The sequence below is a fragment of the Streptomyces endophyticus genome, from assembly GCF_035798155.1.
In the GTDB taxonomy this organism is placed as follows: domain Bacteria; phylum Actinomycetota; class Actinomycetes; order Streptomycetales; family Streptomycetaceae; genus Streptomyces; species Streptomyces endophyticus.
In genome coordinates, this window is sequence record NZ_JAOZYC010000152.1 from 1 (window position 1) to 57,671 (window position 57,671).

The 57,671-nt window shown below is 70.9% G+C and carries 43 protein-coding genes and 1 pseudogene (1 of these 44 running past the window's edge); 23 read left to right on the top strand and 21 right to left on the bottom strand.

Annotated elements, in window-relative coordinates:
• Together OKJ99_RS30630 and OKJ99_RS30635 are read left to right on the top strand one after the other, a co-directional pair.
• Positions 1-351, top strand: a pseudogene (locus OKJ99_RS30630) (pyridoxal phosphate-dependent aminotransferase); the annotation flags it as partial.
• Positions 348-1,403 carry an MBL fold metallo-hydrolase gene (locus tag OKJ99_RS30635; RefSeq protein ID WP_326021194.1) on the top strand — a complete coding sequence of 352 codons (1,056 nt, stop codon included), beginning with the start codon at positions 348-350 and terminating at the stop codon, positions 1,401-1,403. The pseudogene OKJ99_RS30630 and the gene OKJ99_RS30635, both read left to right, overlap by 4 nt.
• On the opposite strand, the gene OKJ99_RS30640 is transcribed toward OKJ99_RS30635, so the two are convergent.
• Complete coding sequence (locus OKJ99_RS30640; RefSeq protein ID WP_326021235.1) at positions 1,383-2,012, bottom strand: DedA family protein; 630 nt, start codon at positions 2,010-2,012, stop codon at positions 1,383-1,385. The genes OKJ99_RS30635 and OKJ99_RS30640 overlap by 21 nt on opposite strands.
• Before the next feature lie 37 nt (positions 2,013-2,049).
• On the bottom strand, positions 2,050-2,823 hold the full coding sequence (locus OKJ99_RS30645) for an MBL fold metallo-hydrolase (RefSeq protein WP_326021195.1): 774 nt from the start codon (positions 2,821-2,823) through the stop codon (positions 2,050-2,052).
• Positions 2,824-2,912: 89 nt separating this feature from the next.
• Between OKJ99_RS30645 and OKJ99_RS30650 the strand changes: the two genes are divergently transcribed.
• The 3 genes from OKJ99_RS30650 to OKJ99_RS30660 all read left to right on the top strand — a co-directional run bounded on the left by OKJ99_RS30650 (position 2,913) and on the right by OKJ99_RS30660 (position 7,117).
• Positions 2,913-3,338: a hypothetical protein gene (locus OKJ99_RS30650; RefSeq protein ID WP_326021196.1), complete on the top strand. Its 426-nt coding sequence runs from the start codon at positions 2,913-2,915 to the stop codon at positions 3,336-3,338.
• A gap of 209 nt (positions 3,339-3,547) precedes the next feature.
• The gene (locus OKJ99_RS30655; RefSeq protein WP_407700798.1) at positions 3,548-5,632 is read left to right on the top strand and encodes an alkaline phosphatase family protein; all 2,085 of its coding nucleotides are present in this window, start codon (positions 3,548-3,550) and stop codon (positions 5,630-5,632) included.
• A 90-nt stretch (positions 5,633-5,722) separates the two neighbouring features.
• Complete coding sequence (locus OKJ99_RS30660; RefSeq protein ID WP_326021198.1) at positions 5,723-7,117, top strand: amino acid permease; 1,395 nt, start codon at positions 5,723-5,725, stop codon at positions 7,115-7,117.
• Positions 7,118-7,132: 15 nt separating this feature from the next.
• On the opposite strand, the gene OKJ99_RS30665 is transcribed toward OKJ99_RS30660, so the two are convergent.
• Positions 7,133-8,770: a DUF6345 domain-containing protein gene (locus OKJ99_RS30665; protein WP_326021199.1), complete on the bottom strand. Its 1,638-nt coding sequence runs from the start codon at positions 8,768-8,770 to the stop codon at positions 7,133-7,135.
• 240 nt (positions 8,771-9,010) lie between these two features.
• On the opposite strand from OKJ99_RS30665, the gene OKJ99_RS30670 reads away from it, so the two are divergent.
• Together OKJ99_RS30670 and dnaK are read left to right on the top strand one after the other, a co-directional pair.
• Positions 9,011-9,439: an OsmC family protein gene (locus OKJ99_RS30670; protein WP_266715470.1), complete on the top strand. Its 429-nt coding sequence runs from the start codon at positions 9,011-9,013 to the stop codon at positions 9,437-9,439.
• Positions 9,440-9,533: 94 nt separating this feature from the next.
• Positions 9,534-11,399, top strand: a complete 1,866-nt coding sequence (gene dnaK / locus OKJ99_RS30675; RefSeq protein ID WP_326021200.1) for a molecular chaperone DnaK — start codon at positions 9,534-9,536, stop codon at positions 11,397-11,399.
• Between the two features lie 52 nt (positions 11,400-11,451).
• Here the strand turns inward: dnaK and OKJ99_RS30680 are convergent, their stop codons facing one another.
• From OKJ99_RS30680 to OKJ99_RS30705, 6 genes are all read right to left on the bottom strand, one after another.
• Complete coding sequence (locus tag OKJ99_RS30680) at positions 11,452-12,315, bottom strand: helix-turn-helix domain-containing protein (protein ID WP_326021201.1); 864 nt, start codon at positions 12,313-12,315, stop codon at positions 11,452-11,454.
• Positions 12,316-12,336: 21 nt separating this feature from the next.
• Positions 12,337-13,059, bottom strand: a complete 723-nt coding sequence (gene narI / locus OKJ99_RS30685; protein WP_326021202.1) for a respiratory nitrate reductase subunit gamma — start codon at positions 13,057-13,059, stop codon at positions 12,337-12,339.
• Positions 13,056-13,643, bottom strand: a complete 588-nt coding sequence (gene narJ / locus OKJ99_RS30690; RefSeq protein ID WP_326021203.1) for a nitrate reductase molybdenum cofactor assembly chaperone — start codon at positions 13,641-13,643, stop codon at positions 13,056-13,058. The genes narI and narJ overlap by 4 nt, the downstream gene beginning before the upstream one ends.
• Positions 13,643-15,256, bottom strand: a complete 1,614-nt coding sequence (narH, locus tag OKJ99_RS30695; protein ID WP_326021204.1) for a nitrate reductase subunit beta — start codon at positions 15,254-15,256, stop codon at positions 13,643-13,645. Before narH ends, narJ begins: the two co-directional genes overlap by 1 nt.
• Positions 15,256-18,942, bottom strand: a complete 3,687-nt coding sequence (locus tag OKJ99_RS30700; RefSeq protein WP_326021205.1) for a nitrate reductase subunit alpha — start codon at positions 18,940-18,942, stop codon at positions 15,256-15,258. Before OKJ99_RS30700 ends, narH begins: the two co-directional genes overlap by 1 nt.
• Before the next feature lie 123 nt (positions 18,943-19,065).
• The gene (locus tag OKJ99_RS30705) at positions 19,066-20,706 is read right to left on the bottom strand and encodes a transposase (protein ID WP_326021236.1); all 1,641 of its coding nucleotides are present in this window, start codon (positions 20,704-20,706) and stop codon (positions 19,066-19,068) included.
• A 346-nt stretch (positions 20,707-21,052) separates the two neighbouring features.
• Here OKJ99_RS30705 and OKJ99_RS30710 point away from each other — a divergent pair, with 346 nt between their 5' ends.
• A complete protein-coding gene (locus OKJ99_RS30710; protein ID WP_326021206.1) occupies positions 21,053-21,355 on the top strand; it encodes a 4a-hydroxytetrahydrobiopterin dehydratase in 303 nt (100 codons plus the stop codon).
• Positions 21,356-21,454: 99 nt separating this feature from the next.
• Positions 21,455-22,162: a class I SAM-dependent methyltransferase gene (locus tag OKJ99_RS30715; protein ID WP_326021207.1), complete on the top strand. Its 708-nt coding sequence runs from the start codon at positions 21,455-21,457 to the stop codon at positions 22,160-22,162.
• 11 nt (positions 22,163-22,173) lie between these two features.
• On the opposite strand, the gene OKJ99_RS30720 is transcribed toward OKJ99_RS30715, so the two are convergent.
• Entirely contained in the window at positions 22,174-25,524 is a 3,351-nt protein-coding gene (locus OKJ99_RS30720; RefSeq protein ID WP_326021208.1) for an NACHT domain-containing protein, read from the bottom strand.
• A 55-nt stretch (positions 25,525-25,579) separates the two neighbouring features.
• On the opposite strand from OKJ99_RS30720, the gene OKJ99_RS30725 reads away from it, so the two are divergent.
• Both OKJ99_RS30725 and OKJ99_RS30730 read left to right on the top strand, forming a co-directional pair.
• Positions 25,580-25,816, top strand: coding sequence for a WCX domain-containing protein (locus tag OKJ99_RS30725; protein ID WP_407700799.1), 237 nt, complete (start codon positions 25,580-25,582; stop codon positions 25,814-25,816).
• A 43-nt stretch (positions 25,817-25,859) separates the two neighbouring features.
• Positions 25,860-27,734, top strand: coding sequence for a rhamnogalacturonan lyase (locus OKJ99_RS30730; RefSeq protein WP_326021209.1), 1,875 nt, complete (start codon positions 25,860-25,862; stop codon positions 27,732-27,734).
• A 15-nt stretch (positions 27,735-27,749) separates the two neighbouring features.
• On the opposite strand, the gene OKJ99_RS30735 is transcribed toward OKJ99_RS30730, so the two are convergent.
• Positions 27,750-28,241, bottom strand: a complete 492-nt coding sequence (locus tag OKJ99_RS30735) for a YrdB family protein (RefSeq protein ID WP_326021210.1) — start codon at positions 28,239-28,241, stop codon at positions 27,750-27,752.
• A gap of 274 nt (positions 28,242-28,515) precedes the next feature.
• On the opposite strand from OKJ99_RS30735, the gene OKJ99_RS30740 reads away from it, so the two are divergent.
• The 3 genes from OKJ99_RS30740 (at position 28,516) to OKJ99_RS30750 (ending at position 32,857) form a co-directional block, all read left to right on the top strand.
• Entirely contained in the window at positions 28,516-29,979 is a 1,464-nt protein-coding gene (locus OKJ99_RS30740) for a cellulase family glycosylhydrolase (protein WP_407700800.1), read from the top strand.
• A gap of 171 nt (positions 29,980-30,150) precedes the next feature.
• Complete coding sequence (locus OKJ99_RS30745) at positions 30,151-31,815, top strand: glycoside hydrolase family 6 protein (protein WP_326021212.1); 1,665 nt, start codon at positions 30,151-30,153, stop codon at positions 31,813-31,815.
• Between the two features lie 118 nt (positions 31,816-31,933).
• A complete protein-coding gene (locus OKJ99_RS30750) occupies positions 31,934-32,857 on the top strand; it encodes a class I SAM-dependent methyltransferase (RefSeq protein ID WP_326021213.1) in 924 nt (307 codons plus the stop codon).
• Between the two features lie 58 nt (positions 32,858-32,915).
• Here the strand turns inward: OKJ99_RS30750 and OKJ99_RS30755 are convergent, their stop codons facing one another.
• The 7 genes from OKJ99_RS30755 to OKJ99_RS30785 all read right to left on the bottom strand — a co-directional run bounded on the left by OKJ99_RS30755 (position 32,916) and on the right by OKJ99_RS30785 (position 43,445).
• The gene (locus OKJ99_RS30755) at positions 32,916-33,707 is read right to left on the bottom strand and encodes an aldo/keto reductase (RefSeq protein WP_326021237.1); all 792 of its coding nucleotides are present in this window, start codon (positions 33,705-33,707) and stop codon (positions 32,916-32,918) included.
• A 154-nt stretch (positions 33,708-33,861) separates the two neighbouring features.
• On the bottom strand, positions 33,862-34,596 hold the full coding sequence (locus tag OKJ99_RS30760; protein ID WP_326021214.1) for an ABC transporter ATP-binding protein: 735 nt from the start codon (positions 34,594-34,596) through the stop codon (positions 33,862-33,864).
• Positions 34,593-37,259 carry an ABC transporter permease subunit gene (locus OKJ99_RS30765; RefSeq protein ID WP_326021215.1) on the bottom strand — a complete coding sequence of 889 codons (2,667 nt, stop codon included), beginning with the start codon at positions 37,257-37,259 and terminating at the stop codon, positions 34,593-34,595. The genes OKJ99_RS30760 and OKJ99_RS30765 overlap by 4 nt, the downstream gene beginning before the upstream one ends.
• A 22-nt stretch (positions 37,260-37,281) precedes the next feature.
• Complete coding sequence (locus OKJ99_RS30770; protein ID WP_326021216.1) at positions 37,282-38,544, bottom strand: ABC transporter substrate-binding protein; 1,263 nt, start codon at positions 38,542-38,544, stop codon at positions 37,282-37,284.
• Positions 38,545-38,676: 132 nt separating this feature from the next.
• The gene (locus tag OKJ99_RS30775; RefSeq protein WP_326021217.1) at positions 38,677-40,464 is read right to left on the bottom strand and encodes a DUF2207 domain-containing protein; all 1,788 of its coding nucleotides are present in this window, start codon (positions 40,462-40,464) and stop codon (positions 38,677-38,679) included.
• Positions 40,461-42,290 (bottom strand): AMP-dependent synthetase/ligase, encoded by a 1,830-nt coding sequence (locus OKJ99_RS30780; RefSeq protein WP_326021218.1) that lies wholly within the window; start codon positions 42,288-42,290, stop codon positions 40,461-40,463. The genes OKJ99_RS30775 and OKJ99_RS30780 overlap by 4 nt, the downstream gene beginning before the upstream one ends.
• 291 nt (positions 42,291-42,581) lie before the next feature.
• The gene (locus tag OKJ99_RS30785; protein WP_326021219.1) at positions 42,582-43,445 is read right to left on the bottom strand and encodes a LysR substrate-binding domain-containing protein; all 864 of its coding nucleotides are present in this window, start codon (positions 43,443-43,445) and stop codon (positions 42,582-42,584) included.
• Positions 43,446-43,570: 125 nt separating this feature from the next.
• On the opposite strand from OKJ99_RS30785, the gene OKJ99_RS30790 reads away from it, so the two are divergent.
• Positions 43,571-44,629: a bile acid:sodium symporter family protein gene (locus tag OKJ99_RS30790; RefSeq protein WP_326021220.1), complete on the top strand. Its 1,059-nt coding sequence runs from the start codon at positions 43,571-43,573 to the stop codon at positions 44,627-44,629.
• On the opposite strand, the gene OKJ99_RS30795 is transcribed toward OKJ99_RS30790, so the two are convergent.
• The 3 genes from OKJ99_RS30795 to fdhD all read right to left on the bottom strand — a co-directional run bounded on the left by OKJ99_RS30795 (position 44,559) and on the right by fdhD (position 48,759).
• Complete coding sequence (locus OKJ99_RS30795) at positions 44,559-45,803, bottom strand: DUF4185 domain-containing protein (protein ID WP_326021221.1); 1,245 nt, start codon at positions 45,801-45,803, stop codon at positions 44,559-44,561. The genes OKJ99_RS30790 and OKJ99_RS30795 overlap by 71 nt on opposite strands.
• A 63-nt stretch (positions 45,804-45,866) precedes the next feature.
• The gene (locus tag OKJ99_RS30800) at positions 45,867-47,699 is read right to left on the bottom strand and encodes an exo-alpha-sialidase (protein ID WP_326021222.1); all 1,833 of its coding nucleotides are present in this window, start codon (positions 47,697-47,699) and stop codon (positions 45,867-45,869) included.
• A gap of 211 nt (positions 47,700-47,910) precedes the next feature.
• A complete protein-coding gene (gene fdhD / locus OKJ99_RS30805; protein ID WP_326021223.1) occupies positions 47,911-48,759 on the bottom strand; it encodes a formate dehydrogenase accessory sulfurtransferase FdhD in 849 nt (282 codons plus the stop codon).
• Between the two features lie 208 nt (positions 48,760-48,967).
• On the opposite strand from fdhD, the gene OKJ99_RS30810 reads away from it, so the two are divergent.
• From OKJ99_RS30810 to OKJ99_RS30840, 8 genes are all read left to right on the top strand, one after another.
• Positions 48,968-50,338: an OFA family MFS transporter gene (locus tag OKJ99_RS30810; protein ID WP_326021224.1), complete on the top strand. Its 1,371-nt coding sequence runs from the start codon at positions 48,968-48,970 to the stop codon at positions 50,336-50,338.
• Positions 50,286-50,441, top strand: a complete 156-nt coding sequence (locus OKJ99_RS43845; RefSeq protein ID WP_456115203.1) for an MFS transporter small subunit — start codon at positions 50,286-50,288, stop codon at positions 50,439-50,441. The genes OKJ99_RS30810 and OKJ99_RS43845 overlap by 53 nt, the downstream gene beginning before the upstream one ends.
• Before the next feature lie 132 nt (positions 50,442-50,573).
• Entirely contained in the window at positions 50,574-51,521 is a 948-nt protein-coding gene (locus tag OKJ99_RS30815) for a beta-ketoacyl-ACP synthase III (RefSeq protein ID WP_326021225.1), read from the top strand.
• A 149-nt stretch (positions 51,522-51,670) separates the two neighbouring features.
• On the top strand, positions 51,671-52,348 hold the full coding sequence (locus OKJ99_RS30820) for a GntR family transcriptional regulator (RefSeq protein ID WP_326021226.1): 678 nt from the start codon (positions 51,671-51,673) through the stop codon (positions 52,346-52,348).
• Positions 52,349-52,548: 200 nt separating this feature from the next.
• On the top strand, positions 52,549-53,730 hold the full coding sequence (locus OKJ99_RS30825; RefSeq protein ID WP_326021227.1) for an ROK family transcriptional regulator: 1,182 nt from the start codon (positions 52,549-52,551) through the stop codon (positions 53,728-53,730).
• Between the two features lie 150 nt (positions 53,731-53,880).
• Positions 53,881-55,365 (top strand): sugar ABC transporter ATP-binding protein, encoded by a 1,485-nt coding sequence (locus OKJ99_RS30830; RefSeq protein WP_407700801.1) that lies wholly within the window; start codon positions 53,881-53,883, stop codon positions 55,363-55,365.
• 313 nt (positions 55,366-55,678) lie between these two features.
• The gene (locus OKJ99_RS30835) at positions 55,679-56,611 is read left to right on the top strand and encodes an ABC transporter permease (protein ID WP_326021238.1); all 933 of its coding nucleotides are present in this window, start codon (positions 55,679-55,681) and stop codon (positions 56,609-56,611) included.
• Positions 56,612-56,631: 20 nt separating this feature from the next.
• On the top strand, positions 56,632-57,671 hold the 5' portion of the coding sequence (locus OKJ99_RS30840; RefSeq protein WP_326021229.1) for a substrate-binding domain-containing protein. 10 nt of this gene lie beyond the right edge of the window; the window shows 1,040 of its 1,050 coding nt (coding positions 1-1,040); its start codon is at positions 56,632-56,634; its stop codon lies beyond the right edge, outside the window.

The window sequence follows — 57,671 nt, forward strand, 5'->3', positions numbered from 1 at the left end:
GCCAGGCCGCCGCGCGTCGGCCGGCACCTCTACATGGACCTGGCGGAGCTGCGGCCGCGGCTCGCCGCGCTCGGCGTCAGCGACTCCCAGGACCTGGAGGACTTCCTCGGGAACCGGCTCGGCATGCCGGTCCCCGGCGGCCACCGCTTCGGCGACGAGCAGGGCGCGCTGCGGGCGCGCCTGTCGACGGGGCCGCTGCTCGGGTCAACCCCCGAGGAACGCAGGGCGTCCCTCACCTCACCGGAGCCCTTGGAATTGCCGCATGTCGCACGGCTGTTGACCATGGTGGAGTCCACGCTCCGCGCCATCGGCGGGGAACCGGAAGGCGAAGGATGGGAGACCGAGCGATGACGCAGGCGTCCGAGGCACCGTCGGCCGTACAGCGGGTCGATGCCACCGCGTCCCCACCGCCCCTCGTCGAGCCGCGGCCGCTCGGCGGGGGAGACACCGGAGCGCGGGACGTTCCGCGCCGCTGGCCCAAATCGTTCGCCCACCGGCTGACCGCACCGCTGCCGGGACTGCGGGCCTTCGCCAGATTCGCCCGCGAGGGCGCGCTCCGGCCGCCCGCCGAGAGCCTGGCCGACATCCCGAAGCTGCCCTTCGCGCCCGGCCCGCTGCCGCAGGTCGACGCCCGCACGGCCGCCGTCACCTGGGTCGGGCACGCCAGCTGGATCGTCCGGATCGGCGGCCTCACGGTCCTCACCGACCCCGTCTGGTCCCGCAAGATCCTCGGCACCCCGGCCAGGGTCACCCCCGCGGGCGTCGCCTGGAGCGCGCTGCCCCGCATCGATGCCGTGGTCATCAGCCACAACCACTACGACCACCTGGACTGGCCGACCGTCAAAAGACTCCCGCGCGACACCCCGGTCCTCGTTCCCGCGGGGCTCGCCCGCTGGTTCACGCGGCGCGGCTTCACACAGGTCACGGAGTTGGACTGGTGGGAGGCGGCGGAGCTGAAGGGCGTCCGCTTCGACTTCGTGCCGGCCCACCACTGGTCCAAGCGCAGCCTCGTCGACACCTGCCGCACCCTGTGGGGCGGCTGGGTGCTCACCGACTCCGAGGGGCAGCGGATCTACTTCGCGGGCGACACCGGCTACGGCCACTGGTTCTCGCAGATCGGCCGCCGCTACCCGGGCATCGACCTGGCGCTGCTCCCGATCGGCGCGTACGACCCGCGCTGGTGGCTGAAGGACGTGCACTGCGACCCGGAGGACGCGGTGCGGGCGGTGCAGGACGTGGGCGCGCGCCGGATGGCGCCGATGCACTGGGCGACGTTCCTGCTGTCGGCGGAGCCGGTCCTCGAACCGCTGCACCGGCTCCGCGCTGCCTGGGAGAAGGCGGGCCTCCCGCGCACGGCCCTGTGGGACGTGCCGGTGGGCGGCTCACGCGTGCTGACCGCCTGACTCCCGCCCCCGCACCTTGCGCCAGACGCCCGGCGCCGCGCTGATCAGCACCGTCAGCGCGATCGCCGCGACGACGCCCTGCCACGGCTCCGGGAAGAGGGACCCGCCGAGGATGCCGATGACCTGGTACGTCGCCGCCCACGCGAGGCAGGCGGGGACATCGCCGCGGGCGAACTGCCGCAGCGGCATCCTCGCCAGCAGGCAGGCCAGCATCACGGGGATCCGCCCGGCGGGCACGAGCCGCGACAGGACGAGCACCATCACCCCGTGATCGTCGAGCTTCTCCTGCGCCTGCGCGAGCCGCTCCTCCGGAGCCCGGGAACGGATCGCCTCCAGCCACTTCGACCCGTTCTTGGAACGCATGCCGCGCCGCCCCAGCCAGTACAGGACGATGTCGCCGAGGAACGCGGCGAGCGCCGCCGCCGCGAAGACGAACAGCAGCGTGAGCGGCGCGCCGTGGTGGAACGCGACGACCGCCGCGGAACTCACGAGCGCGCCCGTCGGAATGACCGGGACGAGCGCCCCGAGGAAGACGAGCAGGAACAACGAGGGGTAGCCGACGGCCTGTTGGGTCGTCTCGGGCGGCACCTGGGTCGCCGCGGAGAGCATCACCGGCGCGCTCCCGGCCGAAGGGCTTCGGGCCGTCTCATCCGGCCACCTCGGGTCGTACGGTCTCGCCCTGGTCCAGCCGGTGCACCGCCACGCCGGGCGCGCGCAGCGCCGCCTGCCGGACGAACTCGTCGCCCGGGGCGTGGAACTCGTGCGGCCGCACCGCGTCCATGCCGATCGGCCAGTACGTCCCGTAGTGCACGGGCACCGCGCTGCGCGGCGCGATCCGGGCGAGCGCCTCCGCGGCCCGGTCGGCGTTGAGATGCCCCGACCCGAGGTACGGGCCCCAGCCGCCCACCGGCAGCAGCGCCACGTCGACCTCGCCCACGGCCTCCGCCATGCCGTCGAACAGCCCGGTGTCACCCGCGAAGTACGTACGGGCCTCGCCGCTCACGACGTAGCCGAGCGCGGGGGCCACATGCGGACCGACGGGGAGCCTGCGACCGTCGTGCTCGGCGCGTACCGCCTCTATCGCCACGTTCCCGACCTCGACGCGCGCGCCCGCCTCCACCTCGATGATCTTCAACGTGCTGAGCCTGCGCAGCGCGGGCACGGCGCGCGGGGCGCCCTTCGGCACGAGCACCCGCGTACCGGGCGCGAGCCGGGCGAGCGAGGGCACGTGCAGATGGTCGGCGTGCAGGTGGGAGACGAGGACGACGTCCGCCTCCGCCGCGCGCGGCGGAGGCGCCGCGCCGCGCCGACGGCGCAGATGTGCGAGGCGCCGCGCGAAGAGCGGATCCGTGAGGACGCGCGTGCCTGCGTCCTCGACGGTGCAGGTGGCATGACCCCACCAGGTGATCTCCACCGGCACGCGCTCCTCCTTGTGCTCCTCCGGGCGACTCCCTTGAGCCTACGTGCAGGAGTAGGGTCGGGGCCGAAAGCTGTGGTGAGGGGGGACGCATGGGGGCATCCGACGGGAGCGGCGATGCGGTGCGGGTCGCGGCGATCGCCAGCCTGATCCCGCTGGAGGAGCTGGACGCCGACCCCTTCCTGGTGGACTCGCGCAGCCAGCACGCCATGTGCGCGCGCTGGGCCGCCGAACGTGGCTACGTGGTCACCCGTGAATTGCTCGTCCACTCGGTCCGGCCCGACCACGAGGTGCTGTGGGCGGACGTCGACGCGGGCCTTGTCGACGTGTTCGTCGCCCCCTGCGAGCGGGTCCTGCGCGCGGCCCTGCGCTCGGTCGACGCGTTCTCCGCGGAGTGCGAGCGGCGCGGCATCCGCCTGGAGACGGCAGGCCTCGTGGAACCCGCGTACGACGCGGAAATGAAGGCCCGCGTCCACCGCCGCCTCTCCATGCCAACAGCAGGCTACGACGGCTGTTGACCACTTCAAGCCCCGCCGGCGATTGAGGCGCGGGGTCCGGGGCGGAGCCCCGAGGCCGTAACACCGCCTGAGCGCAAACGGTATGAAACCCTGCCCCCACGTGACCAAATGAGGGGAGCCGAAAAGTGGCCGGAGGCCGATGGTGGCGGCGAGCCGGAAGCACCGCCTGGCGATCGGCCACGGTATGGGCCGCCTGCACCGTGACGATGATGGTCCTCGCCGGCCTGCTGCCCGACTTCAAGCTGACGTCCGACGACGGCGACAGCATGACCCGCGTCGCCGTCACCGCCGCCCTCGGCGCCGCCGCCTTCGCCCTGCTCTCGGCCCTGGTCTGGCCCGTCCTCGTACGCGCCCTGCTGCTCGTACCCGCGCTCGTCCTCGGCCTCGTCGTGTTCTTCCTCAACGGCGCCCTGCTGCTCATCGCGCTGCACCTCATCCCGGACGGCAGAGGTGAGGCAGGACCCGAGACCGCGGTCGTCGTGGCCGCGGTGATGTCGGCCGTCGCGTCGGCGGCCGGTGGTGCGCTGGCCGTCCGGGACGACGACGCGTACCGCAGGCGCCTGTACCGGCTCGCCGACCGCAGGCGCCGCAGGGACACCGACGCCGACGCCACCTGCCCGCCCACCCCCGGCACCGTCTTCATCCAGCTCGACGGCGTCGGCCACGAGGTGCTGCGCCGCGCCGCGCGTGACGACGTCATGCCGACGGTCGGCTCGTGGCTGCGCGACGGCGGCCACCACCTCACCCCGTGGCGCACCGACTGGTCGAGCCAGACCGGCGCCAGCCAGCTCGGCATCCTGCACGGTTCCAACTACGACGTCCCGGCCTTCCGCTGGTACGAGAAGGACACCGGCGAGACCCAGGTCTCCAACCGGCCCACCAGCGCCGCCGAACTCCAGCGCCGCGCCGTCGCGCACACCGGTGACGGCGGACTGCTCACCCTCGACGGCGCCAGCCGCGGCAACCTGTTCAGCGGCGGCGCGGAACAGGTCGCGCTCGTCCTGTCCGTGGCCGCCCGGCGCGGCAAACAGAACCGCTCACGGGCCGGCTACTTCGCCTATTTCTCCGACCCGGCCAACGCCGTCCGCACCGCGCTGTCCTTCCTCGCCGAGGTCGGCCGCGAGATCGGGCAGTCCACCCGGGCCCGCCTGTGCAAGCAGCGGCCGCGGATCGGGCGCGGCGGCCTGTACCCGTTCATCCGCGCGTTCGCGACCGTCGTCGAGCGGGACGTCGTCGTCGCGGCCGTCATCGGCGACATGCTCGCGGGCCGCAGTTCCGTCTACGCCGACCTCGTCGCGTACGACGAGGTGGCGCACCACTCGGGACCGTTCGGCCGCGACGCGCAGAAGGTGCTCGAACGCCTCGACCGTTCGCTCGCGCTGCTCGTCAAGGTCGCCGAGCACGCGCCGCGCCCGTACCGCATCGTCGTCCTCTCCGACCACGGGCAGAGCCCCGGCGAGACCTTCCGCGGCCGCTACGGGCTCACCCTCCAGGACCTCGTGCGCGCGGGCTGCGGGCTGCCCGTGCCACGCAGGGCGCGGCGCACCCGCAGCGGCGCCGAGGCCCGCGCCGCCGTGCGGGCCGCGCTGCACCGCCCCGTCGAGGAGGCCGCGGGCAAGGGAAAGCGCAGCGAACCGATCGTGCTGGCCTCCGGCAACCTCGGCCTCGTCTCCTTCCCTGACGTCCCGCACCGCATGACCCGCGAGGAGATCGACGCCCGCAACCCCGCCCTGCTGCCGACCCTCGCCAACCACCCCGGCATCGGCTTCCTCCTCGTACGCAGCGAGGAGCACGGCGCGGTCGTGCTCGGGGCCCGAGGAGCGGCGGTGCCGCTGGCCGAGCTCGCCGACGGCGAGGGGCCGCTCGCCGACTTCGGTCCCGGCGCCGCCGACGCCGTGCGCCGCACCGACTCCTTCCCGCACACCGCCGACATCATGGTCAACTCCATGTACGACCCGGTGGACGGCGAGGTGCTCGCGTTCGAGGAGCAGATCGGCTCGCACGGCGGGCTCGGCGGCGCCCAGAGCCGGCCGTTCCTGCTCTCGCCCGCGGAGCTGTCCGAGCCGGTGCCACCGGGCGAGGTCCTGGTCGGCGCCGAGCAGGTGCACCAGGTGCTGCGCCGCTGGCTCACCGAGGGGCACGGACCGCAGGTCCCGATGCGGGTCGTGCCGCTGTCCCTGGCCCCACCTGCGACGAAGCCCCTTGAGCGGCCCGTGGAGAATTCCCTCCGGCGGGAGCCCGGCGGTGCATCATTTGCGGCCACGCCCCCCGAGCCGCAGGACAATTCCGCCTGATTTGGAGCGCGGCGGGAGCCCACCGGACCATGGGCCCCGCCATCCGGCGATCCCGCGGTGGCCCAGCACAATCGAGAGGCACTTCCCCCCATGCTCGACACCGGGACTGCCCCCGCTCCCGAGACGGCTCCGGCAGCGGACGACGACCGGAACGCGGAAGGCCGCGACGGCAAGCACGCCCGCAGGTTCGGACTTCCCGTCGCGACGGCCCTCGTCATGGGCAACATCATCGGCGGCGGCATCTTCCTGCTGCCCGCCTCCGTGGCCCCGTACGGCACGATCTCGCTGGTCGCCTTCGGCGTCCTGACGGTCGGCGCCATCGCCCTCGCGCTCGTCTTCGGACGGCTCGCGAAGCGGCATCCGCAGACCGGCGGCCCCTACGTGTACGCCCGTGAGGCCTTCGGCGACTTCGCCGGGTTCCTCGCCGCGTGGAGCTACTGGATCACCTCGTGGGTGTCGAACGCGGCGCTCGCCGTCGCCGCCGTCGGGTACCTCAACGTGCTCCTGCCGATCCACGGCTCGACGTTCTGGACGATCGTCGCGGCGCTCGCCTGCCAGTGGCTGCCCGCGCTCGCCAACCTCGCGGGCACCCGCTACGTCGGCGCCGTCCAACTGGTCTCCACCGTCCTGAAGTTCGCGCCGCTGGTGCTCGTCGCGGTCGGCGGCCTGTTCTTCTTCGACGCCGACAACCTCGGCCCGTTCCAGACGGGCGGGGACTCCCCGGTCGGCGCGATCTCGGCGTCCGCCGCGATCCTGCTCTTCAGCTACCTGGGCGTCGAATCCGCCTCCATGAGCGCGGGCGAGGTCCGCGACCCGGAGCGCAACGTCGGCCGGGCCACGGTCCTCGGCACCGGGCTCGCCGCGCTCGTGTACCTGCTGTGCACGGTCTCCGTCTTCGGCACCGTCGCCCACGACAAGCTCGTGGACTCCACCGCGCCGATGACCGACTCCGTCAACGTGATGTTCGGCGGCACCTGGGGCGGCACGGCGGTCGCGATCGCCGCGGTCGTCTCGATCCTCGGCGCGCTCAACGGCTGGACGCTGCTCTCCGCGCAGGCGCCGTACGCCCCGGCGAAGGACGGCCTGTTCCCCGCCGCGTTCGCCCGCAAGAAGCGCGGCGTCCCGACGTTCGGCGTGCTCGTCGGAGTCGCCCTCGCCTCGCTCCTGACCATCTACAACTACACGGCGGGATCCGAGGGCGTCTTCGAGAGCCTCGTGCTCATCACGACGTTCACGGCGACGGTCCCGTACCTCCTCGCCACGGCCGCGCAGATCTACTTCCTGCTGTCGGGCCAGGGCCACCGGGTGAGCAAGGGCCGCCTCGCGCGCGACATGACCCTCGCGCTCGCCGCGTTCGGCTTCTCGATGTGGCTGGTCGGCGGCGCCGGCTACGCGGCCGTCTACCAGGGCGTCGTCTTCCTCTTCGTGGGCGTCCTCGTCTACGCGTGGATGGCGGCCCGCAAGAAGCGGACCGCCACCCACTGACCCGACCCCCGTCGGTCACCTGGCGATCGGTGCGACCACCCAGCGCTGTGTCTTGAACATGCTGTCCCGCGAGCCGATCTCGATCAGCTTGCGGGCAGCCGGGTACGCCTCGTTGCCCTCGATCTCGTAACCGACCTCAAGAGACCCGGGTACGTCCCTGATCTCCAGCTGCGCCTCGATGTCGGCCGCCGACCGTTCGCCGTCCGCGGCCATCGCGGTGAGGTGGCCGATGCGCCGCTGCTGCGCCTCGTCCAGCGCCTGCCGCGGGTCGCGCGAGCCGGGTGAGGCCAGCGCGTCCTTGCCCTTGCCGGACGGGGGCGCGACCGCGGAGGAGGGCGTGCGCGTGTCGCCGGTGGGCGTGCGCGTCGACAGGGTCGCCTGGACGACCGTGCCGTCGTTGTCGAGCGCGACGCGGAACTCGCCGCGGCCCGGCGTGATCACCGGCACGCCGTCGAAGGCCTGCCGGAACGTGACGTGCGTCTGAAGCGACACCGGCTCACCGATCTGCGAACCGTCCTTCTTGCCGCTGTTCTGCATCAGATCGTGCACGCTGTCCACGACCAGCTCGACGCCCTCCGTCTCCTGGCTGTGTTCCTGCACGAACCGCTGCGCGATCTCGACCGCGCGCTCGGTCGACAACTGCCGCGTGTTGCGGTGGTTGCCCTCGGCGAGCTTCACCCACCGCACCGCATGCGGCGCCGTCGAGATGAACCGGTCGCCCGAGCTCGCGCTGAGCACGCCCTGTCGCTCGACCTGCACCTCTTGCAGCGCCGCCGAAGGGAAGTGCGCGAGGCGGCCGAGACCGGTGAGCTCCTCGCTCGGGTCGCGCGGCGCCAGCTGCACGATCTGCGGGCTCTGCGGCGCCTGCGTCAGCGGGTCGCGCAGGCCCTGGCGCGCGTAGTACCAGCGCCACGCGTACCAGTTGTCCGGAACGTGGTCCCGGTAGAAATTGCGCTCGGAGTTCAGCCGGTTCTGCGCCTCCGCCTGGGTCGAACCGGTGGCGCACACCGACGGCGCCTGACCGTGGTAGATGTCCCAGCTCGCGTTCAGCCACGCGTCGCAGAACGTCTGGCCGGCCCGCCACTTCTCCCAGAACTTCTTGCCGTAGTCCGGGCTGTCGATGCTCGTCGTCTCGAACCCGAAGATCATCCGGGAGCCGAGGTTGGGCCCGGCCCAGGTGCGTACGGGGGAGTGCCCGTCGAGGACGCGCAGCGAGTTGCACGTCGACCAGAACACGTAATTGGCCTTCTCGTTGCCGAACGCCATCCGGTTGGAGATCGCGTCCGAGCGGTTGTCCCACTTGGCGCCGAGCGGCGCGAAGAACACGCCGTTGCCGTCCATGCCGCCGTGCCCCGAGTGGTAGACGGCGACGACGGCGTCCACGCCGTACCGGTCCTGCCAGTTGTCGTACGTCTCCTCGTACGCCCACACCTGTACGCCGCTGTCGGCGAACCAGAAGTTTCGGTCGTAGAACTGCTGGAGGTACGCGAGCCAGCCGGTCGCGTCCTCGTGCGTGTGGGAGAGCGGGTTCTGGTTCACGAACTTCTGGATGCTGAACGCACCCCACCAGCCGAACGTCGAATCCCGGTCGGTCGCGCCCGGCTTTCCGGTCTCCAGTGGTGACGGACCCTGGTCCGCGTAGATCATGCGCATGGTCAGACCCCCTGCGAAGCCCCCTGAGCCCCCCTGGGCGGGAGGCCTCAAAGTGTCACCGCCACGCCCCTTTGCCCAGCACCTTTTCCGGCCACACATGCGGAGAGCCCACCCGGCGTTGCGCCTTCGGGGCGCTGCCCCGCAACCGCGACCACGCCCCCCGTGAACAAGACCCCGCCACCCCGGATGTGGTCGTATGGAACGGCACACGTACACCTACAAACCCGGAAAGGACCCCCCGTGGCAACGACCCGCTCCGCACACACCGTGTGGGAAGGCAACCTGTTCGAGGGCAACGGCACCGTCACCTTCGACTCGTCCGGCATCGGGCAGCAGCCGGTGTCCTGGCCGTCCCGCGCCGAGGAGGCGAACGGCAAGACCAGCCCGGAGGAGCTGATCGCCGCCGCGCACTCCTCGTGCTTCTCCATGGCGCTCTCCAACGGCCTGACCGGCGCGGGCACGCCGCCCACCAAGCTGGTCACCTCCGCGGACGTGACGTTCCAGCCGGGCGAGGGCATCACCGGCATCCACCTCACCGTCGAGGGCACGGTTTCCGGCCTCGACGAGCAGGGCTTCCAGGCCGCCGCTGAGGACGCCAAGAAGAACTGCCCCGTGAGCCAGGCGCTCACCGGCACGACGATCACCCTCACCGCCAAGCTGGGCGGCTAGGGACCAAGCGTCCGTGCTCTTGACGTAGGACCGCTCACGCCCTGTGCTGGATCCGGACGTGAGCGGGCCTACGCAACGGCAAAGGGGACGCGTCATGGGGCGTGCGGTCGGTATCGATCTCGGTACGACGAACTCGGTGGTGGCCGTGCTCGAGGGCGGTGAACCCACCGTCATCGCCAACGCGGAGGGCGCGCGCACCACGCCCTCGATCGTCGCCTTCGCCAGGTCGTCGAGCGCCGAGGTGCTCGTCGGCGAGGTCGCCAAGCGGCAGGCCGTGACGAACGTCGAGCGCACCGCGCGCTCCGTCAAACGGCATATGGGGGACGGCAGTTGGCACTTCCCCGACACCGGGGACATCGACGGCCACCGGTACAGCGCCCAGGAACTCTCGGCCCGCGTGCTGCAGAAACTCAAGCGCGACGCCGAGTCGTACCTCGGCGAGGACGTCACCGACGCCGTCGTCACCGTGCCCGCCTACTTCGACGACGCGCAGCGCCAGGCCACCAAGGAGGCCGGCGAGATCGCGGGCCTGAAGGTGCTGCGCATCGTCAACGAGCCGACGGCCGCCGCCCTCGCGTACGGGCTCGACAAGGGCGACGAGCAGACGGTCCTCGTCTTCGACCTGGGCGGTGGCACCTTCGACGTCTCGCTCCTGGAGATGGGCGAGGGCGTCATCGAGGTCAAGGCCACCAACGGCGACACCCAACTCGGCGGCGACGACTGGGACCAGCGGATCGTCGACCACCTCGCGCGCCAGTTCAAGAACGCCCACGGCATCGACCTCGCCGGCGACAAGATGGCCGTGCAGCGGCTCCGCGAGGGCGCAGAGAAGGCCAAGATCGAGCTCTCCTCGTCCAGCGAGACGAACATCAACCTGCCCTACATCACGGCCTCCGCCGAGGGGCCGCTGCACCTCGACGAGAAACTGACGCGCGCTCAACTCCAGGAACTCACCGGCGACTTGCTCGATCGCTGCAAGAAGCCCTTCCATCAGGCCGTCAAGGACGCGGGCGTCGAGCTGAAGGACATCGACCACGTGATCCTGGTCGGCGGGTCCACACGCATGCCCGCCGTCACCGACCTCGTCAAGGAACTCACCGGGAAGGACCCGCACAAGGGCGTCAACCCGGACGAGGTCGTCGCCGTCGGCGCCACGTACCAGGCCGGTGTGATCCGCGGCGACGTCAAGGACGTGCTGCTGCTCGACGTCACCCCGCTGTCGCTCGGCATCGAGACCAAGGGCGGGGTGATGACCAAGCTCATCGAGCGCAACACCACCATTCCCACCCGCCGTTCGGAGACCTTCACGACCGCCGCCGACAACCAGCCCTCCGTCGGCATCCAGGTCTTCCAGGGCGAGCGGGAGATCGCCGCCTACAACAAGAAGCTGGGCGTCTTCGACCTCACCGGCCTCCCGCCCGCGCCGCGCGGCGTGCCGCAGATCGAGGTCACCTTCGACATCGACGCCAACGGGATCATGCACGTCGGCGCCAAGGACCTCGCCACGGGGCGCGAGCAGAAGATGACGGTGACCGGCGGCTCGGCGCTGCCCAAGGACGAGATCGACCGGATGATGCGGGAGGCCGAGGCGCACGCCGAGGAGGACCGCACGCGCCGCGAGGCGGCCGAGGTCCGCAACGAGGCGGAGCAGCTCGTGTACCAGACGGAGCGCTTCCTGCGCGACAACGAGGAACGGATACCTGCCGGGACCCGGTCCGAAGTGGAGGATTCCGTACGGGAGTTGAAGACGGTACTCGAGTCCAAGGAGTCGTCCACGCAGGAGCTGCGCGAGGGTGCGCGGGGGCTCGCGGAGGTGAGCCAGCGGATGGGGCAGGCGATGTACCAGGCGGCCTCGTCGTCCCAGGAGGACGCGCAGCCGTCGGGGGAGCAGCCCTCCAAGGACAAGGACGCCCACGACGACGTCGTCGACGCCGAGATCGTCGACGACGACAAGCCCTAGACGGACAGGCGCTAGACGGACAGGCGCTAGACGGACAGGGCCCGGTCCGCCCTCACCCGAGGGCCTCCCGGGCCTGCTTCAGGATCTCCACCGTCCGCGCGGCCCCGGCCGCCTGTGCCACCAGGTGGTCGAGGACCTCCAGGTGCATGCCGACCTCGTCCCGCGCGTCCAGGTACAGGGCCCCGGTCACGTACTCGCTGTAGACCATGTCCGGCAGCTCCCTGACCGGGAACCGGAACAGGGTGAACGGGCCGAACGTGCCGGGGTGCGGCCCCGTCGCGAACTCGGCGATCTGGAGCGTCACATTGGGGCGTTGCGATGCCTCGATGAGCCGGTCCAGCTGGCCGCGCAGCACGTGGGGGCCGCCGGGCGGTCGCCGCAGCACCGTCTCGTCCATGACGACCCACAGGTGTGGCGAGTCCTCCCGGTCGAGCAGCGACTGGCGGGCCATGCGCAGATCGATGTGCCGGTCGACCTCCTCGGGCCGGGAGCGGCCCACGGTGCCGGCGTCGAAGACGGCCCGCGCGTACTCCTCGGTCTGCAACAGGCCGGGCACGAAGTGCGGTTCGTAGGCGCGGATCATCGAGGCCGCGCCCTCCAGGCTGACGTACAGGCTGAACCAGTCGGGGAGCACATCGTGGAACCGCTGCCACCAGCCCGGCAGGTTCGCGTCCTCGGCGAGCGCCACGAAGGCCTCGATCTCGCGCTCGGGCACCTCGTACAGCTCCAACAGCATCTGTACGTAAGGGATCTTGAGCGCGACCTCGGCGGTCTCCATCCTGCGGATCGTCGCGCTCGCCACGCGCAGCGGCCGGGCCGCCTCCTCGCGCTTGAGTCCGCGGGCCTCGCGCAGATCACGCAGCCGGCGACCGAGGACGACCTGGCCCACGGTGGGCGCGGGCCGACGTTCACTCACCTTGGTACGTCCCCCCAGGAGCTAGGAGCCGGTGCGCTCCCACCCCCGACGTTCCGGACGTGCGCCGAGGCGCCGCGGGTCGCGGCTGCGGTAAACGACGTACGGGCGGAACAGGTACTGCACCGGCGCGCTGAACATATGCACGAGCCGGGTGAACGGTACCAGTGCGATCAGTAGCATGCCCACTACCGCGTGAATCTGATAGAGCGTGGGCACCCCGTCCATCAGCGCCACATCGGGGCTCAGCGTGAACAGGCTGCGCGACCACGGGGCGATGGTCTGCCGGTAGTCGTAGCCGCTGCCGCCGGAGTGGGTGAGCTTGGCGACCATGCCGAGGACGAGCGCGCCGAGCAGGAACACGTACATGGCCTTGTCGTTGCGCGTCGTGGCGCGCAGCACCGGGGCCTTGGTGCGCCGCCGGTAGACCAGCATCGCGATGCCCGCGAGCGCGAGCACCCCCGCGAAGGTGCCGCCGATCAGCGAGAACATGTGGTACGTGTGCTCGCTGACGCCGACCTTCTCGGTCCACGACTCCGGGATGAACAGGCCGACGATGTGGCCCACGAGCACGAAGAGGATGCCGTAGTGGAACATCGGCGAGGCGATGTTGAGCAGCTTCGACTCGTAGACCTGCGACGAGCGCGTCGTCCAGCCGAACTTGTCGTAGCGGTAGCGCCAGATGGTGCCGGCGATCAGCAGGACGAACGCCACGTAGGGCAGGACGCCGAAGAGCGCTGTGTTCACCGCGCGTGCTCCTTCTCGAGGAGGGGGAGTGCGAAGGGTTCGAGGCCGACGTCCTCCTGGGGCGGGCCCGAGCGGGCGAGCGCCTGCGCCTCGGCCCGGTCCTTGGGGGAGGGCCCCGGCAGCGCCGCGCACACGGCGTTGAGGACGGTCGCGTACGGGGTGCCGTGATCGGTCAGGGCGAACCGCAGCAGCTCAAGGCCCGCACGGTTCTCCTCCAGCAGGAACGTGCCCTCCTGCGCGGAGAATTCGAGGACGGCGGGCAGGAAGTCCGGGAGTTCCTCGCCGGTGAACTCCATGCCGTGCTCCCGGTAGACCTCCTTCATCCGCACCAGGGACATGCCGCGCCGCCGGGTGTCACCGTCGCGCCACCACGTCAGATACAGGCTGTGCCGGTTCTTGAAGTCGAAGACCTGGACGTAGTGGGCCGCCAGGTCCTGCATCGGCGTGGCCTCGGCGTGCTCGACGAAGGGCGCGAGCGGCGGGGCGGCCGCGCGGATCAGCGGCAGCCGCTCGTAGAACTCCTCGTCGGGGTACGTGAGACACAGCGCGGACGCCTGGAGGAGCAGGGAGGTCCGGTCGGTCATCAGTTCTCCTCCTGGTCGGCGGTCTGGCGGTCCTTGCTGAGCTGGAAGTTCTCCACGGAGACGACGGGCAGCAGCTTGCGGCCGTCGGCGACGGTCGACCCGGAGTCGCCGCCGAACGGGCCCTCGCCGCCCATGCCGGGCCCGCCCTCGTGGTCGAGCGAGCAGGTGTCCGACGGCAGCGCGGACTCCTCCAGGCGCTCCGCGTCACCGACCGCCGCGGTCGGGATCACGTACCGGTCCTCGTACTTGGCGATGGCGAGCAGCTTGTACATGTCCTCGATCTCGTCCGGCGACATGCCGATCGACTCGGCGATCGAACTGTCCGGCAGATCACCGAGGTTGATGGCCCGCATGTGCGAGCGCATCGCGGCCAGCTTCTCCAGGGACGCGCGGACCGGGCCGACATCGCCCGCCGTGAAGATCTCCGCCAGGTACTCGAGCGGGATCCGCAGCGTGTCGATCGCGCCGAACAGGTTGGAGTGGTCCTCGCCGTCGTGCCCGGTCTCGGTGAGCGCGTCGACGACGGGGGAGAGCGGCGGGATGTACCAGACCATCGGCATCGTCCGGTACTCCGGGTGCAGCGGCAGCGCCACCTTGTACTTGCTGATGAGCGCGTGCACGGGCGAGCGCCGCGCCGCCTCCATCCAGTCGTACGGGATGCCCGCCTCCTCGGCGGCCCGCTGCACCGCGGGGTCCTCCGGGTCGAGGAAGATGCCCAACTGCTCTTCGTACAGGTCGTGTTCATTGGGCGAGGAGGCGGCCTCCGTCACCTTGTCTGCGTCGTAGAGGATCACGCCGAGGTAGCGCAGGCGTCCCACGCAGGTCTCGGAGCAGACCGTCGGCAGGCCCACCTCCAGGCGCGGGTAGCACAGCGTGCACTTCTCGGCCTTGCCGGTGCGGTGGTTGAAGTACACCTTCTTGTACGGGCAGCCGGTGACACACATCCGCCAGCCGCGGCACGAGTCCTGGTCGACGAGGACGATGCCGTCCTCGACGCGCTTGTACATCGCGCCCGAGGGGCAGGACGAGACGCACGACGGGTTGATGCAGTGCTCGCAGATCCGCGGCAGATAGAACATGAAGGTCTGCTCGAACTGGAACTTGACCTTCTCCGCGGCCTGTTCGCGGGTCTTCTCCACCATCGGGTCGAGGTCGCCGTACTCGGAGGACCCGCCCAGGTTGTCGTCCCAGTTCGAGGACCACTCGATCTTCATCGGCTTGCCGCTGATGAGCGAGCGGGGCTCCGCGACCGGGTAGTCGTCGCCGAGCGGGGCGTCGGTGAGGTTCTTGTAGTCGTACGTCCAGGGCTCGTAGTAGTCCTTGATCTCCGGCAGCTTCGGGTTGGAGAAGATGCCGAGGAGCTTCTTGAACCGGCCGCCGGCCTTCAGCTTCAGGGCGCCCTTCTTGTTCAGCTCCCAGCCGCCGCGCCACTTCTCCTGGTCCTCGTAACGGCGCGGATAGCCCTGCCCCGGGCGGGTCTCGACGTTGTTGAACCAGACGTACTCCATGCCGTTGCGGTTGGTCCACGCCTGCTTGCAGGTGACCGAGCAGGTGTGGCAGCCGATGCACTTGTCGAGGTTCATGACCATCGCGACCTGAGCCATGATGCGCATCAGTACTGGACCTCCTGGGAGCGGCGGCGGATGACCGTGACCTCGTCGCGCTGGTTGCCCGTCGGGCCGAGGTAGTTGAACGCCCAGCTCAACTGGGCGTAGCCGCCGATGAGATGGGACGGCTTGAGGATCAGCCGGGTGAGCGAGTTGTGGATGCCTCCGCGCTTGCCGGTCGCCTCCGCCTTCGGCACGTTGACGGTGCGTTCCTGCGCGTGGTGCATGAAGACCGTGCCGGCCGGCATCCGGTGGGAGACGATCGCGCGGGCGACGACGACGCCGTTGCGGTTCACCGCCTCGATCCAGTCGTTGTCCTTGACGCCGATCGAATCGGCGTCCTGCGGGGACATCCAGATGGACTGGCCGCCACGGGACAGCGCCAGCATGAACAGGTTGTCCTGGTACTCGGAGTGGATGGACCACTTGTTGTGCGGGGTGAGGTAACGGACCGTCACCTCCTTCTCCCCGTCAGGACCGAGCCGTGGCTCGCCGAACAGCCGGTTCATGTCGAGCGGCGGCCGGTAGATCGGCATCGCCTCGCCCAGCTCGTGCATCCAGTCGTGGTCGATGAAGAAGTGCTGGCGGCCCGTCAGGGTGTGCCACGGCTTGAGGTGCTCGGTGTTGAGCGTGAACGCCGTGTAGCGGCGCCCGCCCGACTCGCTGCCCGACCACTCCGGCGAGGTGATCACCGGGACGGGCGCGGCCTGCGTGTCCGCGTACGTGACGCGCTTGCCCTCGTGCTCGGCGGACAGGTGCGCCATCTCTTGGCCCGTACGGGCCTCAAGGGTGTGGAAGCCCTGAGTGGCGAGGCGGCCGTTGGTGGTGCCGGACAGGGCGAGGATGGTGTTCGCCGCCTTGACCGCCGTGTCGAGCGAGGGGCGGCCGTCGGCGGGTCCGCCGCGCACCGTGCCGTTGCGCTCGCGCAGCTCCGTGACCTCCTGGTCGGGCTTGAGCACGATGCCCTTCGCGGGCAGGCCCAGCTGCTCCACCAGCGGGCCGAGCGCCGTGAACTTGGCGCCGATCGCCGTGTAGTCGCGCTCGACCACCGTGAGGTTCGGCAGCGTCTTGCCGGGCACCGGTTCGCACTCGCCCTTGCGCCAGTCCAGGACGACGCCGCCGGGCTGCGCGATCTCACCGGGGGTGTCGTGCTGGAGCGGCGTCGCCACCAGGTCCTTGCGCACCCCCAGGTGCCGGGCCGACAGCTCGCTGAGCTTGTGGGCGAGCGCCTTGAACGTGTCGAAGTCGCTGCGCGCCTGCCACGGCGGGTCCACGGCAGGGGTGAAGGAGTGCACGAAGGGGTGCATGTCCGTCGAGGCGATGTCGTGCTTCTCGTACCAGGTCGCGGCGGGCAGCACGACGTCCGAGAGCAGGGTGGAGGACGTCTGCCGGAAGTCGAGGGACGTGAGCAGGTCGATCTTGCCTTCGGGGGCCTCGTCGTGCCAGGTCACCGTCGTGGGGCGCTCCTCGAGGGAGGCCTCCTCGGCCCGCAGCGAGGAGTGCGTGCCGAGCAGGTGCTTGGTGAAGTACTCGGCGCCCTTCGCGGACGAGCCCAGCAGGTTCGCCCGCCACAGGGTCATCACGCGCGGCCAGTTCTCCGGCGCGTCCGGGTCCTCGCACGCGAACTTCAGCGAGCCCGCCCTGAGTTCGGCGACGGTGTCCTCCACGGACTGCTCACCGAGCGCGAGCGAGCTGCGGTCGAACGTCGGATACGAGGGCATCCAGCCCGAACGCGCCGACAGGGACAGCACATCGGCGCCCGTCATGCCCTCGAAGGCGCCCTTGCCGAGCGGGGACGCGAGGACGTCGGCGCTGAACCTGTCGTAGCGCCACTGGTCGGTGTTGAGGAAGAAGAACCCAGTACCGATCATCTGGCGCGGCGGCCGCGACCAGTCGTTGGCGGAGGCGAGCGAGGCCCAGCCGGTGACCGGGCGGCACTTCTCCTGACCCACGTAGTGCGCCCAGCCGCCGCCGTTCCTGCCCTGGCAGCCGGTGAGTTGGAGCAGCGACAGAAAGCCCCGGTAGGTGGTCTCGGAGTGGAACCAGTGGTTCGTGCCGGCGCCCATCAGGATCATGCAGCGCCCGCGCGACTTCTCGGCGGTCTGCGCGAACTCCCGCGCGATCTTTACGCACTTGGCGGCCGGTACGGAGGTGTGGATCTCCTGCCAGGCCGGGGTGCCGGGCGTCTCCGTGTCGTCGTACGAGGTGGGCCACTGGCCGGGCAGGCCCTCGCGCCCGACGCCGTACTGCGCGAGCAGCAGGTCGAACACGGTCGTCACGAGCGGGCCTTGCTGCCCGCCGAGCCGGGTCGCCGGCACGCCGCGCCGCACGACCTCGCCGCGGCCCTGCCCGTGCGTGCCGCCGTCGGTGTCGAAGCGGGGAAGCAGCACCTCGACGCCGCCCGCCACGTCCGATCCGTGCAGGCTCAACGTCGGCTGGATATTGCCCAGTTCGAGGTTCCACTTGCCCTTGCCTGACTCGGTCCAGCGAAAGCCCAGCGACCCGTTCGGAACGACCGGCTGGCCCGTCGCCTCGTCGAGCACCGCGGTCTTCCACTCGGCGCCCTCGCCGCCCTGACCGAGATCGGTGGCGCGCAGGAACTTCGACGGTACGTACGCGCCGTCCCGCTCCTCAAGGGTCACCAGGAACGGCAGGTCGGTGAACTTCTTGACGTAGTCCGTGAAGAACGGCGTCTGCCGGTCGACGAAGAACTCCTTGAGGATCACATGCCCCATGGCGAGTGCGAGGGCGCCGTCGGTCCCCGGGTGCGGGTGCAGCCACTCGTCGGCGAACTTCGCGTTGTCCGCGTAGTCGGGCGCGACGACCACGACCTTCTGGCCGCGGTAGCGCGCCTCGGCCATCCAGTGCGCGTCGGGCGTCCGCGTCACCGGCACATTGGAGCCCCACATCATCAGATACGCGGCGTCCCACCAGTCACCCGACTCGGGCACGTCGGTCTGGTCGCCGAACACCTGCGGCGAGGCCACCGGCAGGTCCGCGTACCAGTCGTAGAACGACAGCATCGGGGCGCCGATCAGCGAGTGGAACCGGGCCCCGGCGGCGTGCGACACCATCGACATGGCGGGAATGGGGGAGAAGCCGGCGATACGGTCCGGGCCGTACGTCTTGATGGTGTGCACATGCGCCGCGGCGATGATCTCCACCGCCTCGTCCCAGGTGGCCCGCACCAGACCGCCCTTGCCGCGGGCCTGCTGGTACCTCCGGCGGCGCTCGGGGTCGGCCTGGATGTCGGCCCACGCGAGCACCGGGTCGTGCAGCCGCGCCTTCGCCTCCCGGTACATCTCCACGAGCACGCCGCGGATGTACGGGTAGCGCACACGGGTCGGCGAGTACGTGTACCAGGAGAACGCGGCGCCGCGCGGGCAGCCGCGTGGCTCGTACTCCGGCCGGTCGGGACCCACGCTCGGATAGTCCGTCTGCTGGGTCTCCCACGTGATGATGCCGTCCTTGACGTACACCTTCCACCGGCACGAGCCGGTGCAGTTCACGCCGTGCGTGGAGTTCACGACCTTGTCGTGGCTCCAGCGGTCCCGATAGAAGACGTCCCCGTCCCGGCCGCCCTTGATCTGCACGCTGTGCAGGTCAGGCGCCGCCGTCCCCCGCCGGAAGAACCGCCCCGCGCGCAGCAGCGCGGCGTCCGGCTCGGTCGGGGTGCGCGTCGTGTCCGTCACCGTTAGCTCCCTCGATATCCCGTTCTGGGCACGCTAATGGCGTTGCATCCAAGGCACATCTCGGCCAAGGCCGTACGAGGAGGGGGCGGGGGGCCTTGCGTACGGCTTCGGCCATTACCGTTCCTAGAGACTGAGCGGGGGTGAGTCCTGGCGCTGTGGCCAGGGCTCGTGGTCGCGCTCTGCCGAACACCCCGAACGGTCTTGGGTGTTCTGGTCCACCGCGTTCGCCCCGTGTCCGGGTGGCCCGCATCCCGTGCGGGATCCCGGGATGGGAGGGCGGTGTCCCTCACGCCCCGGGGTCTCCGGTGCGGCCTGGACGGTCCGATGCCCCGCACGATCACTCTGGTCGTGCGGGGGCGGTGCCGTCCGTCGCCGGATCGGATGCCCCAGGGCGCGTCTGCCGATGGCGACGGCCGCGGCCTCGTGACGCGTCGCCTTCCGTTTCTGGTTGGTGAGGGGTTTCTGCCAGTGCTGGGCGCCCCACTTGGAGGTGTAGGCGGGATCGACCGCGACCAGTGCGATGCCGAGGGTGGTGGCCATGGAGACGAGGCGAGCCCGCAGCCGGCCGGTGGGCATCCCGGAAATCAGCTGCCGGAAGCGTTTCTTGCGGCCGTGTTTCTCCCGGCTCCTGGAGTCGGTGAAGTCCAGGTCCTCGACCGCGACGGCGAGGTGATGCCGCTTGGCCCAGTGCAGCAGCCGGATCAGGGCGTGGCGGACCTGTGCGTCGCGGTGGGCGGCGGGTCCGGTCAGGTCGTAGCCGAAGCGGCGCGGGGCGCCGAGGGGGTTGCCGTGCGCATCGAGGCGCCAGGCGGCCAGGTGATCGGCGTTCATGTCCACGCCGACCAGCCCGTGCGCGCGCACCGCCGCCAGCGGCAGCACGACGGGGGCGGGGGTGGTCCACGACGCGGTCAGATACCAGCGTCCGCGTGCCGTGTCCTCGTGGATGCGGTAGGCGACCGCCCGATGCGCCTCCACCCGGTCGCGCCACTGCTCGCCGCGGTGAGCGAAGGCGACCCGGGCGCCGAGCACATAGCGGCCATGCGGGGCGTTCGCCAGGTGGGCGAGCGGGGCCGGGAGTTTCACCGACACCTCGCCGTCCGGGGCGACGCGGATGGTCTCGTTGCCGAACTTCTTGCCCGACTCGCCGTCCGCCTGCAGGAACCGGCGCCCGGCCCGCCACCGCTGCCGCCACGCCGCCTCGTCCAGGCTGGCCGCCGCCAGGTGGTGGCGGGTGTTCAGCAGCCTTCTGCCGCCGCGCACCACGGCCACTTGACCGCTCTGCCAGGCCGCACGCACCTGCTCCAGACGGGCCTTGAGGATCTCCAGGCGGCGGGACTTGGCGTGCCACTCGCGGCGCGAGCGATATCCGCCCGGCTTGCCCTGCGCGCCTCGGGCCCCCAGCGGCAGCGCGAGCCGGTACGCCAGCACCGCGATCCCCGCCTCCAGCGAACGCACCAGCGCGAGCTGCCCGCGCCGCGCCAATCCCCACTGATCATGCGAGGCCTTGGTGATGGCGCCCGCCCACCGCGACGACGACGCCGCCGTGACCGCCCGCTTCCGCGCCGCCCACCCGGCCGCGTCATGCCCGGGCCCGGCCGCGCACCGCGCCCTCAGGTCCCGCCCGGCCAGCGCCCCGAGATGGTCCCCGACCCGGCGCAGCACCTCCACGTCCCGCTCGCTCAGCCGCTTGAGCCGGTCCCGGACCGCCACCCCCGCCGCGGGCGGGACTACGAACGACGCCGCCAACTCCCGCACCCCACCCACCTCCTGACCGCCGAGCCCGGGACCATCCCGGCCACCCCGCTCAACGACCACGAACCCACCAGGTCACCCATTCGGCCCACAAACCTTCGTTCCCCTCCCCTCCCCTCCCCTCCCCTCCCGACCGAGCACACCCACACACTCACTCCCGCACACTCCTGCGCACCGGACCGCTCACAGGATCGAGCAGTTGGAACCCCGGACGTCATCGACCCGCCACCCGGGCACGGGCAGGGTGGCGTCACCGAACAGAAGACGAAGGGGGATCCCCATCTCGCCTCCGACCTGTTCTCGCGTGCCGCGGCAGTGAAGAGGAGACCGTAGCCGGATCCGGTGGCACGCTGGAGGCATGCCTACTGAACCGCTCTCCCAGAAGGACATCGAGGACCGCCTCGCCGAACTGCCGGGCTGGTCCGTGGAGGACGACGCGCTCACGCGCACGTACCGCCTGGGCTCGCACTTCGCGGCGGCGGCGCTGGTGATGCACATCGCCCAGACCCAGGAGGACCTGAACCACCACTCGAACCTGACGCTCGGCTACAACACGGTGACCCTCGCCGTGAACACCCACGACGCGGGCGGCGCCCTGACGGCGAAGGACTTCACGCTGGCGGAACGGGTGGAGAAGCTGGCGGCGGCGCACACCACGTAAGCCCCGCCCTGGGACGAGAGGCAGCCGAGCCCCGGTTTCGGGAAGGGGCTGGTGGGGGATTTCCGTCCCGCACACGCCCGGCTGGGCTAAGGTCCCCGCGTGCTCGACTACGACGAGGAAGCGAACCGGTACGACGCGACCCGCGGCGGAGAGCCGCGCGCTCAAGCTGCCGCCGACGCCGTGCTCGGCCTCGTCCCGGAGAACGCCCACACCCTCCTCGACCTCGCCTGCGGCACAGGCCTCGTCACCCGCCGCATGACCCGCCCCGGCCTGCACCCCATCGGCGTCGACCGCGCGAGCGGCATGCTGCGGGCCGCCGCACCCCGACTGTCCGGCGCGGCGCTCCAGGCGGACGCCCGCCAACTGCCCTTCGTGGACAGCACGTTCGACGCGGTGACCGCCGTCTGGCTGCTGCACCTCCTGGACGACGCGGCGCCGGTCATCGCCGAGGCGGCCCGCGTACTCCGCCCCGGCGGGGTGTTCGTGACGACGGTCGACAAGGCGGCGGCGCACCTCGTGGACAGCGACATCTGCGCACTCGTCGGACCCCACGGCCGCCGCCCACCCACCGACGCCACCGAGCGCATCACGACGATCGCCGCCGAGCACGGACTGCGCCCGCAGGGTTCCGCCACCTTCGTCGGACACGGCCAGGGCCGCGTGCCCGCGCGGCTCGCACGGGAGGTGCGGGCCGGGCGGATCTACGCGCGCGGGGGTGAGGAGCTGGCGGCGCGGCTGGAGGGTCTGCCGGATCAGGCTGCGCCGCGGCCCGATCCGACGTACACACTGCTGGCGTTCGCTGTGTGACGGGGGCGTGCTCAGGCCAGATGCAGGTCCACCGAGGCGGGCAGGGCGTCGACGCCCCGGACCCGGTCGCGGCTGATGTCGATCATGAGCGTGCGCAGTCCGCGCAGCCCGGCCAGCGGGGAGAGGTCGATGTCGCCCTCCGCGTGCATGTCGCCGCTGAACTCGCAGTGGGTCAGCCCGGGGAAGAGGTCCGGCAGCCGGTGGGCCGCCGCCTGCACGACGCGGTCGCCGTCGCCGCCGACGAGTGTCACATGCGTGATGCCCGGCAGTCCTTCGCCGGCCGGCGCCGTCTCGAGCGACACAGCGGTCGTCGTGAGTTCGGTGAGGTGGGGCAGCTGGCGCAGCTCCGCCCAGTCCGCCGCCGACGCCGGACCGGAGGCGGCGTTCAGGGCCAGCGTCATCAAGTGGGGCAGGTCGGCCAGTCCCTGGAGCCCGTGGGCGGGAGCCACCTCTCCCGCGATGCGCAGACTCTTCAGCGGGCCCCCGGAGGGCAGCTGCCGGGGCGACCAGTTGAGGGTGGCGGGTCCGGAAACGGCGAGGACCTCAAGGGCCGTCAACCGGCCCAGGGGATCCAGGTCCAGCTCGGGTGCCGTCGTGTGCAGGTCCAGGAGGGCCAGGGGGAGGCCGTCCAAGGCGGAAATGTCCGTGAGCTGTGGACAGTTGGCGACAATCAGCGACTGGAGCCCTGGTTGCCCCGCGAGGAAGCGCAGATCCGTCACGTCCTCGTGGGACAGGTCGAGCAGTGTGAACGTGTGCTCCTCCGCGTACGCGATCAGGGCTTCGAGGGACACCCCGGTCCTGACGTCCAGGTACGTCGGTCGCATCCCGAGCCGCCGCACCTCGTCGAGCTGGGCATTGGAGCGCACCGTGTACGCAAGGCCCGTCGGATCGAGGCGCGCGATGACCTCCTCCGCGTACTGGGCCGTGTCGTAGCGCGACCACGCCCACATCAGCTGCGACCGCACCGCCAGAAACGAGTGCTCGACGAACCGGGAGAGAAAGGCGATCGCGGCGTCCGAGTCGATTCGGGAGGCCGTGATCACCACGTGGAAGGCGTCCACCGGATCCTGGAGCTCCTCCGGGCCCGGCAGCAGTCGCAGGACCAGGGGCCCGACCTGGGCGAGCGCCTGGGCCTCCGGCACGCTTCCCGGTGGAATCAGAGTGGCGGTGCGCTGCTCCACGGCCTCGCGCACTCCGGGGTCGAGTGACGTCGCGTGCTCCAGGCAGGCCGCCGCCAGCAGATAGACGCGGGCCCGTTCGCGCCCCTCCGCGGCCTGGTCACCGGCCTCCAGGAGGCTGTTGAAGATGGTGACCCGCTCGCGGGCGCGGGCCAGCGCGACCGCCATGCGGATCACGTCCTCCCACTGGTCGTGCCCCGCGTTCGCGCTCAGCAGCCCGAAGTCACCCTCCTCCAGCGCCGCCCGGGCGCCGAGGAAGTCCTGGAACGTGCGATGGACGAAGTCGACGGCATCGGGGCCGGGTTCGCGCAACAGCCCACTGCGCTCCAGGAAGTGGTCGAAGACGGCCGCCGCGTCCCCGAGAGCGGCGATCTCGGGCACGGAGGGCAGTTCCCTGTCGATGATGCGCACGGCGCGCTGGCGGTCCATCTCGGTGCGGCCGTTCTTGATCAGCCAGTAGGCCAGCCGCTGCAACACGTCGAGCTGCGGGTCCTCGGCGAGTTCGGGCCCCGCCATGTCACGCTCCCGGTCCCGGCGGTTGAGGAGCATCGACAGGGCGGCCTCGTACAGGTCTTTGCGGCCGTGCGGGAGATAACCACGACGGTCCCGGTGCAGGGCGCAGATCAGGCCGCACATCAGGGGATTGGTGGCCAGGCGGCCCAGGTCGGGCTCCGTACGGACGGCGCGGAGCAGTTGGGCCTCGTAACGGTCGAGGTCCCCGTCGCCGTCGTCACCGCATCGTGCCGCGGCGTGCCAGCGCCGGATGAAGGTGGCGATGGCGGTGGGGTCCATGGCGGAGAGCGCCAGCTCGCCGAAGCCTTCGTCAGCGAGCCAGTCGTGGTCCACCGCGGAGGGGCGGGAGGTGACCAGCCACCGGTTGTCGCCGTCGTACGTCTCGATGAGCGTGCGCAACCAGGCCCTGGCCCGTTCGCGTTCGCTCTCCGGTATCTCGTCGATGCCGTCGACGAGAATCAGGCCGCGCCCGTCCCTCAGCACCCGGTTCTCCCAGCCAGTGGGCTGGGTGCCGTCCAGCGGGCAGCCGATGGCGGCGAGGAAGTCCTTCGGCAGGGGCAGCTTCCTGCCGTCGCGGGTGAGGGTGCGCAGGGGCAGTACGAACGGCACCCGGCCGTCGAGGTACTCCATGCCCTCGGCGAGGTCCTGCCGTGCGGCGGTGACCGCCAGCCACTGGACGAGCGTGGTCTTCCCGGAGCCCGCCTCGCCGCGGAGGAGGACGCGGGGGGCGTTGGCGAGGGCGCGGTCGGCGGGGCGGGAAGTGTGCCGACGAAGCCGGCGCCAGACCTCACCGTTTACGCCCCGTACGGCGTCGGCTGCCTCCCAAGCGGCCGTCTGGAGCCGCACGTCCCCCCAATCCCGTTGGGATTCCAGGAAACGCTGGACCTCGTCGGCATCCGGAAGCTGAGAGAATGCCTCGGCGAACGTCTTCTCGAATTCCCTGACCACGGTCGGCAGTAGCGGCGGCCCCGTTGTCTCAAGGCTCAAATACGCCACGTCCAACGCCCAGCGTCGCGGCGAGTCGCTGAGGTCGATGCCGAAGATCGTGAGCTTGCCGTGCCACTTGGCCACGTATTTCAGATACGCCTGCTCGAAGGCGACGTCCCCGCCGCCCGGGGGAGGGACGCGCCGGATCAACTCATCGACCTTGGCAATGAGTTCACCCATCGACCGCGTCTGCTCCACGAGCGCGTGGGCGACGAACGTGGACCGCTGGGTGAAGAAGTGCAGGATGTGCAGGCACGCGGCGTCCAGCAGCGACTCGTACAGCCGCGTGCCGTCGGCCGACAGATGACGCTCGGGGTTGTCGGCCGCGCGGCGCAGTTCGTGGGCGAACCGCTGATGGCCCAGCCGCACGGCGTCGAGATCGGTGATGTCCAGCCGGCCCAGGGCATACAGGGTGCTGCCGAGCGCGTCGGAGACGGCGCTCTCCTCGTCGGCTCCCACCGGCCGTTCGCCGACCCGCACCGCCTGTCGGACGAGTCTGGCGGCGAGCCGCCGCACGTCCCGCTCGCCGAGTACGCGCTTCTCACCGCGGAACGACACGTAGCCGGAGATCCGGATCGGCTTGTCGACCAGACCGGCCCCCGGGCCCTCGCTGACGAACAGCTTCTTCACGACCGGGCCGATGGCGGCCGAGGCCAGGCGGGCCCCGATGGTCGTGGGTTCCATATGAGCCCCCAGGAAGGTCGAACACCGACTGCCCCGGGATCATACGGCGCACCGGGTGAACCCCATCGTCCAGTTCGGCAGCCACGTCCGCCCTTCGTCGACGGAGAACGCCTCCCGGCTGCCCATCGAGTCCATCGGCCACGCACACGACGAGTTCCTGCGCCTCGGCGCGGACATCGAGGTGCTGGAACCGGCCGAGCTGCGTGAGCGGATCTCGGCGACGGCGCGGGCACTCGCGCGCACGTACGCGGATACGGAGACCGGCAACCCATCGGCGCACGGTGGCAACTGAGGGGGCGTAGGAATCCGCCGACCCACACCCCCCAGGAGCGCCGATGTCCCGCCCCCGCCCCCACCGCAGACGCCGCCGTCTGTTCCTCGCCGCCGCCACGGCCGCCGCGTTGGCCGTCACCGGGCTGACGCTGCTGCCCGGTGACGACGCGTCCGCCGCCACCGCCCGGCAGGCCGAGAAGCTGGACCGTGGCCTGGTCAGTGTGCACACCGACGCCGGGAACCTGGTCAGCTGGAGGTGGCTCGGAACCGACCCGGACAACGTGGCGTTCAACGTCTACCGGGCCGGCACGAAGGTCAACTCGACGCCGGTCACCGGCTCCACGAACTTCTTCCACGACGGCGCGCCCAGCTCCGCCGACTACACGGTGCGGGCCGTCGTGAACGGCACGGAACAGGCCGATTCGCCGCACGCGATCCAGTTCCGCAGCGGATACAAGGACGTACCGATCACCCCGCCGTCCGGTGGCACCACGCCCGACGGCGTCGCCTACTCCTACGAGGCGAACGACGCCTCCGTCGGCGACCTCGACGGCGACGGCGTCCTCGAATTCGTCCTCAAGTGGCAGCCCACCAACGCCAAGGACAACTCGCAGTCCGGTTACACGGGCAACACGATCGTCGACGCGGTGAAGCTCGACGGCACCCGGATGTGGCGCGTCGACCTCGGCAGGAACATCCGCTCGGGCGCCCACTACACCCAGTTCCAGGTGTACGACTACGATGGCGACGGCAAGGCCGAGGTCGCCATGAAGACGTCCGACGGGACGAAGGACGGCAAGGGCACGGTCATCGGCAGTTCGTCCGCCGATCACCGCAATTCGAGCGGCTACGTGCTGTCCGGGCCCGAATACCTCACCATGTTCAACGGCCAGAGCGGCGCCGCCATGGGCAGCGTCGACTACGTCCCCGCGCGCGGCACGGTGTCGTCCTGGGGTGACTCGTACGGCAACAGGGTGGACCGCTTCCTCGCGGGCACCGCCTACCTCGACGGCGCCCGGCCCTCGCTCATCATGGCGCGCGGCTACTACACGCGGAGCGTGATCGCGGCCTGGGACTGGCGGGACGGAAAGTTCACGCGCCGCTGGACCTTCGACACCAATTCCTCCACCAACTCCGGTAAGGGGTACGACGGTCAGGGGAACCACCAGCTGTCCGTCGCGGACGTCGACGGCGACGGCAAGGACGAGATCGTCTACGGCGCGATGGCGGTCGACGACAACGGGTCGGGCCTGTGGACGACGAAGAACGGCCACGGCGACGCCATGCACGTGGGCGACCTCGACCCCTCGCGGCCAGGACTTGAGGAGTTCAAGGTCGACGAGGACAGCTCCAAGCCGTCCTCCTGGATGGCCGACGCCAAGACCGGTGGTGTCATCTGGAAGACGGGCACCAACGGTGACAACGGCCGTGGTGTCTCGGGTGACATCTGGTCCGGCAGTGCGGGCGCCGAGTCCTGGTCATCGGCCGAGTCGGGCGTCCGTGACCCGAAGGGCACGGTCGTGAACTCCCACAAGCCGCCCTCCACCAACTTCCTGTCCTGGTGGGACGGTGACACCACCCGCGAACTCCTCGACGGCACACACATCGACAAGTACGGCACGTCCGCCGACACCCGCCTCCTGACCGGCGCCGGCGTCCACTCCAACAACGGCACGAAGGCCACGCCGGCCCTCTCCGGTGACATCCTCGGCGACTGGCGCGAGGAGGCCGTCTGGCCGACGACCGACAACACGGCCCTGCGCGTCTACTCGACCCCGGTCCAGACCTCGACCCGCATCACGACACTCCTCCACGACACCCAGTACCGCACGGCCCTGGCCTGGCAGAACACGGCCTACAACCAGCCGCCGCACCCGAGCTTCTTCATCGGCGACAAGATGCCGACGGCACCGCGCCCGACGCTCACGACACCGTGACCCCCACCGGGTGGCTCAGTGGCGCAGCAGCCACACCACCCGGTCCCACGCCAGCAGGTGGTACACGACGAGCACACCGGTGAGGACGAGCGCCGGCACCTGCGATCCGGCCGCGTACAGGGCGGCCGCGCCACCGAAGAACACGGCCAGCTCCAGCAGGAGGCGCAGCGGCCCGGGGGTCACCACGACGGCGTCCCCGGACCGCGACGCGTCGTCCGGCGTCGCGAACACACCCCACAGCAGGGCCACGAGGAGGGGGACCGCGATCACGAGGACGTACCGCAGCGCCCCCGACGTCAGCCCCCACGCCCAGATCCCGAAGCACACCAGCGCCAGCAGTTCCAGTACGAACCGCACCGCGAGCGTCGACGCGTGAAAACCGTAGCCGTGCAGGCGGACACCATCGGCTTCGGCAAGGCGGCGCCCGACGCGAGCCAGAGGTGTCAACAGGCCCGCCGCCAGGGCGAGTACGGCTACCGGGGGCAGCCGGGTGCGCGGTCTTCGCATGGGGGTTCCTCCTGGTGCGGCTCGACAAGCTGTGAACCAGTGGGAGCGCTCCCAAGGATGCGGATGGGGCAATTGGCGGTCAAGAGGCTTGAGGAGTCGAATAAATTCGACAGCGAAAGTTCGGAACTCGTCTGTTGCTTGACGGCAGTTCCTTCTCTAAAGTCGCCCAGCAACCAGTGGGAGCGAATCCATCAGTCGACGCGCCGGCCGTGGCCGTACGCGTCCGAGCTGCAAGGACTCGCTCATGCGACACCCCCCGCACAGTGCGTTACTCATGGCGTGTGCCGTCTCGGCGGCCACGCTGATCCCGTTGGCCGGCGCCGCACCCGCGGTCGCCGCCGCCCCCGCCTGTACGGTCGAGTACTCGGTCACCGGGCAGTGGAGCGACGGCTTCCAGGGCGCCGTCAAGGTCACCAACAACGGTGCGGCGAAGGGCAGTTGGAGCCTGTCCTTCGACTTCGCCGACGGACAGAAGGTCACCCAGGGCTGGGGCGCCAAGTGGGCCCAGTCCGGTTCCACCGTGACCGCGGCCAACGAGACCTGGAATGGCGCCCTGGACTCCGGCGCCAGTGTGTCGGCCGGGTTCGTCGGGTCGCGGTCCGGCGCCAATACCGTGCCGACCGCCTTCAAGTTGAACGGCGCCACCTGCAACACCGACGTCACCGACCCGACGGACCCGACCGACCCGACCGACCCGACCGGCCCGACCGGCCCCGGTGACGGCGCTGTCCCCGCTCTGAAGGTCTCCGGCAACAAGCTCGTCGACGCGAGTGGTGCCACCCGCCGGATCCTTGGTGTGAACCGCTCCGGCGCCGAGTTCATGTGCGTACAGGGCCATGGAATCTTCGACGGCCCCGTCGACGACGCGGCGATCAAGGCGATCGCCGACTGGAAGTCCAACGCCGTCCGCATCCCGCTCAACGAGGAGTGCTGGCTCGGCCTCGACAACATCAAACCGGAGTACGGAGGCGCCAACTACCAGTCCGCCATCAAGCAGTTGGTCGACCGGGTCAAGGCGAACGGCATGACGCCGATCCTGGAGATGCACTGGTCGTACGGCCAGTACACCGGCAACTCGGCCGGCTGCTCCGACGTCCACGCCAGCTGCCAGAAGCCGATGCCGGACGCCACGTACGCGCCGAGCTTCTGGTCCTCGGTCGCCGCCACCTTCAAGGCGCAGCCGGAGGTCGTCCTCGACCTGTTCAACGAGCCGTATCCGGACCGCGCCACCTCCACCCTGTCCGAGGCCTGGGCTTGCTGGAAGGACGGTGGCACCTGCCCCGGCATCGGCTACGAGGTGGCCGGCATGCAGGACCTGGTGGACGCCGTGCGCGCGGCGGGCGCCCGGAACCTGATCCTGGCGGGCGGCCTCGCGTACTCCAACGACCTGCGGCAGTGGCTCGCCCACAAGCCGTCGGACCCGGCCGGCAATCTCGCCGCGGCCTGGCACGTCTACAACTTCAACACCTGTTCCAGTGAGGCCTGTTGGGACGAGCAGCTCGCGCCCGTCGCGGCGCAGGTCCCGCTGGTGGCGGGGGAGATCGGCGAGAACACCTGCTCCCACGCCTTCATCGACCGGGTCATGAAGTGGTTCGACGACCGGAAGCTGTCGTACCTCGGCTGGACCTGGAACACCTGGGACTGCTCCTCCGGTCCCTCGCTGATCAGCGACTACGACGGCACGCCGACCGCGTTCGGGGTCGGCCTGCGCGACCACCTGAAAGCCATCAACCCGTAAGACACCAACCCGTAAGGCATCAACCGCAGGCACCAATCACTGAAAGGGACACACCACACCATGAGTCGCACCAGATCCAGATACCGCTCCCGCTCCCGCTCCCGCTCCCGCTCCCGCTCCCGCTCCAGCGCCGCAGGCCTCGCCGCCCTCGCCCTCACCGGCGCCGGCTTAATGGCGGGAGCCGTCGCCCTGCCCGCGTCCGCCGCGGCCCCCGCGTGCACCGTCGACTACAAGGTGCAGAACGACTGGGGCAGTGGCTTCACCACCGCCGTCACCGTCACCAACAGCGGTGCCGCGGTGAACAGTTGGAACCTCACCTGGTCCTACGCAGGTAACCAGAAGGTCGGCTCCGGCTGGAACGCCGACATCTCCCAGTCCGGGTCCGCCGTCACCGCCAAGAACGTCTCGTACAACGGCGGCCTCGCCACCGGCGCCTCCGCCTCCTTCGGCTTCAACGCCACGTACAGCGGCAGCAACGCCGCACCCGCCACGTTCAAGCTGAACGGTGTCACCTGCAACGAGGACACCACGGGGCCGACCGACCCGACCGACCCGACCGATCCCACGGACCCGACCGAGCCCGGTGACCGCGTCGACAACCCGTACGCCGGCGCCAAGGTGTACGTGAACCCGGAGTGGTCCGCGAAGGCCAAGGCGGAGCCCGGTGGCAGCCGGATCGCCGACCAGCCCACCGGTGTCTGGCTCGACCGGATCGCCGCCATCGAGGGCGTGGGCGACGGCATGGGCCTGCGCGACCACCTCGACGCGGCGCTCGCCCAGAAGGGCAGCGGCGAGGAGGTCGTCCAGCTGGTCGTCTACGACCTGCCGGGCCGCGACTGCTCCGCGCTCGCCTCGAACGGCGAGCTCGGCCCGACGGAGATCGACAAGTACAAGTCGGACTTCATCGACCCGATCGTGAAGATCCTCGCCGACCCGAAGTACGCGGGCCTGCGCATCGCCACCACGATCGAGATCGACTCGCTGCCCAACCTCGTCACCAACGTGTCCGGCCGCCCGACGGCCACGCCCAACTGCGACACCATGAAGGCCAACGGCAACTACCAGAAGGGCGTCGGCTACGCCCTCGACAAGCTCGGTGACATCCCCAACGTCTACAACTACATCGACGCGGGCCACCACGGCTGGCTCGGCTGGGACGACAACTTCGGCCCCTCCGCCGAGCTGTTCAAGTCGACCGCGAGCGCCAACGGCGCCAAGCTCTCCGACGTCCAGGGCTTCATCGTGAACACCGCCAACTACAGCGCCCTGAAGGAGGACAACTTCACGATCGACGACTCGGTCAACGGGACCTCCGTGCGCCAGTCGAAGTGGGTGGACTGGAACCGGTACACCGACGAGCTGTCGTACGCGCAGGCCATGCGCGAGAAGCTGGTCTCGCTGGGCTTCGACCAGAACCTCGGCATGCTGATCGACACCTCCCGCAACGGCTGGGGCGGCGCGGCGCGGCCGACCGGGCCCGGGGCCAGGACCTCGGTGGACACGTACGTGGACGGCGGGCGCTACGACCGCCGCATCCACCTCGGCAACTGGTGCAACCAGAGCGGCGCGGGCCTCGGCGAGCGGCCGCAGGCCAACCCGGCGACCGGGATCGACGCCTACGTGTGGATGAAGCCGCCGGGCGAGTCGGACGGGTCGAGCACCGCCATCGACAACGACGAGGGCAAGGGCTTCGACCGCATGTGCGACCCGACGTACACCGGCAACCCGCGGAACAACAACAACATGTCAGGGGCGCTGCCGAACGCACCGGTGTCCGGGCACTGGTTCTCCGCCCAGTTCCAGGAGCTCATGAAGAACGCCCACCCGGCGCTGTAGCCCGGCTGCCGTAGCCGGATATTGCCGACTCGGCAACGTGGCTTGCCTGTCCGTATGTCGTCCGCGCACCCTGAGGGCGACGGACGACATACGGGCACGAAGGGCGGCGACACCCGACATGGCACACGGCCACCACCAGCACGAACAGCACGGCGAGCAGCAGCACGGTCAGCACGGCGGGCACGGTCACCACGACCACACGGACATCGACTGGGCCGACATGATCCCCATGCTGGAGCGCAACGCCTCCGTGTACGAGCCGCTGTACACGCAGGCCCTCTCCTGGCTCCGTGCGTCCCGTCCCGCCGGCACCGGCCTGATCGTCGACGCGGGCGCGGGCCCCGGCGCCGTCTCGCTGCACCTCGCCGAGGCCTTCCCGGAGGCCCGTGTCATCGCGGCCGACCCGGAGGAGGCCCTGCTCACCCGGGCCATGGAGCGGTTCGCGCAGCACGGCATCGCGGAGCGCACCGGCACACTGCGCGTCGAACTCCCGGACAGCATCGACGAGTTGCCCTCCGCCGACCTCATCTGGGCCGCCCGCTCCCTGCACCACGTGGGCGACCAGCGGGCCGCGGTCGCCGCGCTCGCGGGGCGGCTCGCGCCCGGCGGCACCCTCGCGCTCGTCGAGGGCGGTCTGCCGCAGCGCTGTCTGCCGCGCGACTTCGGCCTCGGCAGGCCCGGCCTGCAAGCGCGGGCCGACGCGATCGAGGAGGAGTGGTTCGGCGACATGCGTGCCAAGCTGCCCGGCGCCAAGCAGGACACCGAGAACTGGACGGAGCTGCTGACCGACGCCGGCCTGACGAACGCCGTCAGCCGCACCTTCCTGCTCGACCTTCCCGCGCCGCTCTCCGGCGAGGCCCGCGAGACGGTCGTCGACCTGTGGAAGCGCCGCCTTGACGTCTTCGCCGAGGCGCTGCCGGCCGAGGACATCGCCACGATGGAGCGGCTGATGGACCCGAAGGACCCGCAGGGCCTGTACCGCCGCGACGACCTCTTCCTGCTGACCGCGCACACCGTGCACACGGCGGTCAAGGAGGCCTGAGGCACGTACGCGACAGGGCCCCGGAGCGTGCTCCGGGGCCCTGTCGCCTGCTCAGGTGCTACGCGACGTCGAACGTCGCCGGGTCCGGGCCAATACGCCGGTCCTCGTTGAGCGCGGAGATCGCGCCGAGGTCCTCGGTGTCGAGCTCGAAGCTGAACACGTCGATGTTCTCCTTGATCCGCGACGGCGTCACGGACTTGGGGATCGCCACGTTGCCCAGCTGGACGTGCCAGCGCAGCACGACCTGCGCGGGCGTGCGGCCGTGCTTCTGCGCGATCGCGACGATGGCCGGGACCTCCAGGAGGCCCTTGCCCTGGCCGAGCGGCGACCAGGCCTCGGTCGCGATGCCCAGCTCGGCGTGCTTCTCGCGGGAGGCGCGCTGCTGGAGGTGCGGGTGCAGCTCGATCTGGTTGACGGCCGGGATCACGGAGGTCTCCGCGGTCAGCTTGTCCAGGTGCTCCGGCAGGAAGTTCGAGACGCCGATGGACGTGGCGCGCCCGTCGGCCTGGATCTTCTCGAAGGCCTTGTACGTGTCCGTGGCCAGGCCCTTGGAGGGCAGCGGCCAGTGGATCAGGTACAGGTCGACGCGGTCGAGACCCAGCTTCTCCAGCGAGGTGTCGAAGGCGCGCAGCGTGGAGTCGTAGCCCTGGTCGGCGTTCCACAGCTTCGTCGTGACGAACAGCTCCTCGCGGGGGATGCCGGACGCGGCGATCGCCTTGCCGGTGCCCTCCTCGTTGCCGTAGATCGCGGCGGTGTCGATGCTGCGGTACCCGGCCTCCAGCGCCGTCGCGACGGCCTTCTCGGCCTCGTCGTCCGGCACCTGCCACACGCCGAAGCCGAGCTGGGGCATCTCGACGCCGTTGTTCAGGATGATCGGGGGAACCTTGCTCACGAGGTGTCGATCCTTTTTCGTCCGGTGATGGGTGGCACTGCACAATGCGGTACCCCCATGGTCAACGATCACGGGCGTACGCGCATTCCTGTGGGTGACACCAGCATGACAGTCAGGTATGAGACTTTTGCGCCGGGGGTTGTGTCCCCAGGTAAGCCTCGCGTACCCGTGTGTCCGCCCGGATCGCCTCCGGAGTCCCCTCCGCGAGCACGGAGCCCAGGTCGAGCACCACGACCCGTGAGCACAGCTCCATCACGAAGGCCACGTTGTGCTCGACGAGCAGCACCGCGCAGCCGTCCTCGGCAAGGCGCCGCACGGTCGCCGCGAGCAGCTCGCGCTCCTGCGCCGTCATGCCGGAGGCGGGCTCGTCGAGCAGCAGCACGCGCGGCCGGTCGGCGGCGGCCCGCGCCAGCTCCAGCATCCGGGCCCGGCCGACCGGCAGCGTCCCCGCGTACGTACCGGAGAGGCCGTCGAGGCCGCAGTCGCGCAGAAGGCCTTCGGAGCGCTCCGAATCCGCGCCGCCGCGCCGCCACTCCTGCGCGACCAGCAGGTTGTCCGCGACCGTGAGCTGCCCGAACAGCTGCTGGCGCTGGAACGTGCGGCGCATCTTGTGCCGCGCCCGCCAGACGGGGGAGCGGCGGGTGATGTCGGCGCCGTAGAGCAGGACCCGGCCCGCGTCGGGCCTGCGGATCCCGGAGAGGACGTCGAAGAACGTCGTCTTGCCCGCTCCGTTCGGCCCGATGAGCCCGCACACCTCGCCGGGCGCGAGCCGCAGGCCCACCCCGTCGAGGGCCCGGACGCCGCCGAAGCGCACGCCGACGTTCTCGGCTTCCAGTACGTACCTCATGAGTGCTCGGCCTCCTTGGTCGCCGCGATGCCGAGGTATGCCTCCGTGAGCCGCTCGGCCTCCACCTTCTCGCGCGGCCCGCACCAGGTGACGCGGCCCTGCGCGAGATACGCCACGGTGTCCGCGACGCCGAGGATCTCCGACGCCTTCTCCTCGACGAGCAGCAACCCGGTTCCCGCGTCGCGGAGTTCGGCGAGCAGCCGGTACACCTCGTCGGCGACGCGCGGCGCGAGGCCGAGCGAGGGCTCGTCGGCGATGAGGACGCGGGGCGGCCGGTGCAGCAGCGCGGCGAGCGCCAGGAGCTGCTGCTCGCCGCCGGAGAGCGAGCCCGCGGTGACGTCGCGCCGGGCGGCGAGCCCGGTGAACCGCTCGTAGACCGCCAACCGGTCGGCCTGCTCCGGGAGTTGGAGCGCCAGGTTCTCGTCGACGGTGAGGGAGGGGAAGATGCCGCGCCCCTCCGGCGCGAGCACCACCCCGGCCCGCGCCCGGCGGACCGCACCCTGGCGACCCGCCGCGGACCCGGCGACGTACACCTCGCCCTGAAGCGGTGTCATGAGGCCTGCCGCGACCTTGCACGTGGTCGACTTCCCCGCGCCGTTGGGGCCGAGGAGGGCCACGATCTCGCCGGGGTGGACGGTGAGGTCGACGCCCGTCAGGACGCGGGCGCCGTCGTATCCGGCCTGTACACCGGCGAGTTGGAGCGCGGCGTCGGGGTCGGGCGACGAGGTCGGCGCGTCGTCGACGGCGTTCGTCGTGGCGGTCTTCCTGCGGTGGCGGCGGGCCGGGATCGCCGCGCAGTAGCCGTCCGGATCGTTGGCGAGCGCGAGGCCCGCGAGACCGAAGAGGATCACCGGGAGCTGCACCGACTCGGTCAGGTAGTCGCTGATCAGATGCGGTACGACGGCGAAGCTGAGCCCTGCGATCACCGCGAACTGCGGCCGCCGGACGCCCGCCGCGACCACCACGGCGAGCCAGATGAGCCCGGTCATCGCCGTGAAGTCGGTCGCGGTGATGCGGGTGTTGTACGACGCGTACATCACGCCGCCGAACCCGGCGAGCCCCGCCGAGATCGTGAACAGCAGCAGCTTCGTGCGGATCACGGAGATCCCGGACGCCATCGCTGCCGCGGGTGCCGAGCGCACCGCGAGCATCGCCCGGCCCGCCCGCGAGCCCCGCAGCGCGCTGAGCCCCGCCACGGCGGCCGTGCACAGCACGACCATGGCCACGCCCATCGCCCGGTCGTCGCCGAGGTCGATCGGGCCCGCGACGGCGCGCGGGATCTCCCAGCCGGTGTCGCCGTTCCTCAACCAGCCGAGCTGGAACAGCACTTGGTCCGCGAGGAAGGCCAGCGCGAGCGTGGCAAGGGCCAGCGAACGGCCGCCGAGCCGCAGCGCGGGCAGCGCCACGAGCGCGCCGAGCGCCGCCGCCGCGCACGTCCCGGCGAGCGCCGCCCAGATGAACGGCACTCCGTGACTCATCAGCAGTCCCGCGACGAGCGCGGCGCCCGTCACGAACGCGGCCTGCGCAAGCGACACCATCGCGCCGAGCCCGGTGACGACGGTGAACGACAGGAACACCAGCGAGATCGCGAGCCCTTGGGCGAGGATCCCGCTCCAGAACGGCGTCGTCACCGTGTAGAAGGCGATGGCGAGCAGCACGGCGGCCGTTGCCCACGGCCCCCAGCGCCGCAGCCACGACCGTCCCGCCAGATAGTCCACCGGCGGCGCGTCGCTCGCCACCGTGCCCGCCGTGCGTTGCCGCCGCGTGAGCAGCAGGAGCCCGGCGAACAGGATCAGGAACGGCACGGCCGTACGGAACCCGGTGATCTTCTCCGCGAACGTGGCGTACCCGGCGACCAGGTTCTGCAGCACCCCGAGCCCGAGCCCGCCCGCGAAGGCCAGCGGGATCGACATGAAGCGGCCGAGCACGGCGGCCGTCGCCGACACGAACAGGAACAGCGTGAAGTCGTGCGAGGAGAGCCCGAGCAGGGGAGTGGCGAGCACGCCGGCCAGGCCCGCGAGCACCGACGAGAGCATCCACGCCACCGACGAGAGCCGGTCGGCGCTGATCCCGCGCAGCTCGACGAGCGAGCGGTTGTCGACGGACGCCCGCAGCTTGAGCCCAAGTGCCGTGTGGCGCAGGAGAATCCACAGCCCGAGCGCGACGACGGCGGTCGTCACCCACGTGATCAGCTGGTCCGAGTCGATGCCGACGCCGTCCATCAGCTGCCAGTTCTTCGCCGGACTCGGTCCGACCCCGGGCAGCCCGAACTGGTTCTCCGCAGGCTTGACCGGCGCGCCCGCGTCCTCAAGGAGTTCGACGATCCACAGGCCGAGCGCGGGCAGCGCGACGAGCAACCCGATCGTCGCGACGATCTGCGCGGTCTCGCCGACCCGCGCCAGTTTTCTGAACATCAGCCGGTCGAGACCCCAGCCCAGCAAGGGCGCCACGACGAGGACGAGCAGCAGCGCCGTCGGCACGGCGGGCCAGCCGAAGCCGGAGTGCAGCTCGTAGAAGGCGAGCGCGCACAGATAGGCGGTCGCGCCGTGCGCGAAGTTGAAGAGCCCGGAGGCCGAGTAGGAGAGCACGAGCCCCGTGGCGAGCAGCGCGTACAGCGCGCCCGACACGAGCCCGCTCAGCACGAAGGCCAGCAGATCCGACACCTGAACACCTCTTCCCTTGCGCCTACTTGAAGGGGATCGGCGGGTAGCACTTGAACGAGGACGACACCCGGTACGCCCCGTCCTTGAGCTGGGCGAGCGCCCCGCAGCCGAACGACTCGGTGCGCCCGCGCGGCAGCGCCCGGTCGCCGACCAGCGTCCCGGTGTCGGAGAAGCCGTTCGCCGCCTTCTGGAACGAGGCGACAGTGAGGTTCTTGCCGGCCTTCTTCGCGATGGCGAGGAACAGGTCGGCGCTCATATAGCCCGTCATCATGTGCATGTTGAGCGGGACGTCCTTGCCGCCCGAGGCCTTCTTGATGTCGGCCTTGAACTGCTTCATTCCAGGCGTGGACGCCTCGAACGGCTCGAAGGACAGCAGCACGTGCACCCCGTCGAGCGCCTGCTTCGTCGCCTTCTTGGCGAGCAGCCCGGGGTCGTAGTCCGTCGGGTCGGTGAGCACGCCCTTGTACCCGGTGCGCTTGACGGCCGTGAACAGGCCGATGTTGTACGGCGTCTGCATCACGGAGACGACCACGTCGGGCGCCTTGCCGTCATCGCTGCGCAGCAACTCCTTGGTGTAGGCCGACCAGTCGCTCGGCACCGCGGTCGCCGGCACGGTCGCCTTCGCGTAGGACACCTTGTACCCGGCCGACTTGAAGGACTGCTTGTACGTGCGGATGGCGAAGGTGCCCGCGTCGTTGTCGTTGGCGAGGATCGCGACGCTCTTGCCCTTCGCCCCGCCCGTGACCTTCTTCAGTCCCTCGGGCCAGGTCTGCGTGATGGTGCCGCCCGGCATCGGCACCATGCAGCCGCCGTAGCCGTAGATGTATGTGGGGCCGCAGAACGAGGGGAGCGTGCCCCAGCCGAACGTCGGCACCTTCTGCTTCTGGAGGAAGTCCGCCCCGGAGAACGTCACCGAACTCATCGGCGAGATCGCGAACACCTTGTCCTGCTGCACGAGTTTGCGGGCCGCCGCGAGGTTCTTCGCCGGGTCCTGGCCGTCGTCCTCCGCGCCCAGGTAGTCGATCGTGCGGCCGTTGATCCCGCCCTCGGCGTTGGCCCGGTCGAAGCGGGCCTTCGCGCCGAGATCGGTGTCCTTCTTGCTGTAGCCGCTCGACGTCGTCATGGAGACGATGCCGCCCACCTTGATGCTGTCGTCGGTCACACCACGGACCGAACTCCCCTGCCCGCCCGCGGTGTTGTTTCCGCTGTTGGCGGTGGAGTTGCAGGCGGTGGCGAGCAGGAGTGCCGCCACGGTGGCGGTGATGGCGCGGATCGGTCGCGACACGGTCGGTCCCCCTCCGTCGGAGTGAGGGTGATTCTGTGTGCGACCTGATGAACCGTCAATAACTGACGCATCGGTAATTGATGACCCGTCAGTTACCGACGGTTTACCTCAAGGGGCTTGCTGGGGCCGCCGTCACCAGCCGCCACCGGCTCCGCCGCCGCTGCCGCCACCGGCTCCGCCGCCCCCGCCTCCTCCTCCGCTTCCGCTGAAGGAGCCGCCGCTCCCGCCGTCACTGGAGGACGAGGGCGCGGACGCACTGGTGCTCGCCACCGACGTCAGGGCCGACGAGTACCTGAGTACGCGGTCGCTGCCGAGCGGTGAGGTCTGCTGCGGGGCGGCGGCGGTCGTGCTCGCGGCCGCCGTCCACGAATCGGCCTCGCCGAGCGCCATGGCCCAGCCCGCGAGGGCCTCCGCTTCGGCGGGGTCCCGGTGCGCCGGGCGTTCGGCGAGGTGGCGGCGGAACGCCTCGGTCCCGCACCACAGGTGTGTGCCGAGCTCCGTGTGACGGCGCAGTTCCCAGGAGCGTAGGACCAGCGCGGCACCGGCGCCCACGAGCGCGGAGCCGAGGACGAGCGGCACCGCCCAGGCGCCGCCCGGGTCGGTCTGCTGCCAGGCGGCGGCGCACATCAGCCGCAGACCCACGGCCGCCCCGAGGCCGCCGACGATCACCGACGCCAGCCACCGGCCCTGCCCGCCGGGCTCCCAGAGCCCCTTGCCGCCCGAGCGGTGCCACTCGTGCAGGTCACGGCCCAACTGGCGCCAGCCGACGGCGAAGTTCTCGTGGTACGTGCCGAGCCGGACGGTGCGGCCGTGGGCGAAGATCTTGTCCAGGGCCCGCGCGGTCATGGGGTCCGTGGGTGCGTCCGGCGCCTGGTCGGGGCGGGACAACCGCGGGGTCTTCGGCTGCCCGCGCAGGATCAGATGCCCGGTCGCCGCCGCGTGCAGCAGGGCCGCCGTGCGGTGGCGTCGGCGGGCCCGGCCCGCGAGCAGCACGCCCGCCTGCGCCGGAGTGAGGCCCTCCGGTGGGGTCGGCGAAGGCGGCGACTCGTCGGCGAGGCGCTGCCGGTCGCGGCGGCGCGTCCCCTGCGGCGTGCGGACCCGCTCGCGGCCTGCCCGGCGGATCACGAGTGTGGCGAGCAGCGCGGTCACGAGCGCGGTGCCCGTGGCCGCCGCCCAGATCGCGACCGGGGAGGCCCCTTCCGTCCCTTCCGGCGCCGACATAAACGCTGCGGGCGGCCGCGGCAGGGCGGCCGGGGCGGCGCTCGCGAGGGGCGCGCCCTGGTCCGTGTACACGGTCATGGCCTGACCGGCCGCGAGCCCGTCGGCGGAGACGTCGATGCGGCCCGGCGCGGGCGAACCGGCCTCCGCGCACGGATCCTCGGAGCCCTGGTCGCCGGACACGCAGCGCGGGTGCGGTAGGGCACGGGGCGCCGTGATGTGCGCCTCGGCGTGCGCGATCGGCACGTCCCAGCCGGTGCCGACGGCGTTCCAGTCGAGCCCGTCGCCGGCCATGACGCCGGGCAGCGTGTACGCGAGCCGGTAGCGGTGGCGGCCGGTGACCGTGTGATCCGGGTCGCCGATGGTGTAGCCGGCGGAGTCGGGCTTCCGCTCGATGTCGACCGGCACGGGGCGGCCGTCCATGGAGACGTTCAGGGCGGTGGCGGTACCGGACCTGGTGCCCGGAATCTGGCGATAGATGCCGTGCCGGTCCCCGTCCGCGAAGTCGTAGTCGATCGTCTCCGTCACGCGCAGGCCGCCGTCCGCCCGGACCACGGCGTTCGCCCACAGGGAGTCGACGCGCTCGGCCGGCTTGCCGATCGCGGCCGTCACCAGGGCCACCAGGCCGGTCAGGACGACGGCGCCGAGCAGCAGGAGTGTGTCGAGCCGCCTGCGTCGCCGAATCGGTCGACCAGCGGTCACAGCGTCCCGTACAGCGCGTCGACCTCCGCCGAGTACGCCTGCTCGATCGCCTTGCGCTTCAGCTTCAGGGACGGCGTGAGCAGGCCGTGCTCCTCGGTGAACTGGTGGGCGAGGATCCGGAACGTACGGATCGACTCGGCCTGCGAGACCAGGGTGTTGGCGGCCACCACCGCGCGCCGCACCTCCGTCTCCAGGTCCGGGTCGCGCACCAGGTCCGCCGGGGACATCGACTGCTTGCCGCGCATGCCGAGCCAGTGGTCGACAGCCTCGGTGTCGAGCGTCACGAGCGCCGCGATGTAGGGGCGGTCGTTGCCGACGACCAGGCACTGGGCGATCAGCGGGTGGTCGCGCACCCGCTCCTCCAGCTGCTGCGGCGAGACGCTCTTGCCGCCGGATGTCACGAGGATCTCCTTCTTGCGGCCCGTGATGGTGAGATAGCCGTCCTCGTCGAGGGCGCCCAGGTCGCCGGTGGCGAGCCAGCCGTCGTACAGGGAGGCGTCGGTGGACTTCGGGTCGTTGAGGTAGCCCTGGAAGATGTTGCGGCCGTAGATCCAGACCTCGCCGTCGTCGGCGATGTGCACGCTGGAGCCGGGGATCGCCTGGCCGACCGTGCCGTAGCGGGTCTGTTCCGGCGGGTTCGCGGTCGCGGCGGCCGTCGACTCGGTGAGGCCGTAGCCCTCGTAGATCGTGACGCCGGCACCCGCGAAGAACAGGCCGAGCCGCCGGTCCATGCCGCTGCCGCCGGACATCGCGTGCCGGACCCGGCCGCCCAGCGCGGCGCGCACCTTGGAGTAGACGAGCTTTTCGAAGACCGAGTGCTGCATGCGCAGCGACGCGGAGGGGCCCGGGCCCGTGCCGAATGCTTTCGCCTCCTGCGCGTCCGCGTACTTCACGGCGCACTCGATGGCCTTCTCGAACGGCCCCGACTTGCCGTCGTTCTCGGCCTTCCTGCGGGCCGCGTTGAACACCTTCTCGAAGATGTACGGCACGGCGAGGATGAACGTCGGCTGGAAGGACTGGAGGTCGGGCATGAGCGCGGACGCCCGCAGCTCCGGCTGGTGGGCCAGCTTCACGCCGCCGCGGATCGTCGCGATCTCCACCATCCGCCCGAAGACGTGGGCGAGCGGCAGGAAGAGCAGCGTCGACGGGGTGCGGTCGCGCTTGGAGGAGAAGACCGGTTCCCAGCGCGTGATCATCGTGTCGGCTTCGTACATGAAGTTGCCGTGCGATATCACGCAGCCCTTGGGGCGGCCCGTGGTGCCCGAGGTGTAGATGATCGTGGCCGTCGACTCGGGGGTGATCGCGCGGCGGTGCCGGTGCACGGTCTCGTCGTCGATGTGGGTGCCGGACGCGGTGATCTCGTCGGCGGCTCCGCCGTCGAGCTGCCACAGGCGGTGCAGATGGGGCAGTCGCCCGATGACGGTGGCGACGGTCATCGCGTGGTCCTCGTGCTCCACGACCGCCGCCGACACCTCGGCGTCGTACAGCATCCAGAAGACCTGCTCGGCCGAGGACGTCGGGTAGATCGGGACGACCTGGGCGCCGATGGTCCACAGCGCGAAGTCGAACAGCGTCCACTCGTAGCGCGTGCGCGACATGATCGCGACGCGGTCGCCGAACCGGATGCCCTGCGCGAGCAGGCCCTTGGCAAGGGCCATCACCTCGTCGCAGAACTGGGCCGAGGTGACGTCCTGCCACTTCTCGTGCCTGTCCTTGCGGGACAGGGCTATATGTCCCGGTGTGTCCAGGGCGTGGTCGAACACGGCGTCGGCCAGGCCGCCGACGAGCGGCGCCGACGCCACAGGGGGGTTGGTGAACTCACGCAAAGTTGCTCCTTGTGGCGCTCCGCACAGCGTCGGTGACGGTACCCGACCTCGGGCCCCTGCGGGAGTGCCTGCGGAGGGCGGAAGGTGCGCGGAATTTGCACAGGTCAGACGTTTATAACGGGCCACAACGGGTGGAGCTGGGCAGATTACTTACGCCTGAGTAAGTTTCGGGAGCGTAATCTCCCGGCCCTCTTCACCGGCCTCCATTGGATCTGTGCAAAGAGGTCACCGTCGACCGTCGTCCGAGTTTTTAGACGGAGTAGTCGGTTCCGGTGGACGGTACCACCGCGCCTAGCGGGCGCTCCTATGCAGTCGGTCCCCGCCCGCCAGGATCGCCTGCGCGAGCGCCCGCGCGGGCTCGCTCTCGTCCCGGGTCGCGCTGCGCACCACGAAGTCGACCTCGCCCAGCTCCGGAAGGCCCACCCGGTCCGGCACCCGCACGAGGCCCGGCGGAATGAGGCCCCGCGAGTGGGCCATCACGCCGAGCCCGGCCCGCGCCGCCGCGACAAGGCCGTTCAACGAGCCGCTCGTGCAGGCGATCCGCCACGCCCGCCCGTGCCGCTCCAGCGCCTCAAGGGCCAGGGCGCGCGAGATCCCCGGCGGCGGGTAGACGATCAGCGGGACGGGGCGGTCCTGGTCGATGCGGAGCCGCTCGGAGCCGATCCACACCAGCCGGTCGTGCCACACCGACTCCCCGCGCGGATCCTCCGGACGCCGCTTGGCGAGCACCAGATCGAGCTTGCCCGCGTCCAGCTGCGCGTGCAGCGTCCCCGACAGCTCGACCGTCAACTCCAGGTCCACCTCGGGATGTTCGGCCCGGAACGACTCCAGGATCTCGGGCAGCCGGGTCAGCACGAAGTCCTCCGAAGCCCCGAACCTGAGCCGGCCGCGCAGCCGCGTCCCCGTGAAGAACGACGCCGCCTGCTCGTGCACCTCCAGAATCCGCCGGGCGAATCCGAGCATCGCCTCCCCGTCCTCCGTCAGCTCCACGGAGTGCGTGTCCCGCGTGAACAACGTCCGCCCGGTCGCGTCCTCCAGGCGCCGCACGTGCTGGCTCACGGTCGATTGCCGCAGGCCGAGGCGGCGCGCGGCCTGCGTGAAGCTCAGCGTCTGCGCGACGGCGAGCAGGGTCCTGAGCTGTCCGGGGTCGTACATGCCACGAACCGTACTCCTGCTCATCACGCGGCGCGATGACAGTCAGAACGGTATGCAGGATTCCCGATCAAGAAGATCGAGAGGACTATGGAGAGGGCACGACGTGAACCGAGAGCAAGGAACCAATGAAACGCCTGACCTGGCCGAGCTGGATGCCGATCGACCCGTACATCCTGGCGTTGATCGCGACAGTGGGCCTCGCCGCACTGCTCCCGGCCCGAGGGGCCGCCGCCGACGTCGCGTCCGGCGCCTCCACCGCCGCCGTCGCCTTCCTCTTCTTCCTCTACGGGGCGCGCCTGTCGACCCGTGAGGCGATGGACGGGCTGCGCCACTGGCGGCTCCATGTCGCGGTCCTCGCCTGTACGTTCGTCGTGTTCCCGCTGCTCGGCCTCGCGGCGCGCGGCCTGGTCCCCGTACTGCTGCCGCAGAACCTCTTCGAGGGGTTCCTCTTCCTCACCCTCGTCCCGTCGACGATCCAGTCGTCGATCGCGTTCACCTCGATCGCGCGCGGCAACGTCCCGGCGGCGATCTGCGCGGGCTCCTTCTCCTCGCTCGCCGGCATCGTCCTCACGCCGCTGCTCGCGGCCGCGCTGCTCGGCAGCAGCGGTGGCGGCTTCTCCGCCGACTCGCTCGTCAAGATCGTGCTACAGCTCCTGGTGCCGTTCCTCGCGGGCCAGTTGCTGCGCCGCTGGGTCGGCGGATTCCTCACCCGCCACAAGAAGGTCCTCGGCTACGTCGACCGCGGCTCGATCCTGCTCGTCGTCTACACCGCGTTCAGCGAAGGCATGGTGCAGGGCATCTGGCACCAGGTCAGCGCGGTCCGCCTCGGTGGGCTCCTGGCCGTGGAGGCGGTGCTGCTCGCGATCATGCTGGCGGTCACCTGGTACGGCGCGAAGGCCCTCGGCTTCAACCGCGGCGACCGCATCGCCATCCAGTTCGCCGGCTCGAAGAAGTCCCTCGCCTCGGGGCTCCCCATGGCGAGCGTGCTGTTCGGCGCGCACGCCTCGCTCGCCGTGCTGCCGCTGATGCTCTTCCACCAGATGCAGCTGATGGTGTGCGCGGTCATCGCCAAGCGCCGCTCGAAGGACGCCGACGACACGGTGGAACCGGAGCTCACCGCTCCCGCAGAGGCCCGAGCCGAAGAGACACGAACCGCGGTCGGTACAGCGACACGTTCCGGCTGAGCTGCGCCTGCGCGCCGGTGGGCGACTCGTCCAGCCAGTTGACGTCATAGCTGAGGACGAGTCGGCCGCCGCCGCTCAGCGTCGGGTGCGCCTGCGGGTTGTACGCCGCTATGTGCGAGGCGGCGGCCCCGTCGCGGGGGAGCGGCGGGGTGAAGGCCCGCGCGGGGCCGTGCCAGGGGCCGGTCGGAGAACAGGCCCAGTACGAGGTGACCTTCGTCAGCCCCTCCGTGCCCGCCGCCGTCGTGAACAGGACGTACGTTCCGGCGTCCCGCACCACCGTGAAGGCGGTGCCCACGCCGCGGCGCTCGCCGTCGCCCAGGACCGGCGCGGCGCGCGTGCCCCACCGCTCGCCGTCCCAGTACCGCCACGCCCGCACGTCCCCGAGGCGGCCCTGCGGGACCCTGGCCACGTACGCGCGGTGCACCGCCTTCTCCCCGTCGTCGGCCCCGAAGACGTACGTCCAGCCTTGGTGGTCCACGGCCGTCGTCCCGTACAGCACGCGCCGCGCCGGATCCCGCACCTGCCGCTGGTCGAGGACCTGCGTGATGCCTTCGAGGCGCAGGTCCGGCAGCGACAGGGTCGCCACCTCGGTCGCGTTCGGCACTCCGTAGACGTACGGCCCTGTGCCCCTCGCCCGCGTCCACAGCAGCACCCGTACGACCTGCTTCCCGCCGCTCCCCTCGACGCGCGCCGCGACCGGCCAGCGCCACTCGCCCGCGGCCGTGTCCGGGAACAGCGGCGCCGCCACGGTCCGGTCGAGGCGTCCCGACCGGTCCGTCAGCACCGCGGAGTTGCGGACGAAGGGCGCGTCCGCGGTCCGCCAGGGATGCGGCTGCCCTGCCGGGTTCGGGGGCTGGTTCACGGCGCCCAGATAGCTGTCGGAGAACAGCCACAGCAGCCGCCCGTCCGGCAGCCGCACGGAGTGCGTGCCGTCGCCGCCGGTCCAGTCGTCGAGCCGCTCGGCGTCGTCGCCGTAGCGGGCGAACGCGCCGGTGAGGCGGGTGTCCGCGGACCACGAGGTGACACCGCGGGGCCCGCAACGCTCGTCGCCCTCCCGATCGGGGAGGGCGACAAGCGTGATCAGTACGAGAACGAGCGCGGCGAGCAGGGCGAGCAGCGGCGCCCCCGGCCGCCGCCGGCCGCGTCGCGTCGATGCCCGCTCATGACCCCGCACGCGAGGCGACGTTAATGTCCCCCGGCTCGTTGGTCCATGACCTCTCGCCGAGCCGCGCGTGGTTCAGTCGCCCCGGACCCGGTCCAGCGGCAGCCACAGCACGTCGACGCCGCCCGAGGTGACCCGGACGTCGGCGAGGCTTCCGGTGAAGTGCGCCCGGCTGTCCATGCGCTGCCCGATGTGCACGCCGAACGGCGAGTTCCGGCTGACCGATCCGGGTGCGTCGGCGGCGCCGGCGACCTCCTTGCCGTCGACGGAGAGGGTCAACCGGCCGTCGGTGCGGCGGAGTTGGAGGCGGTGCCAGTTCCCGTCGTTGTACGCGGACGTGGACCGCACCGTCACCGTCCTGGGGGTCGCGGCCCCGTCCCGTACGGTGATCAGCCCGGTGATCCGGTTCGAAGCGGGCTCGGCGAGCAGGGTCACCTGGGGTTGCGAGGCCCCGGTGCCGCCCAGTGAGAGCAGCGGCTGCTCACCGTTCGTCGCGCCGTGGCGGAACCACAGGGAGGCGCTGAACTCCCTTGTGCCCAGGCGTAGTCGTTCGCTGTAGGGCAGACGTACGGCGTCGTCCGTCCCGTCGAAGGCGAGGGCCCCGCCGGCCGGCCCGTCGGTTTCGGTGGGTCCGCCGAGCACGGCCGCGGGGCGGGCGCCCGGCGCCCGGTCGTCCGTCGTCGGGTCGGGGCCGCGCCGGTCCTTCAGCCAGTCGGGCGTGAACCGGGCGAAGCGGATCTCGTCGCGGGCGTCCACCGCCCCGCCCTCGTACAGCAGCCCCACGTACCCGCGGTCGGCCCGCACCATGTCCGAGTAGCCCGACCAGTCCGTGGTCACGACGGTGCCCCGGTCGAAGCTCTCCCAGGTGCGGCCGCCGTCGTACGAGGAACGGATCATCATGGTCCGCCGCCGGTCGGGGTCGCCGGGGCAGGCGAGCAGCAGCCGGTCGCCGTCCTCGCCCACGGGCAGCAGGGACGCCTGGACCTGTGGCGTGTAGAGGTCCGGTTGCGCCGCGAAGGGGCGGGCGAAGGAGTCGCCGCCGTCCCGGCTGACCGTGTGGGTGCGGTGCCCGAGGTCGGTGCCGTCCTGCTCGCGCCCGCTGACGTAGACCGTGCCGTCGGGCCGCTCGGCGAGCGCCATCTCGGAGGGCTTCTGCCGGAACGTGCCGTCGTCGGCGATCGGCCAGGAGTCCTTCGCGCCGATGCGCCAGTGCTCGCCGCCGTCGTCGCTGACCACGAGGGCGGCGTGGTTCGCGGTCACCCGACTGCCGTTCCACGTCTCGGCGTTGACGGCGAACACGAGGCGGCCGCGGTGGTGCCCCCGCGTCAGCTGGATGCCGTGCGAGGGGCCCGTCGCGTACCAGGAGTTGAAGTCGCCGGGCAGCAGCTCGTCGCTCAGATCGCGAGGCCGCGACCAGGTGCGCCCGTCGTCGTCGCTGTGCTGCATGTGCGGGGTGCGGTCGCACGGCACGTCGCAGTTCTTGCCGTCCGTGCGGCCCGTGTTGTACGTCTCCGCCAGCAGGATGCGGCCCGTCCTGCGGTCCACGACGGGCGAGGGGTTGCCGTGCGTGTCGCCCGCGCCCTCGTTGACGACCTGGAGCGGCGACCAGGTGCGGCCGCCGTCCTCGGACCGCTTGACGACGATGTCGATGTCACCCGCGTCGGAGCAGTCGTTCCTGCGCCCTTCGGCGAAGGCGAGGAGGGTGCCGCGCACGGTCTTGACGACGGACGGGATCCGGTAGCAGGCGTATCCGGGATCCTGTGATGCCTTGAACAACACCTGCTGTTCAAAAGGAGGTTGAGGCTTCGACGCGGCCTGCGCGGAGGCCGGCACGGGGAGCGCGGAGGCGACCGCGAGCGCGGCCACCACCAGGGATCTCGGACCGGTACGGACGGATCTTCTGTGCATGGCGCGGCCCACCCTTCGGGTCGTCCGGAGAACCGGACATCCGACGTCCAACGTCCAAGATGTGCGCCACAGACGCTACTTGGACGCCTCGGCGCCTCACAAGAACCGCGGCAGCGCCGCAGAAAGCCAAAAAAGGGTGAGGCACGGCCGACGCAGGGGGCGCTCCCCGCCGGGCCGTGCCCCACCCCGCGTGTCGCGAGTGGGGGCCGGGTCAGCCGGGTGTGACCGCGGTCTCCAGGGCGATCCGGTCCTCACCCGCGTACACGTTCATGGAGCTGCCCCGCAGGAAGCCGACCAGGGTCAGGCCCGTCTCCGCTGCGAGGTCGACGGCGAGAGACGAGGGCGCCGACACCGCCGCGAGCACGGGGATGCCCGCCATCACGGCCTTCTGTGCCAGCTCGAACGAGGCGCGGCCCGAGACCATCAGGATCGAGCGGGACAGCGGCAGCTCCCCGTTCTGCAGGGCCCGGCCGACGAGCTTGTCGACCGCGTTGTGCCGCCCCACGTCCTCGCGGATGTCGACGAGCCGCCCCTCCTCGTCGAAGAGTGCCGCCGCGTGCAGCCCGCCGGTCCGCTCGAAGACGCGCTGGTCCGCGCGGAGCCGGTCGGGGAGCGAGGTGAGCAGCTCGGGTGTGATCCGGAGCGGGGGAGTGTCGGCGATCGGGAACCGGGCCGTGGTGCGCACCGCGTCGAGGCTCGCCTTGCCGCACAGGCCGCACGACGAGGTCGTGTAGACGTTGCGCTCCAGGGTGATGTCGGGCAGCACGACGCCCGGCGTGGTCCGCACGTCGACCACGTTGTACGTATTGCTGCCGTCCTCCGTGGCGCCCGCGCAGTACACGATGTTCTGCAGGTCGTCGGCGGTGGCCAGCACTCCCTCGCTGACCAGGAAGCCGGCCGCGAGCGGGAAGTCGTCGCCCGGGGTGCGCATGGTGATGGCGAGCGGCTTGCCGTTCAGCCGGATCTCCAGCGGTTCCTCGGCGACCAGGGTGTCGGGTCGCGTGGAGACGTGCCCGTCCCGTATCCGGATCACCTTGCGTCGTTCCGTGACTCGTCCCATGTCCCGATACGTCCTCATCGCTGCTGGTGGTGGTGGCCGGTGTGCGTGGGCTCCCATTCTCCCGCACCGGGGCCGTCCGGTCGGTCCCGGCCTCCGTGCCGCCACTGGGCGGGATATTGCCTACAGTATGGAAGTCGCCCCGTGTGTCGACAAGGGGCTGGGCAAAGGGGCTTCCCAACAGCCCTGTGACTGCCTACGGTTCGGGATCATGAGGCCCCCCGTCGCGCCGGCAGGCTGGAGCCGCTGGCTCGTTCCCCCCGCCGCGCTCTCCGTTCATCTCTCCATCGGCCAGGCCTACGCCTGGAGCGTCTTCAAGCCGCCCCTGGAGTCGGCCCTCGGTCTGAGCGGCACGCAGAGCGCGCTGCCGTTCCAGCTCGGCATCGTGATGCTCGGCCTGTCGGCCGCCTTCGGCGGCACGCTCGTCGAGCGCAACGGGCCGCGCTGGGCGATGACCGTCGCGCTCATCTGCTTCTCCTCCGGCTTCCTGCTCTCCTCGCTGGGCGCCGCGACCGAGCAGTACTGGCTGATCGTGTTCGGCTACGGGTTCGTCGGCGGCATCGGCCTCGGCATCGGCTACATCTCGCCCGTCTCCACGCTGATCAAGTGGTTCCCCGACCGGCCCGGCATGGCCACCGGCATCGCGATCATGGGCTTCGGCGGCGGCGCGCTCATCGCGTCCCCGTGGAGCGCCCAGATGCTGGAGTCCTTCGGCGCGGACAGCGGCGGCATCGCGCTCGCGTTCCTGGTGCACGGGCTCGCGTACGCGGTGTTCATGACGCTCGGCGTGCTGCTCATCCGGGTTCCGGGGCCGCGTGCGCACCAGACGCGGCAGGGCGGGCGCACCGAGGAGGTCGCCGCCGCAGGCCCGCAGGTCTCCGCGAAGCAGGCGATCCGCACGCCCCAGTTCTGGTGCCTGTGGGTCGTCCTGACCATGAACGTGACCGCGGGCATCGGCATCCTGGAGAAGGCCGCGCCGATGATCACGGACTTCTTCTCCGACACCAGCACCCCGGTGTCCGTGTCCGCGGCCGCCGGCTTCGTGGCACTGCTCTCCGCGGCGAACATGGCGGGCCGCATCGGCTGGTCCTCCACCTCCGACCTCATCGGCCGCAAGAACATCTACCGCGTCTACCTCGGCGTGGGCGCCCTGATGTACCTGCTCATCGTCCTGTGGGGCGACTCCTCCAAGCCCCTCTTCGTGCTGTGCGCCCTCGTGATCCTCTCCTTCTACGGAGGCGGCTTCGCGACGGTCCCCGCGTACCTGAAGGACCTCTTCGGCACGTACCAGGTCGGCGCCATCCACGGCCGGCTGCTCACGGCCTGGTCCACGGCGGGCGTCCTCGGCCCGCTCATCGTCAACTGGGTCGCCGACAGCCAGGAGAGCGCGGGCAAGCACGGCGCCAATCTGTACGGCCTCTCGCTCATGATCATGATCGGCCTGCTGGTCGTCGGCTTCGTCGCCAATGAACTGGTACGTCCCGTGCACGCCCGCCACCACGTAGTCCCCGCCCCCAGGGAGCCCGCAGATGACATCGACGACGCCGCCACCGCCGCCGGAGACCGCAAGGAGCGCGCCTGAGCGGCGCGGCCTGATCGCCCTCGCCTGGCTGTGGGTCGGGCTGCCGCTCGCGTACGGAGTGTATGAACTGGTGCAAAAAGCCACACAGCTGTTCACCGGGTGAATGTCCGTAACCGGCCAGGCGGCTCCAGCAGAACTCTCCAAGTGAAACGGCACTTTCCTGTCACCGGCCGCCACCCGTTACTCGTGAGTCGCTGACCAGACTGGAGGATCCGCAGCTCACGAGGGGGCCTCCATGGTCGGTTCGCGCATTGTCGGTATCGGGCACCACCAGCCCGCCAGGATCCTCACCAATGAGGAACTGGCGGAAACGGTCGATACCAACGACGAATGGATTCGCAGTCGCGTCGGGATCCGCACCCGGCACATCGCGGGCCCCGACGAGCCGGTCGACGAGCTCGCCGCACACGCCGCCGCCAAGGCGCTGGCCGCGGCGGGCCTGACCGCGGCGGACATCGACCTGGTCGTCGTCGCGACCTCCACGGCCGTCAACCGCTCCCCGAACATGGCGGCCCGCGTCGCCCACCGCCTGGGCATCCCGTCCCCGGCCGCGCTCGACCTGAACGTGGTGTGCGCGGGCTTCACGCACGCCCTCGCCACCGCCGACCACACGCTGCGGGCCGGGGCCGCGACGCGCGCCCTCGTCATCGGCGCCGACAAGATGTCCGCCGTCACCGACTGGACCGACCGCTCGACGTGCGTCCTGGTCGGGGACGGGGCGGGCGCCGTGGTCGTCGAGCCGTGCGCCGAGGGCGAGGAGCCGGGGATCGGCCCGGTCCTGTGGGGCTCGGTCCCCGAGATGGGCGACGCCGTACGCATCGAGGGCGAGCCGGCCCGCTTCGCCCAGGAGGGGCAGTCGGTCTACCGCTGGGCCACCCGCTCGCTGCCGCCGCTGGCCCGCGAGGCCTGCGCGAAGGCCGGACTCGACCCGGCGGACCTCGCCGCGGTCGTCCTCCACCAGGCCAACCTGCGCATCATCGAGCCCCTCGCGGAGAAGATCGGCGCCGTGAACGCCGTGATCGCGCGGGACGTCGTCGACTCGGGCAACACCTCGGCCGCGAGCGTGCCGATCGCCCTGTCCAAGCTCGTCGAGCGCGGCGAACTGGTCAGCGGCGCGCCCGCGTTGCTCTTCGGCTTCGGCGGCAACCTCTCGTACGCGGGCCAGGTCGTCCGCTGCCCGTGATCCGGGCGGCGGGGCGTGGCGTACAGAATGTGACGAGGCCAACTCGCTCTAGCCGTGGCGATTGCGCTCGGTAAACTGTATTCCAAAGCCAATCCGGCATTCGTCGGAGCCGGCCTGCCGGATGCTCGAAGCTCAGGAGGGGGACCGCGATGTTGTCCACAGGACTGCCGCAGGGGGCGGTGCCCAAGCTGGAACGCCCCGGACCGCTGCGCGAGCGGGTCTACGAGGCGCTGCTCGAACTGATCACGACGCGGGCCCTGCAGCCCGGCCAGCACCTGGTCGAGAGCGAACTCGCCGGCCACCTCGGGGTCTCCCGCCAGCCGGTGCGCGAGGCGTTGCAGCGGCTGAACACCGAGGGCTGGGTGGACCTGCGCCCCGCACAGGGCGCGTTCGTGCACGAGCCGACGGAGGAGGAGGCCGACCAACTCCTCAGCGTCCGGACGCTGTTGGAGGCCGAGGCCGCCCGGCTCGCGGCGGCCAACGCGGGCAAGGCCGGCATCGGCGAGCTGGAGGCGCTCTGCGCCAAGGGCGAGCAGGCCGTCGCGGACGGGGACGTGGACCTGGTCGTCGCCACGAACGCGGAGTTCCACGCCAAGGTCATGGAACTCGCGGGCAACGTGGTCCTTGGCGAGCTCGCCGGCCAGGTCGACCGCCGGGTGCGCTGGTACTACCAGCCCGTCGCCCGGCAGCGCGGCGAGCAGTCCTGGATCGAGCACCGCCGGCTGATCGCGGCGATCTCGGCGCGCGACGAGGCGAAGGCCACCGCGGCGATGCGGGTGCACACCGAGCACACCCGCGAGACGTACCACCACCGCGACGAGGCCTGACGGGGGCCGCCTGACGGGGGCCGTTCCCGCCTCCGGCGGCAGGCTTTGTCCTGCGGCCGGAGAAAGTCATGGGCAATTCCCGCGCAACTTCTTCCCGCGCCGGGTGGGCGCTGCTACGTTCCCCATCGAAAGACGAACGTGAGCGCACGGCACCACCACCCGAAGAGGCCCGAAGCGGCGGGGAGGGGCACGTGAGACGCATGACGGCTCGACCCGCCAACGCGCACCAGGCGCGACTGCTGCGGCTGCTGCGCGACGCAGGTCCCAACTCCCGCGCCCAGCTGGGCGATCAGGTGGAACTGTCCCGGTCGCGGCTCGCCGTCGAGGTGGACCGCCTCCTCGACACCGGACTCGTGGTCGCCGACGGACTCGCCGCCTCGCGCGGCGGCCGCCGCTCCCACAACGTCCGGCTCGCCCCCTCGCTCCGCTTCCTCGGCGTGGACATCGGCGCGACCTCGGTCGACGTCGCCGTCACCAACGCCGAGCTGGAGATCCTCGGTCACATCGCCCAGCCCATGGACGTACGCGAGGGTCCCGTCGCCATCTTCGAGCAAGTCCTCGCCATGGCGGCCAAGTTGCGGGCCTCCGGGCTCGCCGAGGGATTCGACGGCGCGGGCATCGGCGTACCGGGGCCCGTGCGGTTCCCCGAAGGTGTCCCGGTCGCGCCGCCGATCATGCCCGGCTGGGACGGCTTCCCGGTCCGCGAGGCGCTCAGCCAGGAACTGGGCTGCCCCGTCATGGTCGACAACGACGTGAACCTGATGGCGATGGGGGAGCAGCACGCGGGCGTCGCCCGGCAGGCGCGCGACTTCCTCTGCGTCAAGATCGGCACCGGTATCGGCTGCGGCATCGTCGTCGGCGGCGAGGTCCACCGCGGCACCACCGGGTCCGCGGGCGACATCGGGCACATCCGCGTCGAGCAGGACGGCCGGCAGTGCGCCTGCGGCAACAAGGGCTGCCTGGAAGCACACTTCAGCGGCGCCGCGCTCGCCCGTGACGCGGAGGCCGCGGCCCGCGACGGGCGCTCCGCGGAACTTGCCGCACGACTGGAGAGCGCGGGGCGGCTCACCGCCGCCGACGTCGCGGCGGCCGCCGCGGCCGGCGACGCCACCTGCCTCGACCTGATCCGTGAGGGCGGCAACCGCACCGGGCAGGTCATCGCGTCCCTCGTCAGCTTCTTCAACCCGGGGCTCGTCGTCATCGGCGGCGGTGTCACCGGGCTCGGCCACACCTTGCTGGCCGCCCTGCGTACCCAGGTCTACCGTCAGTCGCTCCCCCTGGCGACCGGCAACCTCCCCATCGTGCTCGGGGAGTTGGGGCCCACCGCCGGAGTGACCGGCGGTGCCCGACTGATCAGCGACCACCTGTTCTCACCCGCGTAAGCCCAGCCGCACCACGCTGCTCCACGCACACCCTGTACGGCGCTCAGCTCCGCCCTGCCCTGCCCCGCTCTGCCCTGAAACCGGTCCGCACCCGCCCCGAGGGGAACCGTCATGGGACCCGATACGGCCTTGGCACCACCACTGCTCACCATGTCCGGCATCACCAAATCGTTCCCCGGCGTGCGCGCCCTGGACGGCGTCGACCTGGAGGTCCAGGCCGGGGAGGTGCACTGTCTGCTCGGCCAGAACGGCGCCGGGAAGTCCACCCTGATCAAGGTCCTCGCCGGGGCGCACCAGCCCGACGGCGGCGTCATCACCTGGCACGGCGAACAGGTCGCGCTGCGTTCGCCGATCGCCGCGATGCGCCTCGGCATCGCCACCATCTACCAGGAACTCGACCTGGTGGAGGCCCTGTCCGTGGCCGAGAACGTGTTCCTCGGGCACGAGCCGACCTCCGCCGGATTCGTCGTGCGCGGGAGCGCGGCCCGCACCGAGACGGCCGCGCTGCTGCGGCGGCTCGGCCACCCGGAGATCGACCCCGAGCGGCTCGTCGGCGACCTGTCCGCCGCCCATCAGCAGATCGTCTCCATGGCCCGCGCGCTCTCCCACGACGTACGGCTCATGGTCATGGACGAGCCGTCCGCCGCGCTCGACCCCGACGAGGTCGAGAACCTCTTCCGGATCGTCGGCGACCTGACCGCAGAGGGCGTCGCCGTCGTCTACATCTCCCACCGACTGGAGGAGATCCGCCGCATCGGCGACCGCGTCACCGTCCTCAAGGACGGCCGCGCGGTGGCGGTCGGCCTGCCCGCCGAACAGACTCCGACCCGCGACATCATCTCCCTGATGACGGGCCGCAACGTCGAGTACGTCTTCCCTGACCGGCCCAACAGCGGGCCACGTACGGACCCCGTCCTGAAGGTCCAAGGCCTCACCCGCGCCGGGGAGTTCGCGCCGTTCGACCTCGACATCCGGCCCGGCGAGATCGTCGGCCTCGCCGGGCTCGTGGGATCCGGGCGCTCCGAGATCCTGGAGACGATCTACGGAGCCCGTAAGCCGACGGCCGGTCAGATCGAGGTCGGCGGACGGTCGTTGCGCACCGGCAGCGTCCGCGCCGCCGTCCGCGCGGGGCTCGGGCTCGCCCCCGAGGAGCGCAAGGCGCAGGCCCTGCTGATGCTCGAATCGGTCACCCGCAACGTCTCCGTCTCCTCCATGTCCCGTTTCTCGTACGGAGGGTGGCTGGACCGCGGCCGGGAGCGCGAGGCCGCCCGCGGCGCCACCCGTGAACTCTCCCTGAGCCCCGACGACCCCTCCGTGCCGGTGCGCACGCTCTCCGGCGGCAACCAGCAGAAGGCCGTGCTCGCCCGCTGGCTGCTGCGCGGCTGCCGGGTGCTGCTGCTCGACGAGCCGACCCGCGGCGTCGACGTCGGCGCCCGCGCCGAGCTGTACGCCGTGATCCGCCGCCTCGCCGACGAGGGCCTCGCCGTCCTCCTCGTCTCCAGCGAGGTCCCCGAGGTCCTCGGCCTCGCCGACCGCGTCCTGGTCCTTCGGGAGGGCCGCGTCATCCACGAGTCCCCGGCGACGGACCTGGACGAACACGGGGTCCTCGACCTGGTGTTGGAGGGTGCGCGATGACGAGCGACACGACGATGACACCGGCCCGGCATCGCGGGTTGACCGGGTCCGTGAGGTGTGCGGTACCGCGTATGGCGGCCGGGTTCGTGAGGTGTCTGGCATCGCGCATGGCGGCCGGGCGCGCGAGGCGGCCGGTACACCGCGCGGCGACCGGGTCCGCGAGGCGACCGGTACACCGCACGACGAAGACACCCCACCGAGTTCACACCATCCGCCCCCGAAGGGACCTGGCGTCATGACGCACCCCGCTCCCGCCGCCAGTCCGGCGGCCCCCGAGGCCGCTCCGGCCAAGAGTCGACCCCGTGTCGTCCGGATGGACCTCCGTACGCTTTCGCTCCTCGGTGTCCTCGCCGCCCTGGTCGTGATCGGCGGTATCACGCAGCCGGACTCCTTCCTGGACACGGACAACCTCCAACTCGTCCTCACCCAGGCCTCCGTCATCGGCGTCGTCACCGTCGGCATGACCTTCGTGATCATGTCCGGCGGGATCGACCTCTCCGTCGGCGCGATCGTCGCCCTCGCCGGGGTCTGGGCCACCACCGTCGCCACCCAGGAGTACGGCTTCGCCGGCGTCCTGTTCACCGCGATCCTCGTCGGCGTCGGCTGCGGCCTCGTCAACGGCGTACTGATCGCGTACGGCGGCATGGTCCCGTTCATCGCCACCCTCGCGATGCTCGCCTCGGGCCGCGGCCTCGCCCTGCAGATCACCGACGGCAAGACCCAAATGGTCACCGTGCCGGGCGTGTTGAAGCTCGGCGAGCGCGACTCCTACGTGCTCGGGATCCCGCCCCTGGTGCTGGTCTTCGTCGCGGTCACCGTGATCGGCTGGCTGATCCTCAACCGCACCACCTTCGGCCGCCGCACCGTCGCCGTCGGCGGCAACGCCGAGGCGGCCCGCCTCGCCGGCATCGACGTGCGCCGCCAGCGCCTCTATCTGTACCTGCTCTCCGGCCTGTGCTGCGGCATCGCGGCCTTCCTGCTGATCGTGCTCTCCGGCTCGGGCCAGAACACCAACGGCAACCTCTACGAACTCGACGCCATCGCCGCCGCCATCATCGGCGGCACCCTGCTCACCGGCGGTCGCGGCACCATCGTCGGCTCCGTCCTCGGCGTCCTGATCTTCACCACGATCCAGAACATCTTCGCGCTGAACAACCTGCAGAGCGACGTCCAGCAGATCGCCAAGGGCGCCATCATCGTCGTGGCGGTCCTGGTGCAGCGGCGCACGGCCAGCACATCCCATTGAAACGCGGAAAGGGACACGCCATGCCAGAGACAACGAGCCGCCGAGGACTGATCTTCGGCGCGGCCGCGGCCGTCACCGCGGGCGGACTGCTCACCGCCTGCACCAGCAACGAGCCCAGCGACAAGAGCGACGACAAGAAGGCCGCCGACCAGCCGGTCGCCGACGACAAGAAGGGCAAGCAGGTCACCATCGGCTTCGCGGGCCCGCAGGCCGACCACGGCTGGCTCAACGCCATCAACGACAACGCCAAGGAACGCGCCAAGAAATACGCGGACGTCACCCTGGAGTCCACCGAGGGCTCCAACGACACCGCCGCGCAGATCGGCCAGGTCGAGACCCTCATCAACAAGAAGGTCGACGTCCTTGTCGTGCTGCCCGCCGACGGCAAGGCACTGACCCAGGTGGGCCTGAAGGCGATGCGCGCCGGCATCCCCGTCGTGAACCTGGACCGCATCTTCAACACCCCACAGGCGTACCGGTGCTGGATCGGCGGCGACAACTACGGCATGGGCCTGAGCGCCGGTCACTACATCGGCGAGCAGCTCAAGGACAAGAAGAACGCGAAGGTCGTCGAGCTCGCCGGGCTCGACAACCTCGAACTCACCAAACAGCGCACCGAGGGCTTCGACGCCGCCCTGAAGAACTACCCCAACATCAAGAAGGTGGCCCGGCAGGCCGCCGAGTTCACGGTCGAGTCCGGACAGGCCAAGATGGCCCAACTCCTCCAGGCACAGAAGGGCTTCGACGCCCTGTGGAACCACGACGACGACCAGGGCGTCGGCGCCCTGCGCGCCATCAAGCAGGCAGGGCGCGACGACTTCCTGATGGTCGGCGGCGCGGGCGCGCTCTCCGCGTTCGAGGAGATCAAGCAGGACCGGGGCGTGCTGAAGGCCACCGTCCTGTACCCGCCGACCATGGCCGCCTCCGCGATCGACCTGGCCCGCGCGCTCGGCCAGGGCAAGGGCATCAGCGGCATGTCCGAGTTCGAGATCCCCGCCCACGTGACGCTGTACTCGGCCGTCGTCGACAAGGACAACGTCGACCAGTACATGCCCACCGG

What these genes read in the sequence shown, in the direction of transcription:
- OKJ99_RS30815 (WP_326021225.1), top strand. Translation starts at nt 50,574, where the DNA reads ATGGTCGGTTCGCGCATTGTCGGTATCGGGCACCACCAGCCCGCCAGG.
- OKJ99_RS43845 (WP_456115203.1), top strand. Translation starts at nt 50,286, where the DNA reads ATGACATCGACGACGCCGCCACCGCCGCCGGAGACCGCAAGGAGCGCG.
- narH (WP_326021204.1), bottom strand. Translation starts at nt 15,256, where the DNA reads ATGCGCATCATGGCTCAGGTCGCGATGGTCATGAACCTCGACAAGTGC.
- OKJ99_RS30745 (WP_326021212.1), top strand. Translation starts at nt 30,151, where the DNA reads ATGGCGGGAGCCGTCGCCCTGCCCGCGTCCGCCGCGGCCCCCGCGTGC.
- OKJ99_RS30790 (WP_326021220.1), top strand. Translation starts at nt 43,571, where the DNA reads ATGAAACGCCTGACCTGGCCGAGCTGGATGCCGATCGACCCGTACATC.
- OKJ99_RS30650 (WP_326021196.1), top strand. Translation starts at nt 2,913, where the DNA reads ATGGGGGCATCCGACGGGAGCGGCGATGCGGTGCGGGTCGCGGCGATC.
- OKJ99_RS30740 (WP_407700800.1), top strand. Translation starts at nt 28,516, where the DNA reads ATGGCGTGTGCCGTCTCGGCGGCCACGCTGATCCCGTTGGCCGGCGCC.
- OKJ99_RS30730 (WP_326021209.1), top strand. Translation starts at nt 25,860, where the DNA reads ATGTCCCGCCCCCGCCCCCACCGCAGACGCCGCCGTCTGTTCCTCGCC.
- OKJ99_RS30655 (WP_407700798.1), top strand. Translation starts at nt 3,548, where the DNA reads ATGGTCCTCGCCGGCCTGCTGCCCGACTTCAAGCTGACGTCCGACGAC.
- OKJ99_RS30735 (WP_326021210.1), bottom strand. Translation starts at nt 28,241, where the DNA reads ATGCGAAGACCGCGCACCCGGCTGCCCCCGGTAGCCGTACTCGCCCTG.
- OKJ99_RS30640 (WP_326021235.1), bottom strand. Translation starts at nt 2,012, where the DNA reads ATGCTCTCCGCGGCGACCCAGGTGCCGCCCGAGACGACCCAACAGGCC.
- OKJ99_RS30665 (WP_326021199.1), bottom strand. Translation starts at nt 8,770, where the DNA reads ATGCGCATGATCTACGCGGACCAGGGTCCGTCACCACTGGAGACCGGA.
- OKJ99_RS30835 (WP_326021238.1), top strand. Translation starts at nt 55,679, where the DNA reads ATGGACCTCCGTACGCTTTCGCTCCTCGGTGTCCTCGCCGCCCTGGTC.
- OKJ99_RS30825 (WP_326021227.1), top strand. Translation starts at nt 52,549, where the DNA reads ATGACGGCTCGACCCGCCAACGCGCACCAGGCGCGACTGCTGCGGCTG.
- OKJ99_RS30810 (WP_326021224.1), top strand. Translation starts at nt 48,968, where the DNA reads ATGAGGCCCCCCGTCGCGCCGGCAGGCTGGAGCCGCTGGCTCGTTCCC.
- OKJ99_RS30635 (WP_326021194.1), top strand. Translation starts at nt 348, where the DNA reads ATGACGCAGGCGTCCGAGGCACCGTCGGCCGTACAGCGGGTCGATGCC.
- OKJ99_RS30760 (WP_326021214.1), bottom strand. Translation starts at nt 34,596, where the DNA reads ATGAGGTACGTACTGGAAGCCGAGAACGTCGGCGTGCGCTTCGGCGGC.
- OKJ99_RS30720 (WP_326021208.1), bottom strand. Translation starts at nt 25,524, where the DNA reads ATGGAACCCACGACCATCGGGGCCCGCCTGGCCTCGGCCGCCATCGGC.
- narJ (WP_326021203.1), bottom strand. Translation starts at nt 13,643, where the DNA reads ATGACCGACCGGACCTCCCTGCTCCTCCAGGCGTCCGCGCTGTGTCTC.
- OKJ99_RS30820 (WP_326021226.1), top strand. Translation starts at nt 51,671, where the DNA reads ATGTTGTCCACAGGACTGCCGCAGGGGGCGGTGCCCAAGCTGGAACGC.
- OKJ99_RS30830 (WP_407700801.1), top strand. Translation starts at nt 53,881, where the DNA reads ATGTCCGGCATCACCAAATCGTTCCCCGGCGTGCGCGCCCTGGACGGC.
- OKJ99_RS30755 (WP_326021237.1), bottom strand. Translation starts at nt 33,707, where the DNA reads ATGCCCCAGCTCGGCTTCGGCGTGTGGCAGGTGCCGGACGACGAGGCC.
- fdhD (WP_326021223.1), bottom strand. Translation starts at nt 48,759, where the DNA reads ATGGGACGAGTCACGGAACGACGCAAGGTGATCCGGATACGGGACGGG.
- OKJ99_RS30750 (WP_326021213.1), top strand. Translation starts at nt 31,934, where the DNA reads ATGGCACACGGCCACCACCAGCACGAACAGCACGGCGAGCAGCAGCAC.
- OKJ99_RS30660 (WP_326021198.1), top strand. Translation starts at nt 5,723, where the DNA reads ATGCTCGACACCGGGACTGCCCCCGCTCCCGAGACGGCTCCGGCAGCG.
- OKJ99_RS30800 (WP_326021222.1), bottom strand. Translation starts at nt 47,699, where the DNA reads ATGCACAGAAGATCCGTCCGTACCGGTCCGAGATCCCTGGTGGTGGCC.
- OKJ99_RS30710 (WP_326021206.1), top strand. Translation starts at nt 21,053, where the DNA reads ATGCCTACTGAACCGCTCTCCCAGAAGGACATCGAGGACCGCCTCGCC.
- OKJ99_RS30785 (WP_326021219.1), bottom strand. Translation starts at nt 43,445, where the DNA reads ATGTACGACCCCGGACAGCTCAGGACCCTGCTCGCCGTCGCGCAGACG.
- dnaK (WP_326021200.1), top strand. Translation starts at nt 9,534, where the DNA reads ATGGGGCGTGCGGTCGGTATCGATCTCGGTACGACGAACTCGGTGGTG.